This is a genomic window from Micromonospora sp. U21 (genome assembly GCF_018070045.1).
Classification (GTDB): Bacteria; Actinomycetota; Actinomycetes; order Mycobacteriales; family Micromonosporaceae; genus Micromonospora.
In genome coordinates this window covers 112,970-170,640 of record NZ_JAGPYK010000011.1, presented here as the reverse complement: position 1 = coordinate 170,640, position 57,671 = coordinate 112,970, and the positions used below count along the sequence as shown (strand labels likewise).

At 71.5% G+C, this 57,671-nt stretch carries 49 protein-coding genes and 1 pseudogene (1 of these 50 cut by a window edge); 24 read left to right on the top strand and 26 right to left on the bottom strand.

The features are described from left to right. The 5 genes and pseudogenes from KBX63_RS17210 to KBX63_RS35250 all read left to right on the top strand — a co-directional run. Positions 1–388 carry the 3' portion of a R3H domain-containing nucleic acid-binding protein gene (locus KBX63_RS17210; protein ID WP_210912245.1) on the top strand. 230 nt of this gene lie to the left of the window's left edge, so 388 of the gene's 618 nt are visible here — the last part of the coding sequence; its start codon lies beyond the left edge, outside the window; its stop codon occupies positions 386–388. 94 nt (positions 389–482) lie between these two features. Further along, positions 483–1,256, top strand: a complete 774-nt coding sequence (gene rsmG, locus KBX63_RS17205; protein WP_374102234.1) for a 16S rRNA (guanine(527)-N(7))-methyltransferase RsmG — start codon at positions 483–485, stop codon at positions 1,254–1,256. Between the two features lie 607 nt (positions 1,257–1,863). Continuing rightward, a complete protein-coding gene (locus tag KBX63_RS17200; RefSeq protein ID WP_374102233.1) occupies positions 1,864–2,835 on the top strand; it encodes a ParA family protein in 972 nt (323 codons plus the stop codon). Positions 2,836–3,003: 168 nt separating this feature from the next. Beyond that, positions 3,004–3,876, top strand: a pseudogene (locus tag KBX63_RS17195) (ParB/RepB/Spo0J family partition protein); the annotation flags it as partial. A 1,831-nt stretch (positions 3,877–5,707) separates the two neighbouring features. Continuing rightward, a complete protein-coding gene (locus KBX63_RS35250; RefSeq protein WP_307871738.1) occupies positions 5,708–6,706 on the top strand; it encodes a hypothetical protein in 999 nt (332 codons plus the stop codon). Between the two features lie 161 nt (positions 6,707–6,867). Here KBX63_RS35250 and KBX63_RS17185 read toward each other — a convergent pair whose 3' ends face one another. Both KBX63_RS17185 and KBX63_RS17180 read right to left on the bottom strand, forming a co-directional pair. After that, positions 6,868–7,872, bottom strand: a complete 1,005-nt coding sequence (locus tag KBX63_RS17185) for a D-alanine--D-alanine ligase (RefSeq protein ID WP_210912242.1) — start codon at positions 7,870–7,872, stop codon at positions 6,868–6,870. 7 nt (positions 7,873–7,879) lie between these two features. Continuing rightward, complete coding sequence (locus KBX63_RS17180; protein WP_210912241.1) at positions 7,880–9,193, bottom strand: PLP-dependent aminotransferase family protein; 1,314 nt, start codon at positions 9,191–9,193, stop codon at positions 7,880–7,882. 292 nt (positions 9,194–9,485) lie between these two features. On the opposite strand from KBX63_RS17180, the gene KBX63_RS17175 reads away from it, so the two are divergent. Continuing rightward, positions 9,486–10,151, top strand: a complete 666-nt coding sequence (locus tag KBX63_RS17175; RefSeq protein ID WP_074315552.1) for a GNAT family N-acetyltransferase — start codon at positions 9,486–9,488, stop codon at positions 10,149–10,151. 33 nt (positions 10,152–10,184) lie between these two features. Here the strand turns inward: KBX63_RS17175 and KBX63_RS17170 are convergent, their stop codons facing one another. From KBX63_RS17170 to murJ, 7 genes are all read right to left on the bottom strand, one after another. Beyond that, positions 10,185–11,351: an N-acetylmuramoyl-L-alanine amidase gene (locus tag KBX63_RS17170; protein ID WP_210912240.1), complete on the bottom strand. Its 1,167-nt coding sequence runs from the start codon at positions 11,349–11,351 to the stop codon at positions 10,185–10,187. Positions 11,352–11,521: 170 nt separating this feature from the next. Further along, positions 11,522–11,845: a thioredoxin gene (trxA, locus tag KBX63_RS17165; protein WP_089018414.1), complete on the bottom strand. Its 324-nt coding sequence runs from the start codon at positions 11,843–11,845 to the stop codon at positions 11,522–11,524. A 29-nt stretch (positions 11,846–11,874) separates the two neighbouring features. Next, the gene (gene trxB / locus KBX63_RS17160) at positions 11,875–12,825 is read right to left on the bottom strand and encodes a thioredoxin-disulfide reductase (protein ID WP_210912239.1); all 951 of its coding nucleotides are present in this window, start codon (positions 12,823–12,825) and stop codon (positions 11,875–11,877) included. Between the two features lie 181 nt (positions 12,826–13,006). Continuing rightward, positions 13,007–14,005, bottom strand: coding sequence for a hypothetical protein (locus tag KBX63_RS17155; protein ID WP_210912238.1), 999 nt, complete (start codon positions 14,003–14,005; stop codon positions 13,007–13,009). After that, the gene (gene sigM / locus KBX63_RS17150) at positions 14,002–14,721 is read right to left on the bottom strand and encodes an RNA polymerase sigma factor SigM (protein WP_210912237.1); all 720 of its coding nucleotides are present in this window, start codon (positions 14,719–14,721) and stop codon (positions 14,002–14,004) included. Before sigM ends, KBX63_RS17155 begins: the two co-directional genes overlap by 4 nt. Before the next feature lie 43 nt (positions 14,722–14,764). Then, positions 14,765–16,372, bottom strand: coding sequence for a protein kinase family protein (locus KBX63_RS17145; protein ID WP_210912236.1), 1,608 nt, complete (start codon positions 16,370–16,372; stop codon positions 14,765–14,767). 441 nt (positions 16,373–16,813) lie between these two features. After that, positions 16,814–18,571, bottom strand: a complete 1,758-nt coding sequence (gene murJ / locus KBX63_RS17140) for a murein biosynthesis integral membrane protein MurJ (RefSeq protein ID WP_210912284.1) — start codon at positions 18,569–18,571, stop codon at positions 16,814–16,816. Between the two features lie 127 nt (positions 18,572–18,698). On the opposite strand from murJ, the gene KBX63_RS17135 reads away from it, so the two are divergent. After that, positions 18,699–20,159 (top strand): CCA tRNA nucleotidyltransferase, encoded by a 1,461-nt coding sequence (locus KBX63_RS17135; RefSeq protein ID WP_210912235.1) that lies wholly within the window; start codon positions 18,699–18,701, stop codon positions 20,157–20,159. Between the two features lie 48 nt (positions 20,160–20,207). Here KBX63_RS17135 and KBX63_RS17130 read toward each other — a convergent pair whose 3' ends face one another. Both KBX63_RS17130 and KBX63_RS17125 read right to left on the bottom strand, forming a co-directional pair. Next, positions 20,208–21,743 carry a flotillin family protein gene (locus KBX63_RS17130; protein WP_210912234.1) on the bottom strand — a complete coding sequence of 512 codons (1,536 nt, stop codon included), beginning with the start codon at positions 21,741–21,743 and terminating at the stop codon, positions 20,208–20,210. A gap of 26 nt (positions 21,744–21,769) precedes the next feature. After that, a complete protein-coding gene (locus KBX63_RS17125; RefSeq protein ID WP_307871737.1) occupies positions 21,770–22,291 on the bottom strand; it encodes a hypothetical protein in 522 nt (173 codons plus the stop codon). Between the two features lie 137 nt (positions 22,292–22,428). Here KBX63_RS17125 and KBX63_RS17120 point away from each other — a divergent pair, with 137 nt between their 5' ends. Together KBX63_RS17120 and KBX63_RS17115 are read left to right on the top strand one after the other, a co-directional pair. Continuing rightward, the gene (locus KBX63_RS17120; RefSeq protein ID WP_210912232.1) at positions 22,429–22,620 is read left to right on the top strand and encodes a hypothetical protein; all 192 of its coding nucleotides are present in this window, start codon (positions 22,429–22,431) and stop codon (positions 22,618–22,620) included. 40 nt (positions 22,621–22,660) lie between these two features. Next, entirely contained in the window at positions 22,661–23,146 is a 486-nt protein-coding gene (locus tag KBX63_RS17115) for a methylated-DNA--[protein]-cysteine S-methyltransferase (RefSeq protein ID WP_210912231.1), read from the top strand. Between the two features lie 107 nt (positions 23,147–23,253). Here the strand turns inward: KBX63_RS17115 and KBX63_RS17110 are convergent, their stop codons facing one another. Together KBX63_RS17110 and KBX63_RS17105 are read right to left on the bottom strand one after the other, a co-directional pair. Beyond that, positions 23,254–24,333 carry an inositol-3-phosphate synthase gene (locus tag KBX63_RS17110; protein WP_074315528.1) on the bottom strand — a complete coding sequence of 360 codons (1,080 nt, stop codon included), beginning with the start codon at positions 24,331–24,333 and terminating at the stop codon, positions 23,254–23,256. Between the two features lie 23 nt (positions 24,334–24,356). Continuing rightward, on the bottom strand, positions 24,357–24,995 hold the full coding sequence (locus KBX63_RS17105) for a PadR family transcriptional regulator (RefSeq protein ID WP_074315526.1): 639 nt from the start codon (positions 24,993–24,995) through the stop codon (positions 24,357–24,359). Positions 24,996–25,170: 175 nt separating this feature from the next. On the opposite strand from KBX63_RS17105, the gene KBX63_RS17100 reads away from it, so the two are divergent. The 3 genes from KBX63_RS17100 to KBX63_RS17090 all read left to right on the top strand — a co-directional run bounded on the left by KBX63_RS17100 (position 25,171) and on the right by KBX63_RS17090 (position 30,351). Beyond that, positions 25,171–25,620, top strand: a complete 450-nt coding sequence (locus KBX63_RS17100; protein WP_210912230.1) for a DUF5318 domain-containing protein — start codon at positions 25,171–25,173, stop codon at positions 25,618–25,620. Between the two features lie 197 nt (positions 25,621–25,817). Then, complete coding sequence (locus KBX63_RS17095) at positions 25,818–28,718, top strand: transglycosylase domain-containing protein (protein ID WP_210912229.1); 2,901 nt, start codon at positions 25,818–25,820, stop codon at positions 28,716–28,718. Positions 28,719–28,842: 124 nt separating this feature from the next. Then, positions 28,843–30,351, top strand: coding sequence for a glycosyltransferase family 87 protein (locus KBX63_RS17090; RefSeq protein WP_210912228.1), 1,509 nt, complete (start codon positions 28,843–28,845; stop codon positions 30,349–30,351). A 127-nt stretch (positions 30,352–30,478) separates the two neighbouring features. Here the strand turns inward: KBX63_RS17090 and KBX63_RS17085 are convergent, their stop codons facing one another. Further along, entirely contained in the window at positions 30,479–32,758 is a 2,280-nt protein-coding gene (locus KBX63_RS17085) for a hypothetical protein (protein WP_210912227.1), read from the bottom strand. Beyond that, positions 32,755–33,546: a deoxyribonuclease IV gene (locus KBX63_RS17080; RefSeq protein WP_210912226.1), complete on the bottom strand. Its 792-nt coding sequence runs from the start codon at positions 33,544–33,546 to the stop codon at positions 32,755–32,757. The genes KBX63_RS17085 and KBX63_RS17080 overlap by 4 nt, the downstream gene beginning before the upstream one ends. A gap of 638 nt (positions 33,547–34,184) precedes the next feature. On the opposite strand from KBX63_RS17080, the gene rpsF reads away from it, so the two are divergent. From rpsF to rplI, 4 genes are all read left to right on the top strand, one after another. Continuing rightward, on the top strand, positions 34,185–34,475 hold the full coding sequence (gene rpsF, locus KBX63_RS17075; RefSeq protein ID WP_074315517.1) for a 30S ribosomal protein S6: 291 nt from the start codon (positions 34,185–34,187) through the stop codon (positions 34,473–34,475). A gap of 78 nt (positions 34,476–34,553) precedes the next feature. Beyond that, entirely contained in the window at positions 34,554–35,093 is a 540-nt protein-coding gene (locus KBX63_RS17070; protein ID WP_210912225.1) for a single-stranded DNA-binding protein, read from the top strand. Positions 35,094–35,134: 41 nt separating this feature from the next. Then, positions 35,135–35,374 (top strand): 30S ribosomal protein S18, encoded by a 240-nt coding sequence (rpsR, locus tag KBX63_RS17065; RefSeq protein ID WP_013289355.1) that lies wholly within the window; start codon positions 35,135–35,137, stop codon positions 35,372–35,374. A 14-nt stretch (positions 35,375–35,388) separates the two neighbouring features. Then, a complete protein-coding gene (rplI, locus tag KBX63_RS17060) occupies positions 35,389–35,835 on the top strand; it encodes a 50S ribosomal protein L9 (RefSeq protein WP_210912224.1) in 447 nt (148 codons plus the stop codon). A gap of 81 nt (positions 35,836–35,916) precedes the next feature. Here rplI and KBX63_RS17055 read toward each other — a convergent pair whose 3' ends face one another. Next, positions 35,917–37,404: a hypothetical protein gene (locus KBX63_RS17055; RefSeq protein WP_210912223.1), complete on the bottom strand. Its 1,488-nt coding sequence runs from the start codon at positions 37,402–37,404 to the stop codon at positions 35,917–35,919. A 458-nt stretch (positions 37,405–37,862) separates the two neighbouring features. On the opposite strand from KBX63_RS17055, the gene KBX63_RS17050 reads away from it, so the two are divergent. After that, on the top strand, positions 37,863–40,556 hold the full coding sequence (locus KBX63_RS17050) for a replicative DNA helicase (protein ID WP_307871742.1): 2,694 nt from the start codon (positions 37,863–37,865) through the stop codon (positions 40,554–40,556). Positions 40,557–40,575: 19 nt separating this feature from the next. On the opposite strand, the gene KBX63_RS17045 is transcribed toward KBX63_RS17050, so the two are convergent. From KBX63_RS17045 to KBX63_RS17025, 5 genes are all read right to left on the bottom strand, one after another. Beyond that, entirely contained in the window at positions 40,576–41,253 is a 678-nt protein-coding gene (locus KBX63_RS17045; RefSeq protein WP_210912222.1) for a maleylpyruvate isomerase N-terminal domain-containing protein, read from the bottom strand. A 110-nt stretch (positions 41,254–41,363) separates the two neighbouring features. Next, on the bottom strand, positions 41,364–41,744 hold the full coding sequence (locus KBX63_RS17040; protein WP_210912221.1) for a zf-TFIIB domain-containing protein: 381 nt from the start codon (positions 41,742–41,744) through the stop codon (positions 41,364–41,366). A 19-nt stretch (positions 41,745–41,763) separates the two neighbouring features. Next, complete coding sequence (locus KBX63_RS17035) at positions 41,764–42,396, bottom strand: phosphoribosyltransferase (RefSeq protein WP_210912220.1); 633 nt, start codon at positions 42,394–42,396, stop codon at positions 41,764–41,766. 41 nt (positions 42,397–42,437) lie between these two features. Next, positions 42,438–43,778 carry a glycosyltransferase 87 family protein gene (locus KBX63_RS17030; RefSeq protein ID WP_210912219.1) on the bottom strand — a complete coding sequence of 447 codons (1,341 nt, stop codon included), beginning with the start codon at positions 43,776–43,778 and terminating at the stop codon, positions 42,438–42,440. Between the two features lie 39 nt (positions 43,779–43,817). Beyond that, positions 43,818–46,346 (bottom strand): bifunctional diguanylate cyclase/phosphodiesterase, encoded by a 2,529-nt coding sequence (locus KBX63_RS17025; RefSeq protein WP_210912218.1) that lies wholly within the window; start codon positions 46,344–46,346, stop codon positions 43,818–43,820. Positions 46,347–47,262: 916 nt separating this feature from the next. Here KBX63_RS17025 and moaC point away from each other — a divergent pair. From moaC to KBX63_RS17005, 4 genes are read left to right on the top strand one after another with little or no spacing between them, the layout of a single operon-like run. Next, positions 47,263–47,754 (top strand): cyclic pyranopterin monophosphate synthase MoaC, encoded by a 492-nt coding sequence (gene moaC / locus KBX63_RS17020; RefSeq protein WP_210912217.1) that lies wholly within the window; start codon positions 47,263–47,265, stop codon positions 47,752–47,754. Next, positions 47,751–48,221, top strand: a complete 471-nt coding sequence (locus KBX63_RS17015) for a molybdenum cofactor biosynthesis protein B (protein WP_210912216.1) — start codon at positions 47,751–47,753, stop codon at positions 48,219–48,221. The genes moaC and KBX63_RS17015 overlap by 4 nt, the downstream gene beginning before the upstream one ends. Before the next feature lie 53 nt (positions 48,222–48,274). After that, entirely contained in the window at positions 48,275–49,531 is a 1,257-nt protein-coding gene (locus KBX63_RS17010; RefSeq protein ID WP_210912215.1) for a molybdopterin molybdotransferase MoeA, read from the top strand. Then, on the top strand, positions 49,528–49,956 hold the full coding sequence (locus KBX63_RS17005) for a molybdenum cofactor biosynthesis protein MoaE (protein ID WP_210912214.1): 429 nt from the start codon (positions 49,528–49,530) through the stop codon (positions 49,954–49,956). The genes KBX63_RS17010 and KBX63_RS17005 overlap by 4 nt, the downstream gene beginning before the upstream one ends. 4 nt (positions 49,957–49,960) lie before the next feature. On the opposite strand, the gene KBX63_RS17000 is transcribed toward KBX63_RS17005, so the two are convergent. Beyond that, positions 49,961–51,406 (bottom strand): glycosyltransferase 87 family protein, encoded by a 1,446-nt coding sequence (locus KBX63_RS17000; protein ID WP_210912213.1) that lies wholly within the window; start codon positions 51,404–51,406, stop codon positions 49,961–49,963. 216 nt (positions 51,407–51,622) lie between these two features. After that, entirely contained in the window at positions 51,623–52,168 is a 546-nt protein-coding gene (locus KBX63_RS16995; protein WP_210912212.1) for a DoxX family protein, read from the bottom strand. A 134-nt stretch (positions 52,169–52,302) separates the two neighbouring features. Between KBX63_RS16995 and KBX63_RS16990 the strand changes: the two genes are divergently transcribed. After that, positions 52,303–52,851: a GNAT family N-acetyltransferase gene (locus KBX63_RS16990; RefSeq protein WP_210912211.1), complete on the top strand. Its 549-nt coding sequence runs from the start codon at positions 52,303–52,305 to the stop codon at positions 52,849–52,851. 25 nt (positions 52,852–52,876) lie between these two features. Here KBX63_RS16990 and KBX63_RS16985 read toward each other — a convergent pair whose 3' ends face one another. From KBX63_RS16985 to KBX63_RS36740, 3 genes are all read right to left on the bottom strand, one after another. Beyond that, on the bottom strand, positions 52,877–54,118 hold the full coding sequence (locus tag KBX63_RS16985; protein ID WP_210912210.1) for an ATP-binding protein: 1,242 nt from the start codon (positions 54,116–54,118) through the stop codon (positions 52,877–52,879). A 134-nt stretch (positions 54,119–54,252) separates the two neighbouring features. Next, a complete protein-coding gene (locus KBX63_RS16980; protein WP_374102232.1) occupies positions 54,253–54,711 on the bottom strand; it encodes a hypothetical protein in 459 nt (152 codons plus the stop codon). Between the two features lie 360 nt (positions 54,712–55,071). Then, positions 55,072–55,911 carry a flagellar basal body protein FliL gene (locus tag KBX63_RS36740; protein WP_210912209.1) on the bottom strand — a complete coding sequence of 280 codons (840 nt, stop codon included), beginning with the start codon at positions 55,909–55,911 and terminating at the stop codon, positions 55,072–55,074. An 81-nt stretch (positions 55,912–55,992) separates the two neighbouring features. Here KBX63_RS36740 and KBX63_RS16970 point away from each other — a divergent pair, with 81 nt between their 5' ends. Together KBX63_RS16970 and KBX63_RS16965 are read left to right on the top strand one after the other, a co-directional pair. Next, positions 55,993–56,997 (top strand): EamA family transporter, encoded by a 1,005-nt coding sequence (locus tag KBX63_RS16970; RefSeq protein ID WP_210912208.1) that lies wholly within the window; start codon positions 55,993–55,995, stop codon positions 56,995–56,997. A gap of 10 nt (positions 56,998–57,007) precedes the next feature. After that, positions 57,008–57,655 (top strand): prepilin peptidase, encoded by a 648-nt coding sequence (locus KBX63_RS16965; protein WP_210912207.1) that lies wholly within the window; start codon positions 57,008–57,010, stop codon positions 57,653–57,655. Positions 57,656–57,671 lie beyond the last annotated feature (16 nt).

Genomic DNA, 57,671 nt, shown 5'->3' with positions numbered 1-57,671 from the left:
CGGCGACATCGACGAGCTGGTCGCCGGCGGCCGGCCGGTGGTCGAGGTGGTCGGTGCCCGGCTGCAGAACCTGGTCGGTCAGCGCGGGGCCACCCTGGAGGCGCTCCAGGAGCTGACCCGGCTCGCCGTCTTCCGGGCGACTGGCACGCCGAGCCGCCTGCTGCTGGACGTCGGCGGCTACCGGGCGAACCGCCGCAAGGAGCTCGCCGCAGTGGCCAAGAACGCCGTTGAGAAGGTCAAGGAGTACGGCGAGCCGGTCCGGCTGGAGTCGATGTCCGCGTTCGAGCGCAAGTGCGTCCACGACGTGGTCAACGCCATGTCCGGCGTGGTGAGCGAGTCCGAGGGCGTCGAGCCGAGCCGGCGCATCGTCGTACGGCCGGCGGACTGACCGGGTGACCCACGATGACACCACGGCTGACGCCGTGACCGGCCCGGGCGGCACGCCGCCCGGGCCGTCCGCTGTCCGGCCCGAGACCCCCGGCGTGGACACCGATCCGGCGCGGGACGGCGCGGGTGGCGGTGCGCCGTCGCCGTCCGACGCGGAGCTGCCACCCGAGCTGGCTCCGGCCGCCCTGACGCTCTTCGGGGATCGGCTCGACGTTGCCGCCGCGTACGCCGAGCTGCTGGCCACCGACGGAGTGGTCCGTGGTCTGATCGGCCCCCGGGAGGCACCCCGGATCTGGGACCGGCACCTGCTCAACTGCGCTGCGGTCGCCGAGCGGATCCCCGCTGACGCGACCGTGCTCGACGTAGGCTCCGGCGCCGGTCTGCCCGGTCTGGTCCTGGCCATCGCGCGCCCCGACCTGACGGTGACCCTGATCGAGCCGCTCGCCCGACGGACGTCGTTCCTGATCGAGGTCGTCGAGCGTCTCGGCCTGACCAGATCGGTGCGGGTGTTCCGAGGTCGGGCCGATGAAGCCGCCAGCGGATCGAGCGGCAGGGAACCCATCAGCGGGGACGTGGTGACCGCCCGCGCCGTTGCGCCGCTGGACCGACTTGCGGCCTGGAGCCTGCCGCTGGCGGTGCGCGGCGGGCGCCTGCTGGCGCTCAAGGGCGCGTCCGCCGCCGAGGAGATCAACGAGCACGCCGCGGTGGTGGAACGGCTCGGCGGCGGGGAGCCGAGCGTGCATCTCTGCGGGGTCGGTGTGATCGATCCACCTGCCACGGTCGTGGAGGTCGTCCGTGAGCGGATGGTCGGTCCCGCTCGCCCGGCCGGCAGTAAGCGGTCCCGGAGTGGGCGCCCACGCCGCCGTTGACGCTTCGCGCCATCGGGCGTCCGGCCGGTGGGTTCTCTCGTTGTACCGGTACGGATGGAACGAGGGGATGAGAACCCGACGTGGACCGGCCACGCCCGTCCGCCGTAGGCTGACCGCGCGTCGATAGTGTGGAGCGGGCGACGGACGTCGTGGGCCTCCGACCGCTCCCGAGGAGCCGTACGCTCCGGGGGTGCGAGCGCGGGTGCGGCCAAGTTGACCGGGGCGCGGACCGACCATCCGAAGCGGGTAGGGATGACAGGTGCATGACGACGGCAGGTACGACGATCCACGCGTGACCGGGTCAACCAGCGACCCCGTTTCACGTGAAACCGACTACCCGAGCTGGTCGCCCGGCGCTTCCGGGCCTTCGCCCCGGCCGGCGGACAATGATCCGCTGGTGTCGCGGGACGAGCCCGCGAGTCAGCCGGCCGGACCCGACACCACGGAACCAGCGGCTGTCCGCCGGGCACCGGACGCGGTGACGCGACCAGTCAACGCCGCCGACGTACGGCCGACCTCGGGTCGGCGGAACACCGTCGCGGCGGTCCGCTTCGAGCCGGCGGTTCCGCACCAACCCACCGCGGCGGTGGCTCAGGACGCCGCGCCGGTGGTTGCCGATGTGCCGGTCGCGTCAGCAGAGTCGCTGGCTGCCGTGGCGGCCGACCCCACGTACGTTTCACGTGAAACCCCGACGCGCGAAGAGGATGACCCACCGTTGGCTATGGAGGCGATGCGCGCCGTGCAGATCCTGAATCCCAGTGGCGAGGTGACCATGCCTCGGCCGGACCGGACCCGGGTCATGTGCGTCGCGAACCAGAAGGGCGGCGTGGGTAAGACCACGACCACGGTCAACCTTGCGGTGGCGCTCGCCCTGCACGGCAACCGGGTGCTCGTGGTGGACCTCGACCCACAGGGCAACGCCTCGACCGGCCTCAACGTCCCGCACCACACCGGCATACCCGACGTGTACGACTGCCTGATCAACAGCGTGCCGCTGGCCGAGGTGGCGCAGGCGGTCGACGGCATCCCCAACCTGTGGTGCGTACCCGCGACGATCGACCTTGCCGGCGCCGAGATCGAGCTGGTGTCGGTGGTGGCGCGGGAGTCGCGCCTCGACCGGGCCATCGCCGCCTACCCGGGGCAGTTCGACTACGTCTTCATCGACTGCCCGCCCTCGCTCGGCCTGCTCACGGTCAACGCCCTGGTCGCCGCGCAGGAGGTGCTGATCCCGATCCAGTGCGAGTACTACGCCCTGGAGGGACTCAACCAGCTGATCAACAACATCAACCTGGTGCGGCAACACCTCAACCCCAAGCTCGACGTCTCGACCATCCTGCTGACCATGTACGACCGCCGGACCCGCCTGGCGGACGCGGTCGAGCAGGACGTCCGGAACCACTTCGGCGACAAGGTGCTCCAGGCAGTCATTCCCCGCAACGTCCGGGTCTCCGAGGCACCCAGCTACGGCCAGTCGGTGATGACCTACGATCCCGGTTCGCGGGGTGCCACGAGTTACTTCGAGGCCGCCCAGGAGATCGCCGAGCGGGGCGTCAAGGAGCCGGTGGGCCGGAATGCGTAGTGCGGACGATTCGCTGGGAGGCGTGGCATGAAGAACCGTCCTCGGGGCGGGCTGGGTCGGGGCCTGGGGGCGCTCATCCCGACCGGGCCGGTGCCGGGTGCTGCGGGCACCCTGACAGCCGAGCCGGAGAACGGGCACGTGGAGGATGAGTCGGTCGCAGTGGTGTCGCCGGCGCCCGCCGGTCCGCCGGCGCGCGAGCCGGAGCCCACGCTCAGCCCGGTGCCGGGAGCCCGATTCGCGGAGATCCCGGTCGACGCGATCGTCCCGAACCCGAAGCAGCCCCGCCAGGTCTTCGATGAGGAGGCGCTGGAGGAGTTGAAGACCTCCATTCAGGAGGTCGGCTTCCTTCAGCCCATCGTCGTACGGCAGCTCGACGAAGAGAAGTACGAGCTGGTGATGGGCGAGCGGCGCTGGCGGGCCGCCCAGGCGGTGGGGCGGGAGAGTATTCCGGCGATCGTCCGAGACACCCGCGACGACGCCATGCTCCGGGACGCGCTGCTGGAGAACATCCACCGGGCCAACCTGAACCCGCTGGAAGAGGCCGCCGCGTACCAGCAGCTGCTGGAGGAGTTCGGTGCGACCCACGAGGAGCTGGCCCGCCGGATCGGTCGGAGCCGGCCACAGATCTCCAACACCATCCGGCTGCTGAACCTGCCGGCCCAGGTGCAGCGCCGAGTGGCTGCGGGGATCCTGTCCGCTGGCCACGCCCGTGCCCTGCTGAGCCTCGACGAGTCGGAGGCGCAGGAACAGTTGGCGCTGCGGATCGTGGCCGAAGGACTGTCGGTCCGGGCGACCGAGGAGATCGTGGCCCTGACGCTGAACGACGGGCCGGCGAAGGGCCAGGCCGCGAAGCGGCGACCGAAGCCGCACGCGCCCGCCCTGACCGACCTCGCCGACCGGTTGTCGGATCGGTTCGACACCCGGGTGAAGGTGGACATCGGCCGGAGCAAAGGCAAGATCACCATCGAGTTCGCGACGGTGGACGACCTGGAGCGGATCGTCGGCATCATCGGAGTGCAACAGGAGGGGACCGGGGACTGATCGCCCCGTCCGCCCGCGGCCGCGCTTCCCCTCGGGGTGCGCGGCCGTTCTGCATCTGGCCGTGTCGGTTTCACGTGAAACGGACCGATGGTTCGGCGGCCGGCGTCCGGTGCATTGCAGGCGACGTGGCCTGTCAGGCCGCCGTGTCCGTGAACGGGTACCGAGCTCGGTGTGGCTGTTCGCTGCGTTTCCTTCGCCGCGCTTCCTTCCCCTGGCCCTCTCGGCCGTTTCACGTGAAACACGGCGGTGCCTGCGGTGGCCGACGGCGCAGTCCCGGGGATTACGAGGGAAGGGCTCTTGCGCCCGCTGAGGAGCCCGCTGGGGCCTCGCCCGCCCCGCGTGGTGGTCTTGGACGGGTGCCGGTCCCGCGGGCCGTTCGTCTTCCCCGTACCGTCGGCGTCTCCTCGGTCCGACTACGGACGTGACCCTATTGGCGTACAGGGGAACCGACGAGTCCCGCGCCGTGCCCGGATGGCTCACTCGAATGGACTCGTGCGCGGGCCGTGGTGAGCCGGCGGCATGGACCATGGACCTGCCGTGCGCGATGTCGACTTGCGCTGCTCGCCGCCAAGCCCGTGTGCCTTCGCCTCGCGGGACGGACCCGTCTCCGGCGCGTGGGCAACTGGCTCGTGCGCTGGGCCCGTGGTCTGGCGAGCCTCGCGCCATGCTTGCTCGCCCCGCGCCGGCTCCGTGCCCGTCTCACTCTGCGCCCGCGCCGTGCGCTCGGACTGCGTCTGGGGCCCGCGCTCCGCCCTCGCTCGGACTGCGCTCCGCGCCTCACGCCGGCCGTGACCCATGCCGGCCCGCTCCTCACACCGGGCCAGTGCCGCGCTCGGGTGATGGAACGCCCGTGCACTCCGCCCGTAGGGTTCGTGCCGGGTCTACGCCCGCGCTGGTTCTGCGCCCCTCGGCGGGCGCCGGCTCAGCTGCTCCGACCCCGCGCTTCGAGTTCGCGCCTCGCGCTGGACCGGGCCCTGGCCCGCGCCTTGTCTCGCCGTGCGCGCACCCGCGATCCCGCCCGGCCCCCGGGGTCTGGCGCGGGTAGACCCGGTCCTGTCCGTCTCACGACCAGGCCCTGCGAGCCCGACCCGCCCCATGCGCACGCGCCGTCCTCCACACCCGCTCTCCGCAAACGCCCTGTGAGCCAGGCCAAGATCCGAGCAACTTCAGGGATGTTGCGGCCTCCACCCCTCGCGAGACGACAACATCCCTGAAACTGCGGCCTTGACGGTGAGCGGGAGAGGGCTGGGAGCCAACGGTGGACCGATGGGGTGCGGAAACGGGTGCAGCGGGCGGGGGCAGCGGGCAGAACACCGAGCCATCTCGCTCGACCTGCTCCGGTGCCCCGCGCCGACCGCCGAGCGCATGCTCAGCGTCTGAAGGCCCTCCGGCCCGTGCGACGACTCGCCTCACCCGAGCCGGCGCCGAGCGCTCGCCGATTCCGCCGCACAGCGCGCCGACGCGGCCTCGATGCCGCCCGAGCTTCGGGTGGCTACGCCGCGACGTCGAGCCTCGGCACCGTCCCGACCGTCAACGTCGGCGCAGTCGCAACCGGTGCCTGCGAGCGGATCGTGGGCAACGAACGACGGGCCAAAAAGTTATCCACACCGGTTGTCCACAGGCACCCCCTGTTTCACGTGAAACACCGCGTGAAAGCGGGTGCCAGCCTGTGGATGACGGCCCGTGTTCAGGATCTCCGCAGCCTGTGGATATCGCCCCACCCGCGCTTTGGTGATCCGTACATCGATCGACGATGAGCGCTGACCGGTTGGACCGGGAGGGGATCAAACTGGTAGGGACAGCGGTGCCAGACTCGGTTAGGGTCAGCGTCGTGCACGACACCCCTCCCTCAGTCCCGGACTTCACCCAGTGGCCCTCGTTTCCCTTCGAGGGTGACCTCCGCGTGAAGCAGCTCGACGATCCGGTCCCGGTCGAACCGCCACGCAAGGGCGAGGGCCTCCGGGAATGCACCGCCTGCAACGCTCCTGACGACGCCTACATCTGGGTGGGAGAGCGGTGGCGGGTACGCGCCATGGACCGGCCCACCGGCCTGCCCATGGTGCTCATCCTGGAGTCGCGGACCCACCTCGACCTGGGTGACCTGCCGAACCTGCTCGCCGCCGAGCTGGGGGTGATGACCGTCCGCCTGGAGCGGGCCATCCGATCGTTGGACGGCGTGGCCCGGGTGCACGTCAACAGGTGGGGCGATGGCTCCGCCCATCTGCACATGTGGTTCCTCGCCCGGCCGTACGGGCGGCTTCAGCTGCGGGGCACCTTCCTGTCGCTGTGGGACTCGATCCTGCCGCCGATCTCTGAGGCGCAGTGGCGGGAAAATTTGGCGCTCGTCGCCGCCTGGCTCGCCGAGTTCGGTGGCCGACCGCTCGCCGAGCCGCCCCGCATCCAGTGGCAGGCACCGTCCAGCCTGCTGGCACAGTCCGCCGCTGCGGACGCCGCCGCGGCAGCGGCGGCGGCGATCTCGGTCATCGAAGCGGCAGAGGAGATTCCGGAGCCAGCGCCCGACGCCAACTCCGGCACCGACCCGAACGGCGACACCGACATCGACGGCGACATCGACGGCGACACCGACACGGGCAGCGGAACCACGCACTCCTCCGCCACCACCGATCCGACAACCGGAACCACCACCGCCACGAGCACCGGCCCGGCCACCGAGCGCACCACCGAACCGGCCACCAAGCCCGCTGACGGGCCAGCGCCCGACCCGGCGGACGCCACCGACGCGGACGCCACCCACAGCCGCACCGCTGCGGCCGGCACCCCACCCACCGGCAGCTTCAGCACATCCAAGGACGTGCCCACCGCACGCTGACAGTCGACGCGATCATGCGGTTGGCGGCGGTCAGGCCGTCCGGCACCCGCCAACCTCATGATCGATCGGTCGGGAACGTCGCGGAAGCCGGGCCGGACGGCACCGGGCGGAAGTTGGGGCACGGCGGCACCGCCCTGGAGTTGGGTCCAGCGGCGAGGAGCTCAGGACGTGGTGCGGCGTGCGGCGGCCCGGGTGACCAGGGAGCCGAGGAGTCGACCGAAGTCCAGGCCGGCCGCCTGCACGGCGAGCGGGAGCAGCGACGTCTCCGTCATGCCGGGCGAGACGTTGACCTCCAGCACGTGCGGCTGACCGGCTGCGTCGACGATCACGTCGACCCGGGAGAGGTCACGGAGGCCGAGCGCGGTGTGCGCGGCGAGGGCAACGTCGGCCACGGCGGCGGCAACCTCCGGCTCCAACCGGGCCGGGGCGTGCCACGTGGTACGCCCGGCGGTGTAACGGGCGGCGTAGTCGTAGACACCGTTACGCGGCACGATCTCGACCGGCGGCAGCGCCTGCGGTCTGTCGCCCAGGTCGACCACGGAGACCGCCACGTCCATGCCCGGCACGTACCGCTCCACCAGAGCCGTGGAGTCGTACGCGAAGCAACCGACCATCGCGGCCGGCAGCGACGCGGCATCGCGGACCACGGCGGCGCCCAGCCCCGACCCGCCCTGCGCCGGCTTGACCATCAGGGGCAGGCCCAGCCGGTCGGCGATCCGGTCGAGCACGGCCACCGCACCCAGCTCGGAGAAGCGGTCGTGGGGCAGAGCCACCCAGTCCGGAGTCGGGATGCCCGCCTCGCGAAGCACCGCTTTGGCCGAGGGCTTGTCCCAGGCGAGTCGGGAGGCACGGGCGTCGCAGCCGACGTACGGGATGCCGCACAGGTCCAGCACTCCACGCAGCGAGCCGTCCTCGCCGGTGGCGCCGTGCAGTGCGATCACCACGGCGTCCGGCGGGTCGACGGCGAGCGACGGCAGCAGGGCCACGTCGGCGTCCCGCAGCTCGGCCTCCACGCCGACGGCGCGCAGCGCGTCGAGCACCCGGCGACCGGAGCGCAGCGAGACGTCCCGCTCGTAGGAGAGCCCGCCGGCGAGTACCAGCACGCGCAGGTCGGCCGCGACGGCGGAATTGGTCACGTGGAGGCGCTCGGCAGCGGTCGTACCCATGCCGGCATCATGCCAAGTCGGGTCCCGGCACGTCGGAGCCGGCCCGGCCGCGTCGCCCGGCGGCGCCACCCACGGCGCCGAAGACCCGGCGCATCGCGATCTCCTGCTCCATCACCCCGGCCAGCCGGCGTACGCCCTCGCGGATCCGCTCCGGCGGCGGGAAGCTGAAGTTCAGCCGCATGGTGCTGGTGCCGGTGCCGTCGGCGTAGAAGCCGGTGCCGGGCACGTAGGCGACGCGGGCGGCGACCGCTCGCGGCATCATGGCCTTCGAGTCGAGCCCGTCGGGCAGGGTGGCCCAGACGAAGAGGCCGCCGGCCGGGGTGGTCCAGCTGGTGCCCTCGGGCATCAGGTCGGCCAGCGCGTCGAGCATGGCGTCCCGGCGCTCCCGGTAGACCTCGCGGTAGACCTTGAGCTGCTGCCGCCAGGGCATGGTGCCCAGGTAGGTGGCGACCGCGGCCTGGGCGTAGCCGCTGGGGCAGAGGATCTGCGCCTCGCTGGCGATGACCAGCTTGTCGCGAACCGCGTGCGGCGCCAGGATCCAGCCGACCCGCAGCCCAGGCGCGAAGGTCTTGGAGAACGTGCTGAGGTAGAAGACCCCCTCGCGGCGGCGGGCCCGCAGAGGTGCGGGCGCCTCGCCCTCGAACCCCAGCTGACCGTACGGGTCGTCCTCAACCACGAGCAGCCCGGCGCGCTCGCAGATGTCGAGCACCCGTTCCCGGCGCTCTTCGCTGAGCGTCACGCCGGTGGGGTTCTGGTAGGTGGGGATGGTGTAGAGGAACTTGACCCGGCGGCCGGCCCGGGCCAGGTCGTCGATGGCCGTCTCCAGCGCCTCCGGGATCAGGCCGTCGGCGTCCATCGGCACGTGCGCCACCTGCGCCTGGGCAGCCTGAAACACCCCGAGCGCGCCGACGTACGTCGGACCCTCGGCGAGCACCACGTCACCCGGGTCGAGGAAGAGTCGGGCCACCAGGTCCAGCGCCTGCTGCCCGCCGACGGTGACCACCACGTCCTCCGGGGAGGCGCCGCAGCCGGCGTCGATCCCGGAGAGCGCCATCACCTCGCAGATCCGTTCGCGCAGCTCAAGGGTGCCCTGGCCGATGCCGTACTGGAGGGTGGTCACGCCGTGCTCGGAGCCGAGCCGGCCGAGCATCTCGCCGACCGCGTCGAGTGGCAGGGCGGCGATGTACGGCGCCCCGCCAGCGAGCGAGACGACCTCCGGCCGACTGGCCACCGCGAAGAGTGCTCGGATCTCGGAGGCGGTCATCCCGCGTACCCGCCGGGCGTACCGGTCGGTGTAGTCGTCGAGCGTCGTGCCGGTCATGACCTCACCTCGATCGCTGCTCGGGTGGCTCCCCCGGGTACCCCGGACGCAGGCGACCATGGCGGCGGGGACACCGATTGTCGATCCTAGTCCGCCGGAGCCACGGTGCTGGCCTGCTGCGGCGGACCGTCCACATCCCGGACCGGTCCCGGTGTCCCCCGGTGCGGTGACCATCTGCGCGTCCCCTCCCGTACCGTCGATCAACGGCGTACGATCGCTCGTCGGGGGCAGGAAGGCGGCGCTGTCGTTCCGTGCCGGTCTCACCACCGAGCCTATTGTGGGGATGCGCCATATGTCGCGACGTCTGGTCAGCCTGACCCTCGACACGTTGGAAGACCTTCCTCGCCCTTGTCGGCAGTGCGTCTACTGGGAGCTGGACCCGGTCTCCGCCGACCGTGCCTGCGCCGCTGGCGATCCGGGCCTGGAAAAGGAGGCGTGGGTCTCCCAGACGCTGCTGGAGTGGGGCTCGTGCGGCAAGCTCGCGTACGTCGACGGCATGCCGGCGGGCTTCGTGATGTACGCCCCGCCCGCCTACGTCCCCCGCTCGATGGCCTTCCCCACCTCGCCGGTCTCCGCCGACGCGGCGCTGTTGATGACCGCCAACGTGGTCGCCGCGTTCGCCGGTGGCGGGTTGGGCCGGATGTTGGTGCAGGGTGTCGCCCGGGACCTGACCAAGCGGGGGATCAAGGCGATCGAGGCGTTCGGGGACGCCAAGTTTGGCGACGCGGACGATCCGGCGGGTGGCTGTGTGGCTCCGGCCGACTTCTTCCTCTCCGTCGGATTCAAGACGGTACGTCCGCATCCGCGGTTCCCCCGGCTCCGGCTGGAGCTGCGCACCGCGCTGAGTTGGAAGTCCGACGTCGAGTACGCGCTGGAGAAGCTGCTCGGCTCGATGAGCCCGGAGACCCTGCTCCGTCCGGTCCGCCCCGCCCCGGCCACCCGCTCCACCGGCGGCTGAGCGAAAGTCGCTTCGAGCGTCCCGGCACCCGGCTCAGTCGACCACCGTCCCGGCGGTCATCACCGCCCGCAGCTCGCTGACGTCGATAGAGCCGGTCGGTACGTCCCGCTCGATCGGGAAGTACATCCGTTGCACCGCGGCCACGATCGCCTCCACCACCCGGTCCCGGAAACGGGGGTCGATCAGCCGGGTGCGGTCCGCCGGTGAGGTGAGGTAGCCGACCTCCACCCGGACCGCCGGCATCCGGGTCAGCCGCAGCAGGTCCCACGCCTTGGCGTGGGTACGGCAGTCCCGCAGCCCGGTGCGTGCGACGATCTCCCGCTGCACCAGCCCGGCCAGCCGCTCACCGGTCGCCGAGGTCACCCCGTTGTTGGTTCCGTAGTGGTAGGTCGCGACGCCCTCCGCGTCCGGGTTGGCGTGCCCGTCCAGGTGCAGCGAGATGAACACGTCGGCGCCGAGTGAGTTGGCCAGCAGGGCCCGGTCGGTGTCCGGCAGGCAACTGTCGGGCGCCGGACCCCGGGTGAGCTGCACCCGCACCCCGGACGCGGCGAGCCGCCCCTCCAGCCGGCTGGCGAGGTCGTGCACCAGGTCCGCCTCCGTCCAGCGCAGCGACCCGTCCGGCACCACCACCCCCGGGTCGGTGCCACCGTGGCCGGGGTCGATGACCACCGTCTTGCCGACCAGCGCCGGCCCGGACTGCCGGATCGCGTCGGACTCGCGTAGCCACTGGGGGCGACCACCGACCACCTTGCGGCCGATCCGGCGCAGCGCGTTCATGGTCTGTGGTCCACAGGAGCCGTCGGGGGTGAGGCCGACCTCGCGCTGGAACTGAGCCACCGCCCGGGAGGTCCGGATGCCGTAGATGGCATCCGCCCGGCCCACGTCGTACCCCATCTCCAGCAGTCGCTCCTGGAGCGACCTGACGTCCTCGCCGGTGAGCGGTTCGGGTACCGCGTGGTAGAGGGTGCGGGCGCCGAGCCGCCACCGGGCGGCGTCCAGGGCCCCCCAGGTCTCCGTCCCGACCCGGCCGTCCACGCTGAGCCCGCGGGACTGCTGGAAGGCGCGGACCGCCCGCTCAGTGTCGAGGTCGAACTCGTCCAGGTGTGGGCTGGCGGCGGAGGCGAGCAGGTCGAGGCCGGTGAGGATGGTACGGATCTCCGTGACCGCGGGTCCCCGGTCACCGGGTCGAATCGGACGCACGCACGACCCCCTCTGCACGACGCTGGCTGGCCGGGCGGCCCCGGCTTGAGGCTATGCGTTCCGGGGCTGCGAGGTGGCTCGGGCGGGAAAAACGGGCGTGGTGTGGGCCCGGAATACACCGAACCCCGCACCCGGTCGCCGGGTACGGGGTTCGGTGACGTTCCTGCTGGTCAGAGTGCCGATTCGATGAGCCGGACCAGCTCACCCTTCGGCTTGGCGCCAGCGATCGACTGCACCGGCTGGCCGTTCTTGAAGACGGTCAGCGTCGGCACGGACATCACCCGGTAGGCCCGGGCGGTCTCCGGGTTCTCGTCGATGTTGAGCTTGACGATGGTGACCTGGTCACCCATCTCGCCGGCGATCTCCTCGAGCAGCGGCGACACCTTGCGGCAGGGCCCGCACCACTCGGCCCAGAAGTCCACCAGAACCGGCTTGTCGGCCTGCAGCACGTCAGCGACGAAGCTCGCGTCGGTGACCGCCTTGGTTGTTCCCACTATGCCCCTCCTCCGGGATGTTTCGATTTTCAGCTGAGCGTCGCGATGAACCGCTCGGCGTCGAGCGCGGCGGCACAGCCGGTGCCGGCCGCGGTGATCGCCTGACGGTAGGTGTGGTCGACCACGTCACCGGCGGCGAAGACGCCGGGCACGTTGGTCCGGGTGCTGGGGGCCTGAACCTTCACGTAGCCCTCGTCGTCCAGCTCGACCTGGTCGCGGAAGAGTTCACTGCGGGGGTCGTGACCGATGGCCACGAAGACGCCGGTCACGTCCAGCACCTTGGTCTCGCCGGTGTGCACGTTGCGGACCCGTACGCCGGTGACCTTGCCGTCAGCGCCCAGGATCTCCTCGACGGTGCTGTTCCACTCGACCTTGATCTTCTCGTTGTGCAGCGCCCGGTCAGCCATGATCTTGCTGGCCCGGAACGAGTCGCGCCGGTGGATGATGGTGACCGAGTCGGCGAAGCGGGTGAGGAAGCTGGCCTCCTCCATCGCCGAGTCGCCGCCGCCGACGACCACGATGTGCTGGTTGCGGAAGAAGAACCCGTCGCAGGTGGCGCACGAGGAGACGCCGTGGCCCAGGTATTCCTGCTCGCCGGGCACACCCAGCGGACGCCACGCCGAACCGGTGGAGAGGATGATGGAGCGGGCCCGGTAGGCGGTCTCGCCGACCCAGACGGTGCTCACCGCGCCGGAGCCCGCATCGCCGGTGTCGACCAACTCGACCCGGGTCGCGTCGTCGGTGAGAAACTCGGCGCCGAACCGCTCGGCCTGCTTGCGCATGTTGTCCATCAGCTCGGGGCCGAGGATGCCGTCGGCGAAGCCGGGGAAATTCTCCACCTCGGTAGTGGTCATCAGTGCGCCGCCCGACTGCACGCCCTCAATGATCAGCGGCTTCAGGTTGGCGCGCGCGGCGTAGACCGCCGCTGTGTAACCGGCCGGCCCGGAGCCGATGATGATCAGGTTGCGGACCTCGTCCACTGCCGTCTCCCGAGTTGTGTGTGTCAGCGTCGGCGCACGCACCGATGCTGATCCGAGTGCCGACGCCTGGAGGGTGCCGGCAGGTGATTTCCAGAACGTCATCGTACGAACCGGGGATTCCCGAGCCGGACATCCGGTGGGTCAGGTCACGCCGACGCTCAGGGCGCCGGGGACCGTGGATTCACCCTACCCGCGCCGAATACCGGCTGTCCGAGCCGGACCCGGGGACGCCGCACTCCGGGCCGCTCACCCAGGCCCAGCGGGCGCCCGCCGCGTCGGTGAACCGGATGACCAGTGCCGGTTCACCCCGGAACCCCGCGTAGTCGATCACGTCGACGACCAGCGGGGCGGATCCGTGCTCCGCCGCCACGTCGGCGAGGCACGTGGTCAGCGCGGCCTCGTCGGTCAGCCTGGCCAACGGGTTCAGCCCGCCCGACGCCGTTTGCTGGCCCTTTTCGGCGTCCATCCCAGGCTGCCCTGAGAAGGCGCTACTGCCGGCGCCCCGTAGTGGGGACGGCCCACCCGTCGGGTTGCCGAGGGTCTGCGGGGTGTAGTTCGTACCGCTGTGCAGGGAGGGCCCGGTGGTGCGGACCGCGCCGGCGGCCGCCGTGCTCTCGGGCGCGCTGGCCGGCTGGTTCAGGGCACTCGTGCCGGCGGTGTCCGAGGAGTTCGTCGAGAGTTGGGTGAGGCCCAGTCCGACCGCGACGACGGCGACCGCCGCGACGGCCACCGGAGCGGCACGCCGGGTCCACCTGCGCCGACCGCGACCCGGGCCGGTTCGCGTGCCGCGCGCCAACTCGGTCGGGGAGGGGCCGGCGGGCCGGCGGCCGCTTCCGCCCTGTGCGGGCACTACCGGTGCGGCGCCGTCGGCTTCCGGCGCGCCGTCGGCGGCCTCCGCGTCGGCCGGGGTGCCGTTCGGTACCGGATCCGCCGCACGCAGCGCGGCGGCGAGTCGGTCGGCGACCGCTGACGGCAGCTCCGGGGAGGGATCGGCCCACCGGGCCAGGTCGGCGCGGACCTCGGTCACCGCGGGGGCCAGCAGCGCGTACGCCTCGGCCCAGGCCGGGTCCGTGTCGACCAGCCGAGCGACCTCCGCCTGCTGCGGTGTGCCGTCCAAGGCCCCGCCGAGGTAGTCAGCGAGCAGGTCGTCGTCGACCTCCCTGTACCCCTCGGTCGTCACGTGTCCTCCTGATTGGCGTCCCGCCGGTACCGGCCCGACCCCGATCCGACGCCCTCCGCGGGGCGTGGGTTCCCCGGCGTGACGCCGGGCACGTCGGCGACCGGTCCGGATGGCTTCGGGCGGGCCGCGGGCGTCGCCGTGCCGGCTGCCGGTCGGAGGTGCCCGAGCAGCACCGCCAGCCGGGCCCGACCCCGGGCGCACCGGCTCTTCACCGTCCCTTCGGCGACACCGAGGATGCGCGCCACCTCGGCGACCGGATAGCCCTGCACGTCCACCAGCACCAGGGCGGCGCGTTGCTCGACGGGCAGCGCGGCTAGCGCCTCGCGGACCACCAGCGCGGTGTCGTGGTCCTGAGCCGGTGCGGCCGGCTCCACCCCTCCGGTGCCCGACCCGTCCCCGACGCGGTTGCCGTCGGGCAGCGGAACGGTGGGGTGTGCCTGCCGGCGTCGGATCCGGTCCAGGCAGGCGTTCACCACGATGCGGTGCAGCCAGGTGGTGACAGCGGAGTCACCGCGGAACCGGCCGGCCGCCCGGTGCGCGGACAGCAGCGCGTCCTGGAGGGCGTCGGCGGCCTCTTCCCGGTCGCCGAGCGTCCGCAGGGCCACCGCCCAGAGCCGGTCGCGGTGCCGGTGGAACAGTTCGGCGAAGGCGTCCCGGTCTCCGGTGACGTGGGCACGCAGAAGCTCCAGGTCCGTTGCGGCGTCGCGCCCGTCCATCACCACGTCCAGCGGATGCGGTGCCCTGGTGGAGGTGCCAAGCTCACGACCCCTGGACCGTGATCTCCTGCACCCCCAGCTTGAAGCCACCCTCGGTCGGAGGCAGTTCGGTGATCCAGAACAGCAGGTACCGGTATTTCGTGTCGGCGTCGAAGCCGTTGAACGTCATGGTGGTGCCGTCGTGGTCCTCGAACGGCTGCCCGATGGCGGTCTTGTAGTTCGCGACCAACTGCTTGTCGCCGCTGGAACTCGACGGCTTGTTGACAGTGCCGGCGAGGAGCTGGGCGGACGCGCCGGTGGCCGAGAGCACCGCCTGCACCGACTTGACGCTGTGCGGCTCGCCGAGATCGAGCCAGACGCCCATGCCCTTCTTGAGGTTGCCGAAGTTGGGCCGGCCGTCGTAGGTGTCCGTCTCCCAGCCCTTGTCCTCGTCACCGTCGATGATCTTGTCGGCGTCGTCGAGCTCGTTGCGCTCCGTGCTGTCCGGGTCGATGATCCGGACGCCCTGCACGGCCAACTTGCGCACCGTGGCGGCGGCCGGGGTGGCCTCGCCGGCCGGGGCGCTGGCCGTGGGAGCGGCCCCCGCGCTGCCCTTCGGGTCCTCGTCGTCGCCGCCCAGGGCGCTGATCCCGATCAGCAGACCGACCAGAGCGACCGCCAGCAGACCGGCGATGCCCACAGCGACCTTGCGACCACCGGCCGCGGCCAGCGGGGACGGCTCCTCCTCGGTGTCGGCGGCGAACCGCAACGGCCCGCTGTTGTCGAGGTAGTGCTCATCCTCGGCTGGGACATCCAGTCGGGCCAGCTCGGCGGCGAGCACGTCCGACGAGGGCGGGGCGATCTCGGCGTCGAGCAGGTCCATGGTCAGGTCGTCCAGGTACGCGGGCACCCCGGCCCGGACCTGGCGGGGCGCCGCGATGCCGCCGCTGGCGTCCCGGACCGCGTCCGGGATGGCGGCCCGGCCGTGACCGGCGGTAGCGCCGTGCAGCGGTGCCTCGGTGTGCGGCCAGTAGCCGGTCAGGGCGAAGTAGAGGACCCCGCCGACCGCCCGGATGTCGTTCTCCTGGCTGTCGGCGCCGTCGGTGCGCGCGTCGGCCAGGACCACCCGGCCCTCGTCGCTGATCATGACCGTGCCCGGGTGCACGTTGCCGTGCACCATCCCGGTGGCGTGCACCGCGGCGAGCGCGCTGGCAACGGCGTTGCCGATCGCGGTCGCCCGGGCCGGGTCCAGCGGGCCCTCGGCCGCCAGGTCGCGCAGCGACTGCCCGTCCACCCACTCGCGAACCACGTACGCCCGCTCGGCCTCGTCGATCGCGTCGTAGACGCCGACGAGGTTGGGGTGGATGACCCGGCTGGCCGCGACCGCGGCCTGAAGCATCTCGGTGGCGGAATCGCCACCCGGGTAGCGCAGCACCACCGCGACGGGGCGGCGCAGAATGACGTCGACCCCGCGCCAGACCAGCCGACCCGCGCTGTCGTTGTTGATGTGCTCGACCAGCTCGTACCGCTCGGCGAGGATTTCACCGGCCGTGGGAGCACCGAAGGTCATGACCGGCGGAGCGCTCTCGTCCGCCTCCTGACCCTCGCCGACCTGGGTCACCCGTCCTCCCTCGGTGATCGTGTCGATCGATGGACCCGCACTGCTGGGCATGTGGCTTCCCGCTCTGCCGTCGAAGGAACCGGCCGACCGGTGTCGACGCGCAGCGTCGGCGCCTGCCGTACCCGTCGAGAGCGACCTTACCCGGGTTGCCCGTCTCTCCGACATGTCATCTTCCCGCCGTACCCGGCGGGGTGCCGGCTGTCGGAGAGCTCGTCCGGTTACGACCGTTGTCAGCCACGTTGCTGGCACATGTACTAGCCAATCTACGGCTTCACCGCAAGTGACCGACGCCCGGGCCGGGCCGGGTTGGTGCTCTCGCCAGCGGGCGTGTTCCCGTCGATCGGATCGACACGCTCAGCCGTACGGTCAGTTATCCACAGGCGAAGCGGTGGCTGACCGGCGAATCGCGGGGTTATCCACAGGTGCATCCCCAGCCTGGTGATCCGCGGTCACCATCCGTGCAGGTAAGACTTTCGGTGCGGATTTTCGCCCTCAGCGACCGATCCGGCGGCGGACCATGCCGACCACCTCGGTGATCTCCCCGATCCGCAGCACCATGGCAAGTCCCAGATAGGTACCGCCGATCACCACGCCGCCGATCACCAGCTGGATGACGGCCTGGATCCAGCTCGGCGTGTCGCCGCCAGGCAGCAGCTTCACCACCAGCAGGCCGACCAGGGCGGCGCCCAACGCGGCGAGTGCCACTCGGCCGAGCGTGCGAAGGATGGCACCCATCCCGATCCGGCCTACGCGGGGCCGCAGCAGCCACGCGGAGGCGAAGGCGGCCGCCAGGTAGGACACGGCGTTGCCGATCATCATCCCGGCCGCGGCGAAGTGGGCGGCGAAGGCGACGTAGAGCACCACCTGCACGCCGATCCGCAGGGCGACCACCGGGATGTTGATCAGCGCCGGGGTGCGGGTGTCCGGCAGGGCGTAGAAGGCGAAGGTGAAGAGCTGGCTGATCGCGAACGGCACCAGTGCCAGCGCCGCCAGGAGCAGCACCAGCGAGGTGTCCGCCGCGTTCTCGTCGGTGAACGCGCCGTAGCGGAACAGCGTCACGGCCAGCGGAGTCGCCAGTACCGCGTAGCAGACCGCGATCGGGGCGAGCACCGCCGAGACGGTGCGCGTGCCGCGGGACAGGTCGGCGGCGACGTCGGCGTACCGGCCGTCGGCGGCGGCCGCGCTCATCCGGGGCATCAGCGCAGTGATGATCGAGACGGCGATGATGCCGTGCGCCATCATCAGCAGCAGGAACACGTTGTTGTAGATCAGTGGGCCGGCAGCGTTCTCCTTGCCTGCCCGGTTCAGCAGGTTGAACAGCACGATCAGGCCGAGCTGGCTCACCGCGACGTAACAGAACATCCAGCCGCCGAGACGCCCCAGCTCCCGTAGCCCGAGGGTGCGGAAGTCGAACCGGAACTTCCACCGGAAGCCCACCTTGCGCAACGCCGGCAGGAGGCCGGCGGCCTGGATCGCGACGCCGAGCAGAGTGCCGCCACCGATCAGCAGAATCCGGCCGGTGGTCATGTCCTCCGGCTTGACGATCTTCGCGCCGAAGATCGCGATGTACAGGCCCGCGGTGGCGATCACCACGATGTTGTTGAGGATCGGCGCCCACATCGGCGCGGCGAAGTGCCCCCGGGTGTTGAGCACCGCGCTGATCAGCGCACTGAGACCGGTGAAGAAGATCATCGGCAACATCAGGTACGACAGTGCCTTGACCAGGCCCCGGAAGTCTTCTCCGGTGTCTTCGCCGGCGTAGAGCTTGGTCAGCAGTCCGGCCGACAGCACGGCCAGCAGGGCCGCTCCCGCCAGGGTCAGCACCGCGAGGGTCAGCAGCCGCTGGGCGTACGCCTGTCCGCCGTCGGTGTCAACCCTGCGCCGACGGACCAGCACCGGGATCAGCACGCTGGTGAGGATTCCGCCGAGGAGGAACTCGTAGACCATTCCGGGCAGGATCTGCGCGGTGGTGTACGCGTCACCCACCAGCGCGCCACCCAGCGCGGCGGTCAGCACCAGCGTCCGCAGGAATCCCGTACCCCGGCTGACCAGGCTGCCGATCGCCATGACCGCGCTGTTGGTCGCGGCGCTCGCCTCGCCCACCTGCTCCTGCGGTGGCGCGGTCGACTCCATGGCCGGCTGGTTCAATGGCTCGGCGGAGATGAACGTGGCGCCGTCCCCCGGCCGAATGCCGGCTCCCGCACCACCGTCCTGCGCGGCGTTCGCGCTGCGGTAGAGCCCGCCGCTCATCTCCAGCCTCCCAGGGGGTACGTCGAGCCGGGCACCGACCCGCACGTCACAGACCATAGTCAACCGGTACCCGTTACCCGCGCCCGGCGGAGGGGATGCGGACCGGGCCCGATAGGCTGGCGATCCCATGTCCGAAGCCTCCGCTCCCCACGCCGCCGACCGCCGCGAACTCACCGGCGCGCAGCGCAACGCCGTCGCCGAACTGCTCCGGGTCTCGCCGGTCGCCGACGAGTTGGGCCGCCGGTTCGTCCGTGCCGGTCACGAGTTGCATCTGGTGGGCGGTTCGGTCCGGGACGCGCTGCTCGGCCGGCTCGGGGACGACCTGGACTTCTGCACCGACGCGCACCCCGACGAGACGCTGCGGATCATCAAGGGCTGGGCCGAGTCGATCTGGGAGACCGGTCGGGAGTTCGGCACCATCGGCGCCCAGCGCGACGGGCTCCGGCTGGAGATCACCACCTTCCGTGCCGAGTCGTACGACCAGGTCACCCGTAATCCCGTGGTGGTCTACGGCACCAACCTGACCGAGGACCTGAAGCGGCGCGACTTCACCATCAACGCGATGGCGGTCAGCCTGCCCGAGCACCGGTTCACCGACCCGCACGGCGGGTTGGACGATCTGTCGGCCAAGGTGATCCGTACCCCCGCCGATCCCCGCGAGTCGTTCGGCGACGACCCGCTGCGGATGCTGCGGGCCGCCCGGTTCGCCGCCCAGCTGCGCTTCGCCGTGCACCCGGACGTGCACGCGGCGATGAGCCGGATGTCCGCTGACCTGGACCGGATCACCGCCGAGCGGATCCGCGACGAGTTCACCAAGCTGCTCTGCGGCGCCGACCCGATCACCGGGCTGCGGCTGCTGGTCGACACCGGGCTGGCCGAGCGGTTCCTGCCGGAGCTGACCGGGCTCAAGCTGGAGATCGACGAGCACGCCCAGCACAAGGACGTCTACGAGCACACGCTGACGGTCGTCGAGAACGCGGTCTCCTTCGAGGAGGACGGCTGCGACTTCATCCTGCGGATGGCCGCCCTCATGCACGACGTGGGCAAGCCGGCGACCAAGGCGGTCGGGTCCGACGGCCGTGTCAGCTTCCACCACCACGAGGTGGTGGGCGCCCGGCTGACCAAGGCCCGGATGAAGGCCATGCGCTACCCGAAGGAGATCACCGCGAAGGTGACCGCGCTGGTCGCGCTGCACCTGCGCTTCTACGGGTACGGCCGGGGCGAGTGGACCGACTCGGCGGTGCGTCGCTACGTCGCCGACGCCGGTGACCTCCTGCCCCGACTGCACAAGCTGACCCGCTCGGACTGCACCACCCGCAACCGACGCAAGGCCGCCCAGCTCGCCGCCGACTACGACGCGCTGGAGGATCGGATCGCCCGGATCGCGGCCGAGGAGGACCTGGCCCGGGTCCGCCCCGACCTGGACGGCAACGCGATCATGGAGCTGCTCGGCGTACCGCCGGGGCCGGTCGTGGGCCGGGCCTGGAAGCACCTCAAGGAGCAGCGCCTCGAGCACGGCCCGCTGGACCGCGACGCCGCCGAGGCGGAGCTGCTGCGCTGGGCCCGCGCCGAGGGCCTCATCGACTGACAGGCGCCGCCCCCGAACCCGGGAGCGGGCGCCTGTCGGCCTACGGCGTCAGCGGGTCTCGACGGCCGTCCCGTCCACGGCCGCGGTGCCCTTGCCGGCCGCGGTGCCGTTGCCGCCCGCGCCGGACGCCGAGCCGAGCCGGGCCAGCAGACCGGCCAGGTCGATCCCGGTCAGGTCGCTGCCGAGCTGCAACCCCTGGGCCACGTTGCCGGCCACCGACTTCGTCAGCGACGACGCGCCGTCGGTGGAGATGACGGTCATCTTGTCGATCGCCCCGATCGGGGCGCTGGCCGCCTCCACCACCTGCGGCAGCACCTTGACCAGCAGGTCCAGCACCGCCGCCTCCCCGTACGCGGCGAACGCCTCCGCCTTGCGTGCCATCGCGTCCGCCTCGGCCTGGCCCTTCGCCAGGATGGCCGCCGCCTCGGCCTGACCCTCCCGCTCCACCGCCTCGGCGATCGCGGAGCGCCGGCGCTGCTCGGCCTCGCCCTCCTTGGCGCCCTCGATCGCGTTCGCCTCGGCGAGCGCGGCCCGTCGGGCCCGCTCGCCCTCACCGGTGAGCCGCGCCTGCTCGGCGGAGGCCTGGGCGGCGGCGATGACCGACTGCCGCTGCGCGTCCGCGTGCAGCACCGCCGCGGCGCGGGACGCCTCGGCCTCCTGCTCCACCTTGTACCGGGCCGCGTCGGCCGGCTTGCGCACCTCGGTGTCCAGTTGGCGCTGCTTGAGTTCGGCGTTGCGCTCGGCGACCTTCTGCTGCTCGGAGAGGATCGCCTGGTCCCGCTCCGCCTGCGCGAGCGGCCCGGCCGCCGCCGACTTCGCCTTCGCCGCATCGATCTCCGCCTGGATGCCGGCCTGCTTGAGGGACAGGTTCCGGTTCGCCTCGGCGATGGCCTCCTCGGCGAGCAGCCGCTCCTGCTCGGCCTGCTGCCGGGCCCGCGCCTCGGCGATCGCCGCGTCCTTGAGGACCCGGGCGGCCTCGGGCCGACCCAGGTCCTGGAGGTAGGAGCCCTCGGCCAGGATGTCCTGGAGTTGGAACGTGTCCAGCACCAGACCCTGGTTGGTCATCGAGTGCTCGGCCTCCTCCGCCACCGCGCTGGCGAACGCCGCCCGGTCCCGGATGACCTCCTCGACGGTGAGCCGACCGACGATCGAGCGCAGCGCGCCGGCCAGCACCTCCCGGGTGAAGTTGTCGATCTCGTCCTGTTGGTGCAGGAACCGCTGGGCGGCGGCGCGGATCGCGTCCTCGGTCCCGCCGACCTTCACGATCGCCACGCCGTGCAGGTCGGTGCGGATGCCCTGCTTGCTCACCGCGCCCCGGATGCCGACGTCGATCCTCCGGCTGGACAGGTCGAGTGACTGGAGCTTCTGCACCACCGGCAGCACGAAGACCGAGGCGCCCAGCACCACCTTCTGGCCGGACATGTCGGTCGACCGGCCGCCATCGGCGGTCTGCGTGGTGCGGCCCTTGCGGCCGGTCACGATGAAGGCCTCGTTCGGGCCGGCCACCTTGATCCGGGAGAGCACGAAGAACACCAGGACGAGCACGAGGAGTACCGCGCCGCCGATGGCGATTAACAGGGGCATGAAGGGGTCCCGTCTGCGAGAAGGAGTCAGTAGGTCTCGACGAGCACGCTGGTCTCACTGAGCGCCTGCACGACGAAGACCTGGGCGCCGACCGGGATCGGCTGGTCGGCGCGGGCGTTGAGCTTGACCGGCTGACCGGCGACGCGTACCCGGACCTCGCCGTAGCCGTCGACGGGCACCGGGGTGACCACCAGGCCGAGCGCGCCGACCAGGTCGTCACGGGTGGGGGTGGGGTCGGTGCGCATGTTCCGCGCCGCCCGGCTCAGCCGGGACGCCAACCAGCCGGTGGGCACGGCGGCGACCAGACCGCCGGCCGCCGCCCCCGCGATCATGCCGGGTGTACGCGCACCGAGCAGCTCGTTGACGATGGCCGCGCCGAACCCGAACGCCCCGGCGAAGCCGGCGACCGTCTCGAGCCTGATCGGCCCGTCCACGTCGCCATGCCCGAACTGGAAGAGTTCGGTGCCGAGCAGGGCGAGCGCCAGCACTCCGACACCCGCCCCGCCGATGATGAGAAAGATGAGCGTCCCCGGGGTCACGACCTGCACGGTATCGATGTGGCGCAACGTTCAACGACCCATCCCGACGCGACGATGATCTACAAGGCAGGTCGGGCGGCGTTGATCAAAAAGGGGGCAGCGCCGCCGGCCGATCGTGCCGGTTCAGCGGCATCGGAGGACCTGCCGTGACCGTGGTTGTCGTCCTCTATATCGTCGGCCTGGCGCTGACCGCCGCCGTGCTGCTGGGCGTCGCGGTCACCTCCTTCGCCACCACCTCGCGGGTCGACCGTGTGCTGGCCGGCATCGGCGCCGCGCTCGCCGGCTACTACGCCTATTACCGGGCCGCCGAGGAGTGGCGTTCGGCCCGACGCTGGTAGCCGGCCTGGCGAAGGAGTCCGCAGCAGGGACAATGGGCCGATGCGCTGGACCGTGCTCGACTCACCGATCGGCGAGTTCTCCGTGGCCACCGACGGCACGAGCGTCTGCGGCGCCCACTTCGGCCGGGTCGAGGCAGCCACCGGGGAGCCCGACGACGCGCTGTCCCGGCAGGCCGTCGCCGAGCTGCGGGCGTACTTCGCCGGCGACCTGACCGCGTTCACCGTCCCGGTGTCGGCGCCGCGCGGCTCCGATTTCGAGCGGGCGGTGTGGCGGGAGATGACCCGCATTCCGTACGGCGAGACGCTGACGTACGGCGAGGTGGCGCGACTGGTCGGCGATCCCGGGGCGGCACGGGCGGTGGGCGTCGCCTGCAACCGCAACCCGGTGCCGGTGATCGTGCCGTGTCACCGGATCGTCGGCGCGGGCGGCAAGCTGGTCGGCTTCGGCGGTGGGCTGCCCCGCAAGGTCAAGCTGCTGGAACTGGAGGCCGGGGTCGCGCTGCGACACGCCTGGAACGGGCTCTGACGACGCTGCTGCGTCGAGGCTGTCGCCGTACCTGGAGATGTCGACCTGAACGCGGCGAGGGCCGGGTCCGTACGGACCCGGCCCTCGGCCGTGCTGTGCTCAGCGGGTCAGCGCTCGACCTCACCGGCGATGAACTCCTCCACGGCCTGGTGGGCGTCGTGGTCGGCGTACTGCACGGGCGGGGACTTCATGAAGTACGACGAGGCGGACAGGATCGGGCCGCCGATCTTCCGGTCCAGCGCGATCTTCGCGGCGCGGACCGCGTCGATGATGACGCCGGCCGAGTTCGGAGAATCCCACACCTCGAGCTTGAGCTCGGCGTTGAGCGGGGTGTCACCGAACGAGCGGCCCTCCAGGCGGATGTACGCCCACTTGCGGTCGTCCAGCCACGGCACGTGGTCCGACGGGCCGATGTGCACGTCGCTCTTGCTCATCTCGTGCGGGATCTGCGAGGTGACCGACTGGGTCTTCGAGATCTTCTTCGAGACCAGCCGCTTGCGCTCCAGCATGTTCATGAAGTCCATGTTGCCGCCGAAGTTGAGCTGGTACGTGCGCAGCAGCTCGACGCCGCGGTCCTCGAAGAGCTTCGCCAGGGCGCGGTGCACGATGGTGGCGCCGACCTGGCTCTTGATGTCGTCACCGACGATCGGCAGGCCAGCGTCCTCGAACTTCTTCGCCCACTCCGGGTCGGAGGCGATGAAGACCGGCAGGGCGTTGACGAACGCGCAGCCGGCGTCGATCGCTGCCTGGGCGTAGAACTTGGCGGCCTGCTCTGAGCCGACCGGGAGGTAGCAGACGACGACGTCGACCTGCGCGTCGCGCAGCGCCTGCGCCACGTCGACGGGGGTGGCGTCGGACTCCTCGACGATCTCGCGGTAGTACTGGCCCAGACCGTCGAAGGTCGGACCGCGCTGCACGCTGACGCCGGTCGGCGGCACGTCGCAGAGCTTGATGGTGTTGTTCTCGCTGGCGACGATCGCCTCCGCGAGGTCCATGCCCACCTTCTTGGCGTCCACGTCGAACGCCGCGACGAACTCCACGGCGGAGACGTGGTAGTCGCCGAAGGCGACGTGCATGAGACCCGGGACGCGGTCGTTCGGGTCGGCATTCCGGTAGTACTCGACGCCCTGAACCAGGGACGAGGCGCAGTTACCCACACCGACGATGGCGACGCGGACGGAGCCCATAGCGTCTGCCTCCTTCTTTTCTGTCACGGCCGCTCTTTCCTGGTCTCTCCAGGCGGAGGCGGGCTGTTGTCTTCTCGTCGGCCACCGGCCGTCCCGATGTTCGGGACCGTCGGGGCTCGGCCGGAGCGCTCGTTGGCGATGAGCTCCTCCAGCCAGCGGACCTCACGCTCACAGGCGTCAAGGCCGTGGCGCTGCAGTTCCAAGGTGTAAGCGTCGAGGCGCTCGGCCGCCCGGCCCAGCACGTCACGAAGCCCTTCGCGACGTTCCTCGATCTTGCGGCGGCGACCCTCCAGAATGCGCAGTCGGGTCGCCTGGTCGGTCCGGGCGAAGAACGCGAAGTGCACTCCGAAGCCCGTGTCGTCGTACGTCTCGGGCCCGGCCTGTGCGATCAGCTGGGCGAAGCGTTCCTTGCCTTCCGCGGTGATTTTGTAGACCACCCGACCTCGTCGGCTGGTCAGCGCGGGAACCTCCTCGGCGGTGGCGGGTGTCTCGGCGGCTTCGGTGATCCATCCTGCTGCCTGCAACCTGCGCAGGGTCGGATAGAGCGAGCCGTAGCTGATCGCCGCCCGGATCGCGCCGAGTTTGGCGGTCAGCTCCTTGCGCAGCTCGTAGCCGTGCATCGGAGACTCCTGCAGGAGACCGAGGATGGCGAATTCGAGCACTGCGCCATCCCCTCTTTACCCCCGGCGCGGAGCGGTAACCGCCGCGATGTATCGGACCGATACATCGCACGTTAGCGGGTCGAGGATGTCAGGGCAAACCCCCGTTCCGGGATGCTGTCGTCACGGATCGTGACCACGGTCGCCTGGTCGGGCCGGACCGCGTACCCTTCTCCGCATGCGTACGCAGCGCCAGGTCGTCGACTACTCGCTCCAGAAGCGAGCGGTGCTGCGTGAGCTCCTGGCCGGCCGGGTCGGCACGTACGACGTCTGCGACGCGTCGCCATACCTGAAAAACGCCGCCCGGTTCCACGGCGAGCCGACCGACCTGCGCTGTCCCATCTGCCGCAGTGAGAACCTGACACTCGTCCACTACATTTACGGTGACGAGCTCAGGCAGTCCGCCGGCCAGGCCCGGACACTGGCCGAGCTGCCGGTGCTGGCGATGACGCTGCGTGAGTTCCAGGTCTTCGTGGTGGAGGTGTGCCTCGGCTGTGACTGGAACCATCTCGTCGAGCAGTACCTGCTCGGCCGGGACGGTCTCACCAGCGAGGGCGACGGCACCAGCGAGCAGGACGCGGCGGGCGCCGGTGGCGCCGGCCGGCGGAGGCGAGAGGCGCAACGGTGATCTCAGCTGGTTCGACCGGCCCCGGGGCCGTAGACGTTACCCGGGACGGCCGACCGCTCGTTGGTCTGATTGGCCCGATTGATACTGCAATGACCTCGGTGAACCGGCACCCCCGTGCCGGCGTCCCGGGTGAAGCAACTCACGGCAACCCGGTGGCGGCGCAGTCGCGCCCCACCGCGACCGGCAGGGTGTGAGGAATGAACTCGTACGGCGATCCCAGTTCTGCGCGCGGGCGGGCCCAGTACCCGGGCCCGGACGGCGACCCCGGACCGGGCGCGGACGACGCGTACCGCCGATCCGGCGGTGACTCCCGCGGAAGCGGGTGGTCGGCCTCCGAGGCCGCGGCGTCCCCCGGTCGTGCCTCGGTGACACCGCGGGCCGCCGGTGGGCGGGCCTCGGTGGGTGGCTCGGCTGCGGTGCCGCCGCGCGGCGGTGCGGCCGGATCCGCCTCGATGGGTTCGGCTACGCCGGGCCGGGCCGGGCGGGCGTCGGTGTCGCCGGCACCCGGCGTGGCCGCCGGTCGTGCCGGCGCGGGCCGGGCCTCGGTGCCCGTGTCCCCGGCGCCGGGCGCACCGGCCGGTCGGGCCACCGTCGGCGCCGCGTCCGTCGGCGCCGCCTCGGCGGGCCGGGCCAGTGTCGGGTCGGCATCCGTGGGTGGCCGGGCCGCGGTCGCCAGGGCAAGCGTCTCACCGGTCTCCGGCGGCCCGGGTGGCCCCGGCGGCCCTGGCGGGCCGAACGGTCCGGGTCGCGGTGGTCGGGGCGGTCGCGGACCGGGTGACTCGGTCGCGGCGGCCCGGGCGAAGAAGCGCAAGCGGATCAACCTGCTGATCGCCGGGTTCGCGGTCTTCATCATGCTCGCCGGCGTCGGCGTGGTCGGCTTCACCTACTACTCGACCAACGTGGTGCTGCCCGACGAGATCACCCCGCCGCAGGCGACCACGCTGTACGCGTTCGACAACAAGACCCCCATCGCCAAGGTGGGCGATCAGAACCGCACCCTGGTCACCATCGACCAGATTCCGGAGTGGGTGCAGAACGCGGTGGCCGCCGCCGAGGACCGGAACTTCTACCGGCACTCCGGTGTGGACTACAAGGGCATCACCCGGGCCGCCTGGAACAACCTCACCGGCGGCGACAAGCAGGGTGCCTCCACCATCACCCAGCAGTACGCGCGCAACGCGATCGAAAACCTCGACGACGACACCTACGGCCGCAAGGTGAAGGAGGCAATCCTCGCCTCCAAGCTGAACGACGAGTACACCAAGCCGCAGATCATGCAGCACTACCTCAACGTGATCTACTTCGGCCGCGGCGCCTACGGCATCGAGGCGGCGGCGCAGACCTACTTCGGCAAGTCGGTGAAGGTCCTCAAGCCCGACGAGGGCGCGGTGCTCGCCGCCCTGATCAAGCAGCCGGAGGCACAGCCCGGCGGCCACCAGGGGTACGACCCGGCGGTCAACCCGACAGCCGCCCAGGACCGCTGGAACTACGTGATCGAGGGCATGGTCAAGGAGGGTTGGCTGGGCGTTGCCGGCAAGCCGGAGCGGCCCGTCGCGTACCCGAAGAACATCAAGGCCCCGAAGAAGGGCGGCATCGGCGTCGACTTCGGCGTCAACACGCCGTACGGCAACGTGATCAACTACGTCCGGGAAGAGATGCGGGACCGGGGCATCTGCGTCGACAAGGAGACGCAGGTGACCGAGACCAAGCCGCTCTGCACCCAGGCGCTGATGGCCGGCGGTTACCGGATCCGCACCACCATCGACACCAAGATTCAGAAGGCCGCGGTCGAGACGGCCCAGCGCAAGTCCAAGGGCTCCGAGCTGGCTGACCAGAAGTCGAACCTGATGGCCGCGGTGGTCGCGATCGACCCGAAGACCGGTCGGGTGCTCGCCTACTACGGCGGTGACAACGGCACCGGCACCGACTACGCCGGCAAGAACACCGACTCCACCGGAGCGATCAGCGGCGGGCACTCGCCCGGCTCGAGCTTCAAGATCTACACACTGGCGGCCGCGCTCAAGGCCGGCAAGGCGCTCGAGTCCCGATGGAAGGGCAAGGCCTTCACCCCGGAGGGCACCGAGTTCAAGGTCAGCAACGCCGGCGTCGACGACCCCTCCTGCCACGACTCCTGCACCCTGCGAACGTCCACTCTCAAGTCGCTGAACGTGCCGTTCTACTACGTCACCGAGGAGATCGGCGCGGACAAGGTCGTCGACATGGCCAAGCAGGCCGGCGTCACCACCATGTGGCGCACCGACACCAACCCGGCAAAGGCATACGACCTGACCAAGGCCGACCCGAAGGAGATCACCCCGGAGCCGTTCTTCAACGTGGTCGGCTACGGCCAGTACCCGATCACCGTGCTGGACCACGCCAACGGCGTGGCCACCTTCGCCAACGGGGGCGTCTACAACAAGGCGCACTTCCTCTACTCGGTGGAGAAGCAGAACCCGAACACCGGCAAGTGGGAGAAGGTGGCCAAGGGCAGCGAGAAGCTCAACTCGCAGCCGCGCATCGACAAGGACGTGGTGGCCGACGTGACGTCGGTGCTGAAGGACTACCCGGCCGCGGTCAACCACCGCCTCGACGACGGCCGCAAGGCCGCCTCCAAGACCGGTACCTGGGAACTCAAGGGCGACAGCTCCGACAACGGCGACGCCTGGATGATCGGCTACACGCCGCAGTTGGCCACTGCGGTCTGGGTGGGCAACGTGGGGGCCCGGAAGCCACTCCTACTCAAGGACGGCCGTACCAAGGTCAGCGGTGGAAACCTCCCGGGTGACATCTGGGAGCGGTTCATGAACGAGGCGCTGAAGGACAAGGAGAAGGTCGACTTCCCGCCGGCGGCGAACATGGGCGACAAGGAATCCGGCAACGGCGAGGCACCGCCTCCGCCTCCGCCGCCCCCGGGGGGCCTGCCGGGTCTGCCGGGTCAACCGGGTCAGCCAGGTCAGCCCTGTGACCCGCTGACCAACCCGTTCTGCCAGCGCACCGACGGCAACAACGGCGGCAACAACCCGAACGATCCCGGCCGGCCCGGGACAGGCGGCAACGGTGGCGGACTGCTGCCCAGCCTGCCACCGACCAGGGACTGACCCGCACCGCTGCACGACGCCGTCGCCGGCCGGACGACCTGTCCGGCCGGCGGCGGCGTTTCCGTACCCGATCCGCGCGCCGGGACGGGACGCGCACCCCGGTCGTACGGCAGGATGCCTCTTCATGAGCACCCAGTCGACGCCCGGCATCGACGACGCCGGAACCACCGACCACCCGTCCCGCTCCGACGGGTTCGTCCGCGGCATCTCCGGCGTGATCGGCGGGCCGCTGGGCGACCACGCGACGGCACTGAACCGGCCGGCCGGCCAAAAGCGCCGGTTCTGGACCGCCGTCCGGATCGTGCTGGCGTTGACCTGCCTCACGCTTGCTCTGCACTGGGTGCAGAAGTCACCGTGCCAGGACGGCGCCTGGCAGAACAACACCCAGTACACCCGGTTCTGCTACACCGACGTGCTCGCCCTCTACTACGCCGAAGGGCTCAACGAGGGCAAGGTGCCCTACCGCGACCACCCGGTCGAGTACCCAGTGCTGACCGGCTACTTCATGGGGGCGCTGGGCCTGCCGGTGCACGCCCTCGGCGACGGCGACCCGAGCATCAACCAGGGCCAGTGGTTCTACAACCTCAACGCACTGGTGCTGGGCGCCCTCGCGGTGGCCACAGTGGCGGTGATCCTGGCGCTGCGTCGTCGACGACCCTGGGACGCCGCATTGTTCGCGCTCGCCCCGGCGCTGGTGCTCACCGCCACCGTCAACTGGGATCTGCTCGCCATCGGGCTGGCCGCGTTCGGCCTGCTGGCCTGGGCCCGGAAACGACCGGCGGTGGCCGGAGTGCTGCTCGGCCTCGCCGGCGCGGCGAAGCTCTGGCCACTGTTCATCCTCGGTCCGACCCTGGTGCTGGCGCTGCGGGCCGCCCGGCTACGCGCCGCGCTCATCGCGGTTGCCAGCGCCATCGCCGCCCTGGTGCTGGTGAACCTGCACCCCGCGCTGGCGTATCGGGAGAACTGGGACCGGTTCTTCGAGCTGAACAGCACCCGACCCATCGACTGGGGCACGCTCTGGTACATCGGGCGCTACCTCGACGGCAAGGTCGGCGGCGACCCCGCCCGGCTCGGCCCGTTCGAGTGGCTGAACGTCAACATCCCCACCCTCAACACCATCTCGTACGCCCTGTTCGGGCTCGCCTGCCTCGGCGTGGCCGTCCTCGCGCTGCGGGCGCCGCGCCGGCCGCGGCTGGCCCAGCTCGCCTTCCTGGTCGTCGCCGCGTTCCTCATCTTCAGCAAGGTCTGGTCCCAGCAGTTCGTGCTCTGGCTGCTGCCACTCGTGGTGCTGGCCCGCCCGAAGTGGGGCGCCATCCTGGCCTGGCAGTTCGCCGAGGTCTGCTACTTCGTCGCCTTCTACGGCGAACTGCTCGGCGCGGCGACCAGCCGACCGGTCTTCCCGGAGGGCGTGTTCGTGCTGGCCGCCACGTTGCGGCTGACCACTGTGGTGGTGCTCTGCGTGCTGATCGTCCGGGAGATCCTGCACCCCGAGCGGGACGCGGTGCGGGCCACCTACCCGGACGACCCGGACGGCGGCGTGCTCGACGGCGCTCCGGACGCCCCCTGGCTGGACCGCTGGCGCCACCGAGCGACGACCAGTGAACCCTCACGCGAGCCCGCCACCACCACCTGATCCGCAAGGATCCACGCGGCCTGGCGACGTCAGGGTTTGCGGGGGAGCCCGCCCGGCGCAGGGATCAAGCCTGACCGCCCGGAGCCGGGCGGGCTCCCCCGCAAACCCGCCCTCGACGCCAGCCGCATCAGAGCCGGTAGACCACGGCTCCGTCGACCTCCTGCCGACTGACGCCGAGCGCGTCGACCGGCGCGTCGATGGTGATCTCCCAGGGCGTTCCGACGACCTGCCCGCGCAGCAGCACCACCGTGCGGACGCCGAGCGTGCGCAGGTAGTCGACGCTGGTCTGGTCGGGGAACGACTGAGTCACCCGGCGGACGTCGTCGAGCTGGCGCGGGGTGAAGCCGCTGCCGCCGTTCACCACGTCCGGGAACCCGCTGGTGGACCAGAGCATCACGTGCTGGTCCAGGCTCTGGTTGCTGGGCAGCACCAGCAGCGGCCCCTCCACCGTGCGCAGCGCGGCCGGTTGGGTCGGCACCACCGGATGCGGGGTGGTGTTCAGGCCCTCGACGGTGACCAGCAGCAGCGGCAGCAGGGTGGCCAGGCGCAGCCACGGCCCCGGCCAGGACGGGATCCGCTGCGCGGCCAGCTCGCGGACGCGTTCGGTGAGGGCGGTGACCGCGCCCGCAGCGAGCAGGGCGAGCAGCAGCGTGGTCCAGAGCATCAACCGGCTCGGGGTACGCAGCGCGTTCCAGCCGGGTGCGTGCTCGAAGAGCGGGACGTAGGTGAAGCTGCCGTCGAAGAAGCGGGTGCCCATCGCGAAGGCCATGGTCACCAGCACCCCGACGAGCAGCAGCAGTCGGTGACGCAGCCGCCAGACCGAGAAGACAAGCCCGCCGGCGGCCAGCGCGTAGAGCACGAAGCCTGGCAGCAGGGTCATCTCCGGGTGCCACGGCAGCGCCGCTCGGGCGCCCTCGTGCAGCCCACCCCAGATCCGTGACTCCGCGGGCGCGGTCACGAAGCCGGACGCCGGCGGCGAGAAGATGCTGATGTCGCCGATCGTGCGCTCGGCGTACGGGTGCAGCTCGGTCACCTTGAAGTACGGGATCGCCATGAGCAGACCCACCCCGGCGAAGAGCATCCCGCCGACCAGGTTCGCGACGAGCAGCCGGCGGCCGAACGGCAGGGCCTGACCGGTGCGGAGCCGCCGCGCGTAGAAGAGAACGGCCGCGACCAGCACCGCGCCGGCCAGGAAGTACGCGAACGGCAGACCGATGCCGAAGCCGAGGCTCAGTTGCCAGGCCGCCACCAGCCAGCCGGCGTAGACCCAGCCGTCGTGCCGACGCTCGGGCCGGTAGCCGTGCCGCAGCGACCAGCCGTGCCCGCGCGCCAGCATGGCCAGCGCCAGCGGGATCCCGCCGTTGGAGAGCACGTGCAGGTGCCCGGCCTGGGCCAGCAACCACGGCGCGTAGGTGTAGGCGACGCCGGCGACCGCGGCGCCGATCCGGCCCGCGCCGAGCTGCCGGGCCAACGCGTACGCCCCGAGCGTGGCGAGCGCGTGCGCCAGCACGAACATGATGTTGTAGCGCAGCACCGCGTCCTCGGGGCCGCTGCCGAGCATCCCGGCCGGGGCGTAGCCGAGCAGCGTGTCGGAGAACGCGAAGCTCCACAGCTCGGGAAAGAACGTGTTGGACTGCCACAGACGCGCGGGCTCGGTCAGCAGGATGTGCCCGGACCAGGCCATCTGCCAGGCCTGCAGGCTCGGGTCCCAGTAATCCTGCGGAAGGGTGTAGCGCGGGTAGCGCAGCGTCGGCCAGGTCATCAGCACGGCCAACGCCAGCGCGCCGAGGCTCGCCAGGGTCCACTCGTGGATCAGGAACCGGCCGACGGCGCGGGCCGCCCGGCTGAGCCGGGAGGGCACCGGCTCCGGCGCGGAGGCGAACGCCTCCCAGCGCTCGGACCCCACCGACTTCGCCTCACCATCGGTCTTCACCGAACCGTCGGCGTCGCCGGTCTTCTCGCCCTCGGCCTTCTCGCCCTCGGTCGTGTCGCTGCCCTTGGCCGCATTTTCCTTGCGGGTGCCGCCCGTGGTCGCATCGCCCGTCGTCGCGTCGCCCGTGGCCGCATCGTCCTTGGCCGCATCGTCCCTGGCCGCGCTTCCCGTGGCCGCGCCGTCCTTGGCCTCGCTGGGCTCAGGGCCGTCGATCTTTTCGGGACCGGACCCGGGGCCGTCGTTCGTGGGGGTGGCGGCTTTCGCGGCATTGTCCGTGGCGGCGCTGGCCGTCGTACCGTCGCTCCGGACCGGGCGGTCCTTGCCGGCAGCGGCGGTCGTGGTGTCGGAGGCCGTGGCGGCGGTGCGCGCCGCCGGGGTGGGGGCGCCCGCGGCGGCCGGGGTCGCCGGCCGGATCCTGGCGTCCCCGGTGGGGGTGGGCCGGGCGCTCCCGGTCCCGGGCTGTCCGGTGGTCATGCTGCCGTGCTCTCCGTCCCGAGCTGCTGGCGGAGGAAGTCGATGTCGGCGGCCTGGCCGGAGACACCTCCCGGAGTCTCGACGACCATCGGCGCCCCGGCCGCCCGGATCACCGCCACCACCAGCTCCGGGTCGATCGTCCCGCCGCCCAGGTTGTCGTGCCGGTCCTGGCCGGAGTTGAACCCGCCCTTGGAGTTGTTGGCGTGCACCAGGTCGATCCGCCCGGTGATCGCCTTGACCCGGTCGACCAGGCCGAGCAGCTCCTCGCCGCCGGCGTACGCGTGGCAGGTGTCCAGGCAGAAGCCGACCTCGTGGTCGCCGATGGCGTCCCAGAGGCGGGCCAACGCGTCCAGCCGGCGGGCGCACGCGTTGTCGCCGCCGGCGGTGTTTTCGATCAGGACGGGGACGCCGAAGCCGCCGGAGTCGGCCGCATACGCGAATGTCTTGCGCCAGTTGTCGAAGCCCACGGCCAGGTCGTCCCCGGCGTTGACGTGCCCACCGTGGACGATCAGGCCCTTGGCGCCGATCGCGGCGGCCGCGTTCGCGTGCCCGAGCAGCAGCTTGCGGCTGGGGATCCGGATGCGGTTGTTGAGGGTGGCCACGTTGATCACGTATGGCGCGTGCACGTAGAGGTCGACCTCGGCCGCACGCAGCCGCTCGGCGTCCTCCCGAGGCTTGGGCGCCTTCCACCCCTGCGGGTCGGAGAGGAAGAACTGCACGGTGTCGGCGGACCGGGCGGCCGCCTCCGCCAGCGGGTCGGTCGAATCGACGTGGGCTCCGATACGCATGCGAGCGAGCCTACGTCGCGACCCGGACGGGTGGGGCGACCGGCCGGTGCGGTGTCGTCGTCAGTGGCGTCACCGAACGGACCGACGATCGTTGATGGGATGGAGTCGGCGGCCAGCGCCGGTGCCGTCGGTGGCGCGAACGCCGCGTACGGCAGTCGGTGGTCGACGGACCGACAGCGAGGTCACCCCCGCCGCGCGGCCCGGCGTGGCGGGGGCGGCCCTCTCGACACACCGGATCCGGCCGATGAAGAATCTCGGAAATTTGTGCTTTTTCCCCCGACAAGGTACTAGAGCCGTTGTATCGTCAGATAACAACACGATAAAGCTCCGCGGGGCGTCTTCGGTCCAACCTCATCGGTGTGGTCGTTCCTCCCCAGGTCCCACCCAAGGAATGCGGACGGGACGCCCCGCGGCCTCGTTGACGGGGGTCCACCACTGACCGGTGACGGTCGGATGGTGGGCTCCCGTCGGCACGTCCGGGCGCTGGGCCCACCACCACAGGCATGATCGTTCGGACCGGGTATCCTGGTCAGGTTGTCCGCGTCCGGCCGGGTTCCCCCGGTACGTGCGGGCAGCGACGCACGACCTCCTGCCACGGAAGGACCGTGGCCGCTTAGCCCACAGGAGGTGAGCACGTCTTGCGTCATTACGAAGTAATGGTGATCCTCGACCCCAGCCTCGAGGAACGCACCGTCGCCCCGTCGCTCGACACGTACCTGAACGTGATCCGGACCGCGGGTGGCTCGGTTGAGAAGACCGACGTGTGGGGCCGCCGGCGCCTCGCGTACGAGATCAACAAAAAGGCCGAGGGCATCTACGCCGTCGTCGACCTGCAGGCCACGCCTGCCGCGGTGGCCGAGCTGGACCGTCAGCTCCGGCTCAACGAGTCCGTGCTGCGCACCAAGGTCATCCGGCCGGAGATGCGCTAAGCATTCAACCCGGTTCGCCCGGATCAGCCTCCGCGGCTCTGTCATACGGCTCTGCGAGCCTGTACGACGAGACGCTGAGTGCGCGAGGAGATGGTCATGGCAGGAGACACCACCATCACGGTCATCGGCAATCTGACCGATGACCCCGAGTTGCGGTTCACCCCCTCCGGGGCGGCGGTCGCCAAGTTCCGAGTCGCCTCGACGCCCCGTTTCTTGGACAAGGCGTCGGGCGAGTGGAAGGACGGCGAGCCGCTGTTCCTCGCTTGCACCGTCTGGCGGCAGGCCGCCGAGCACGTCGCCGAGTCGCTGCAGCGCGGCGCTCGGGTGATCGTGTCGGGCCGGCTCCGGCAGCGGTCCTACGAGACCCGCGAGGGTGAGAAGCGCACCGTCATCGAGCTTGAGGTCGACGAGATCGGCCCGTCGCTGCGCTACGCCACGGCGAAGGTGCAGAAAATGTCCCGCTCCGGCGGTGGCGGTGGCGGCTTCGGTGGCGGTAGCGGTGGCGGTGGTGGTCAGGGTGGCGGCGGAGGCAACTTCGACGACCCCTGGGCTTCGGCCGCACCCTCTCCCGCGCGTGCCGGTTCGGGCGGCAACTTCGACGAGGAGCCCCCGTTCTAATGGCGCCGAGCGCCCGCGATCGCAAACCAGGAGCACGAGCAATGGCCAAGGCTGCGGCACTTCGCAAGCCGAAGAAGAAGGTGAACCCGCTCGACAAGGACGGGATCACCTACATCGATTACAAGGACACCGCGCTGCTGCGCAAGTTCATCTCCGACCGCGGCAAGATCCGCGCTCGGCGGGTGACCGGCGTGACCTCGCAGCAGCAGCGGCAGATCGCCCGTGCGGTCAAGAACGCCCGTGAGATGGCGCTCCTGCCGTACACGGCCACCACCCGCTGAGAGGAGGCACCGATATGAAGATCATCCTGACTCAGGAAGTGTCCGGCCTCGGTGCCCCGGGCGACATCGTCGAGGTCAAGGACGGCTTCGGCCGTAACTACCTGCTGCCGCAGGGCTTCGCGATCGCCTGGACCAAGGGCGCGGAAAAGCAGGTCACGGTCATCAAGCGGGCCCGCTCGGCTCGTGAGATCCGCGACCTCGACCACGCCAACGAGGTCAAGGGTCAGCTCGAGGGTCTCAAGGTCAACCTGAAGGCGCGCGCCGGCGACGGCGGTCGGCTCTTCGGCTCGGTCACTTCGGCCGAGATCGTCGACGCCGTCAAGTCCTCCGGCGGCCCGGTCCTCGACCGGCGTCGGCTGGAGGTGCCCGGTCACATCAAGTCGACCGGCACCTACCCGGTGAAGATCAAGCTGCACCCCGAGGTGACCGCGTCGTTCAACCTGAACGTCGTTCAGGGCTGACACCAGCGACACCACCACGAGGGCCCGTACCGAGCGATCGGTGCGGGCCCTCGTGCGTACCGTCGTCGGGCCCGCGCCCGGTCAGCCGATCGGCTGACCGGTCACCGCGCTGATCAACACCGTGGAGAGACCCCCGCCCACCACGGCGGCGGCGAGCGCGATGGTGGCCGAGCGCCACGTCGTACCGACCCGGCGCAGCAGCGCCGCCACCACCAGACTGCTCACCAGCGCCAACCCGAAGCGGGGCGAGCCGGCGAGCAGCGACTCCAACGCGCGCGACCGGGGCGAGTCGCACCCACCCCCGCTGATGTCGGTGACGCACCCGGCCGGCGCCTGGCTGTCCAGGGTCAGCAGCCAGACGAAGATCAGCATCGCCGGCACCAGGTAGCAGGCGGCGGTGTACAGCATCGGCCGGACGGACCCACCGGGATCCGGGTCGAGCAGGTCGTCCTCCAGGCGCCGGGCCCAGCCACCCGTGGCCACGGACTCGACGCGCCGGCGCACCGAGGCCACCCCGACCTGCGGTTGCTCCACCCGGCGTCGTGGCCCACCACCACGCGGTACCGGCGCAGCACGCGGCACGGGTGCGCTGCGCGGGCGCGGGGCCGTGTACCCCACCACCGGCGACCGGGGTGCCGACGTCGGCGGATCCGTCCAGCGGGGATCGTCATCGGCCAGCCGGGTGCCGGACCAGAACCGGTCGTCCCGGCTCGGCCAACCCTCCGCCGCTGACCGGTCGGAGCGCGGCGGGACCGTCCGGTTCCACTGGTCGTCCTCGACCGCGGACCGCTCCCACTGGCCGGTGCGGTCGGACAGTTCCCAACCACCGATGCTCTCCGCCTGCGCCCACTGCCCACTCAGGTCCGTGCGGTCCGTATCGGCCACCGGCGGCCACGCGTGCACGCCCGAGGCGTCCCACGGGTCCACCGCAGGCGCGTACGACGGGTCGGGTTCCGGCGTCCGCTCGGAACCGCGCTCCCACGGGTCGATCGCCGGGCGGGTCCAGGACTCCTCCGCCGAACGGCGGCTGCGCCGCGTGGGCCGGGTGGGCCGGTCCGCGTCCCGGCGGGGCGCCGGCTCGGCCGGGGCGGGCTCCAGGTCCCCGCCGGACCAGATCACCTGGGGACGGCCGGCGGGCGCACGGCGGGGGCGGCGGTCCGGGACCGCGCCGGAGACCGGCTCCTCCTCCGCCGAGTCGGCGCGTCGGCGGCCGGCGTACCCCTGCCCCTGTGGGCGGTCGAGCGTCCACTCCCGGGTGTGGTCCGAGTCGGGCGCCGCGCCGATCGCCGGACGCTCCCGCCAACCCGTCTCGCCGACCAGCCGCCGGGTGCTCGTCGTCTCGCTGGCCCGCCGGTCAGCTCCGGAACTTCGCAGCTCGGGCTGGGCCTCGTCGTCATCCGGGGCGGCGTGGCGGCCACCGCCGTCAGCGTGCCGGACGCCCGACTCCAGTGCCCACCGGGGCAGGTAGGCGTCGACCGGCTCGTCCTGCCCCCGGTCCAGTGCACGCCGGCGGCTGGAGGTGCGATAGCGCCCGTCCTCGTCGTACGGGTCGACCGGAAGGGATGGCATGCGCTCACCCCACGAGGCGGTCGGCTGGCGCTCGCGCGGGCTGTCCTCCCCGCGTCCCCAGTCCCGGTAACTCACGGCCGGAGTGTGACCCTTCTGAACCGAAAGCGTAATCCGCTGTCCAGGTGTAGCCGTTCGCTGGAGATAGTACGGGACGATCGTGTCACAGGCCCGACCGAAATATTCTCCTCCACAGGCTGGGGATCACATACCCGCAGGTCAAGGAGGTGCGGCCGGGAATTCCCCAAGCGTTGTCCACAGGCTGTGCACACGCTGCGCACATGCTCGTCCACCGACATCCACAGGTTGTCCCGAGGCTCGTCCACCGGCCTTGTTGAGTCGCTGACCTCGGGGTCCGTATGGTTGGCCCTCGACCGCCGGCGCGATGGCCCCCGATCGACCGGCCCGGTCGGACGGAATTGTCGTACCCCGGCGATAGAGCTGGGACCGGATCCGGCGCAGTGGAGGGGGGACCCGTGTCGGTCACCGACGACATGCGGGCGGAGCCACGCTCGGGCGGCCAGCCGCCTGCGCAGCGCGACGGTCAGTTCGACAAGACCCCGCCCCAGGATGTCGCAGCAGAACAGTGCGTCCTCGGCGGCATGCTGCTGTCCAAGGACGCCATCGCCGACGTCGTCGAGATCCTGAAGACCAACGACTTCTACCGGCCGGTGCACGCCAGCATCTTCGACATCATCCTGGACATCTACGGCCGGGGTGAGCCGGCCGACTCGATCACCGTGGCGGCCGCCCTCGCCAACTCCGGTGACCTGGTACGCATCGGCGGCGCGCCCTACCTGCACACCCTCATCGCCAGCGTGCCCACCGCCGCGAACGCCGCCTACTACGCACGGATCGTCAGCGAGCGGGCGGTGCTGCGCCGGTTGGTCGAGGCCGGCACCAAGATCGTGCAGTTGGGTTACGGCACCGCCCAGGGCGGCAGCCGCGACGTCGACGACGTCGTCGACCTCGCCCAGCAGGCCGTCTACGACGTCACCGAACGCCGGGTCAGCGAGGACTTCGTGGTCCTGGCCGACATGTTGCAGCCGACGCTGGACGAGATCGAGGCGGTGGGCGCGCAGGGCGGGATGATGACCGGCGTCCCGACCGGCTTCACCGACCTGGACCGGCTGCTCAACGGCCTGCACGCGGGCCAGCTCATCATCGTGGCCGGCCGGCCTGGTTTGGGCAAATCGACGGCAAGTATGGACTTTGCCCGAAATGCCGCTATCCGCGCCAACCAGGCGGCCGCCATCTTCTCGCTGGAAATGAGCAAGGTCGAGATCGTCATGCGACTGCTCTCCGCCGAGGCGCGCGTGCCGCTGCACGTGCTGCGCAGCGGGCAGCTCTCCGACGACGACTGGACGAAGCTGGCCCGGTGCATGGGCGAGATCAGCGAGGCACCGCTCTTCGTCGACGACACGCCGAGCATGAACCTGATGGAGATCCGGGCCAAGGCCCGCCGGCTCAAGCAGCGGCACGACCTCAAGATGATCGTGGTCGACTACCTCCAGCTGATGACCTCGCCGAAGCGCACCGAGAGCCGGCAGCAGGAGGTCGCAGACCTCTCCCGTGGCCTCAAGCTGCTGGCCAAGGAGGTTGAGTGCCCGGTCATCGCGGTCAGCCAGCTGAACCGTGGCCCCGAGCAACGCACCGACAAGCGCCCACAGCTGTCCGATTTGCGCGAATCGGGTTGCCTCACTGCGGATACCCGAGTCGTGCGTGCCGATGACAACACCGAGATCACGCTCGGTGAGTTGTTGGCCAACAGCACCAAGGACATTCCGGTCTGGTCACTGGACGAAAGCCTGCGCTACACCCCCCGCACCATGACCCACGTCTTCCCGAGCGGCACTCGCGAGGTGTTCCGTCTGACCCTCGCCTCGGGCAAACAGATCGACGCCACGGCGAACCATCCGTTCCTCGCGTTCGCCGGGTGGGTGCCGCTCGGCGAACTCGCACCTGGAGATCGGATCGCGACGCCACGACATCTGCCACCCCCGATGGCCACCCGGCCGTGGGTCGACGCGGAGGTCGTCATGCTGGCGCATCTGCTGGGTGATGGTTCCTTCGTGCGGCGCCAACCCATTCGATACGCAAGTCGGGACGAGTTGAACCTGCAGGCCGTCACAGAAGCGGCGAAGCACTTCGGGATCGCGGCCGTCCGCGACGACTATGCGGCTGCGAGGGTGACCACCCTTCGGCTGCCTGCGCCCTATCGGCTGGCTCGTGGTCGGCGTAACCCGATCGCGGCGTGGCTGGATGACCTGGGGATCTTCGGCCTGAGGTCCCATGAAAAGTTCATCCCCTCGACCGTCTTCAGCCTGCCCAAGGAGCAGATAACTCTCTTCCTGCGGCACCTGTGGGCCACGGACGGTTCAGTGACCGTCAACAGCTCAGGTCGCGGCGGGCGCGTCTATTTCGCGTCGACGAGCCGACGAATGCTCGAGGACATCTCCCGGCTGCTCCTCAGGTACGGCATCACCGCCCGGCTGAAGATGGTGCCCGCGGTGGGTCACCGGCCGCAGTACACCCTCGACATCTCGGGTCGGGACGATCAACTGCGGTTCCTTCGGGAGATCGGCGTCCATGGGCAGCGGTCGGAAGGCTGCACTTCGCTGCTTGACGCGCTGGAGTCGACACAGAGCAACACCAACGTCGACACCGTGCCTCGCGAGGTGTGGGCCAGGGTGAAGGAGATCCTGGTCGAGCAGGGGATGACCCACCGGGAGTTCGCCAAGGCGATCGGCACTCAATTCTGCGGCAGCACCCTCTGGAAGCGAGCGCCCAGCCGCTCCAGGCTGGCGGCGGTTGCCGCCGTCCTCGACGCAGCCGACCTGGACCTGCACGCGACTAACGACATCTTCTGGGACTCGATCGTCTCCATCGAGTCGATCGGGGAGCAAGAGGTGTTCGACGCGACGGTGCTCGGGAAGCACAACTTCATCGCCAACGGCATCGCCACCCACAACTCGATCGAGCAGGATGCCGACGTGGTCATCCTGCTGCACCGCGACGACTACTACGACAAGGAGTCGCCGCGCGCGGGCGAGGCGGATTTCATCATCGCCAAGCACCGAAATGGCCCGACCGACACCGTGACGGTCGCGGCCCAGCTGCACCTGTCCCGGTTTGTCGACATGGCCATCGTCTGACCGACGCGGGCACCGCCGCTCAGCCGAGCAGCGGGAACCAGCCGGCCGACTCGCCCAGCTCCAACCGGTCCCGGTCGCTGAGCGGGAGACGCCCGGTGGCCTTGAGCAGGAACCTCTCGTCGTCCCAGCCGGTCGGGCGGACCGCGTCGTCGCTCATCAGACCGTCCATGGTCGCCACCGCGACCCGTACCGCCAGTGGGCCGGGTGACGGCGCGCCGGACAGTTCAGGCGTCAGGTCCAGGTGGTGGACGACGGCTTCGGTGGTCAGGGTGGCGAGGAAGTCCGCCACGCGCAGCACGTGCCCCTGGGTGGTCACGTACCCCGTCGGGTCGGCTGCTGCGGCGGCCCGGACCGCCGCCGGGGCGGTCTCCCCCCAGAGCTGGACGATCCCGGTCGGCCGGTCGAACGCGGCGGCCGACCGGCGGACCCACCAGGCGTGTCGGGCGTCGTCACCACCGCCGGACGGGAAGCCGCGCCAGTAGCTCACGTCGTCCACGTCGGCAGGGCCATCGGCGGGACTGGCCAGTGCGACCAGGGCCCGCTGGGCGTCGCCGAGCACGTGCAAGAGCAGGTCCGCGACGAGCCAACCCCGGCAGCGGGTGGGTCGTTGCAGGTCCGCGTCGTCCCGGCCGTCGATTACCGCGGTGATCCCGTCGTACGCCTGGGCCAGCGCCTCGGCCGGCCGGATCGCGCTCATGCGATGCAGCCTCGCACGGACCCTGCCGCCCGCCAACCGTCGGCGACGGTTGGCGGGCGGAGCGCCCGGGCCGACGCGTGGATCGGCCCGGGCGGGATGACGGCCTCGGCTCAGCCGAACATCTCGTCGAGGAAGCCCTTACGCTTCTTCTGCCGGTAGTGGCCGTGGTAGCCGTGGTGCTGTTGGCCGCCGTAGGCCGGAGCCGGCGGGTAGCCGTGGGCGGGCGGGGGCGGCGGGGGGACCGCACCGTAACCGGGCTGGTGTTGCGCCGGGGCGGGCGGCGGCGGGTAGCCCCCCGGCTGCTGAGCGGGCTGCGGCGGCGGGCCACCGGCCTGCTGGCGGCTCCAGTTGGCCTCCGCCTCGAAGAGCTTCTCCAGCTCGCCGCGGTCGAGGAAGATGCCTCGACACTCCCCGCACTGGTCGATGACGACGCCGCTGCGCTCGTACTGGCGCATTTCTCCGTGACACTTGGGACAGGTGAGACTCATCATCCGAAGGTACCCGGTCGAGTCACGCGGTCGCCGTAAGCGCCTCGATCACCTCGTCGTCGGACACCTCGTGGAAGTCCTCGTAGTAGACGCTGACCGCACCGAAATCCTGCGGGCGCTGAGCGCAGACGACCTGGTCGGCCTCGGCGGCCAGGAGTTCGTACGCCTCCTGCGCGCCGACCGGCACCGCGACCACCACCCGGCGTGCCCCGAGTCGGCGGACGACCTCGACGGAGGCGCGCGCGGTCGCGCCGGTGGCCAGACCGTCGTCGACGATCACCGCGATCCGTCCGGCGAGGTCCAGCGGCGGACGGCTGCCCCGGTAGAGCCGCTCCCGGCGCTCCAACTCGGCCTCTTCCCGGTGGTTGACCTCGGCGATGTCGTCGCTGCTGAGCCGGCTGGCCACCGCCTCGTTGAGCACCTGCACGCCGCCCGGACCGAGCGCCCCGAAGGCGACCTCCCGGGCCCATGGCATGCCGAGCTTGCGGACCACCAGCACGTCCAGTGGCGCGCCGAGTCGTTCAGCGACGACCCGGGCCACCGGAACGCCGCCGCGGACCAGGCCGAGGACGACGACGTCCGGCTCGCCGATGAGTGCGGTGAGCCGATCGGCGAGCACCTGGCCCGCCTCGGCCCGGTCGCGGTACGTGGTCATGCCTTCAGGTGTACGCCCTGTTGCGTCGTTCTGCCCGACACTTACACCGAAGTGGCCCGACTGGACAGTTGGCCGGGCAGCGGGACGGTCGACGTGTCGGTGGTGCGGTGCAGGGCGGGCGCCCAGGTGAGCATGGCCAGCGGGTACAGCAGGTAGCCGAACCGGGTCGAGGGCATCAGGGCGATCGCGGCGAGCAGCCCGTACCCGCAGATCAGCGCGGTGGCGACGGCGGTGCGGGGCGGGCGGCGGGCGAGTCGGACGGCGATGGCCAGGCCGGCCGCGACCAGGAGCGCGGCGGCGATCAGCCGGCCGGCGGGCAGCGCGGTGGCGATCAGATAGCCGGGGAACGGGGACTGCGCGGGGCTGGTGACCAGGCCGTGCCCGAGCGGGAAGCGCAGCACGTTCTCGGTCAGCGCGTCGCGGTCGACCAGCAGGGCCGGGAGCAGCGCCGCCACGGGCAACCCGATCGCGCCGGCGGCGACCCGGGTCCCGGCCCGTCGGGTCAGCCCCCACACGATCAGGACCAGGGCGACCGGCCAGGCGAACAGCTTCAGCGCGCCGGCAAGCCCCACCGCGAGTCCGGCCCGGCCGGGCCGGTCGGCGGCGGCGAGCGCGAGGGCGAGCAGGCAGAGCGCGAGTACGGGCAGGTCGTCGCCGCCGGTGGCGAGGGTGAGCGCGCAGATCGGCAGGACGGTGGCGGCCTGCACGCCCCGCAGGAGGGTGGCGTCCCGCCGGTCGTCCGTGCCGGCCGGTGCGGCCGGGTGTGCGCGGCGGGCGGCGCGCAGGGCGGCCACGGCCAGGGCGAGCGCCAGCGCGGTGCCCACCGCGAACCAGACCCGGGCATCGGTCCACCAGGCGTCGATCAGGCCTCTGGGCAGGCCGAACATCGCCATGCCGGGCTGGTACGGGGTGTAGCCGAGCAGTTGCTCGCCGGGCGGCAGGGCGGCTATCGCGTCGCGTCCGAGGTACGGCGTGCCGTGCTCCAGCAGGCGGGCCCCGGACTGCTCCACGACCAGCACCTCCTCCTGGGCCCGGTCGGTGCGTCCGGTGGCCCGCTCGACGCTCTGCCAGAGCAGGGGCAGCAGGGCGGTGCTCGCCCAGGCGAATCCGGTGACCGCCCACCGGGCCGGCAGGCCGACCAACCGCGAGGCCGAGCCGCGTCGGCGAAGCAGGAGCTGGACGACCACCGCCATTGCCGCGACCAGGTAGCCGACGGCGGCGACCGCGCCCCAGGCCCGATGCGGCAGCAGCGTCGAGGTGACCGCGGTGATCGCGGCGAAGACGGCCGAGACGGCGTAGAGGCCGAGGTCGAGGGCGAGGCCTCCGGCGGCGGTGTCGAGCGTCCGCCAGCGACGGAGGGCGGTCGGATGGTCGGCGGTCACGTGCGCCAGTCTGGCAGACCGCCCTGCTGGTACCGCCGGTCAGGCGGGGAGGTGGGGAAGACGGTCGGGGCGTGATCGGCCGCTCTGGCGGCGGGTCTGAGTCAACCGGATCACCGCGCCGGCGTCGTGCAGCGGCGGTGCGAGGGTGCCCGGGCGGCCGCCCGAGCCACGCTGCAACGCCGCGAGGAGAGTGCCGGAGGGCATCGGCCGGGCGAACAGGTGCCCCTGGCCGGCGGTGCAACCCAGCTCCCAGAGGGCCCGTCGCTGCGGCTCGCTCTCCACCCCCTCGGCCACCACGTCCAGGTCGAGGCTGCGGCCCAGGTCGAGGGTGGAGCGGATGACGGCGGCAGCCTCCGCCGAACTCTCCATCGTCGTCACGAAGCTGCGGTCGATCTTCAGCTCGTGCACCGGGATCCGGGAGAGCAGGGAGAGCGAGGAGTAGCCGGTGCCGAAGTCGTCCAGCGCCAACCGGACGCCCTCGTCGCGCAGCCGGCTCAGCACCCGGTCCACCACGTCGAGCTGGCTGAGGGTCAGCGTCTCGGTCAACTCCAGCACCAGCCGGTCCGGTGGCAGGTCGTGGGCGCGCAGGCGGGCCAGCACCGAGCCGGGGAAGCGCGCGTCGAGCAGGCTGCGCGGGGACACGTTGACCGCGACCGGGACGTCGAAGCCTGCGTCGCGCCAGCCGGCGGCCGCGATCAACGCCTGGTCGAGGATCGCCTCGGCGAAGGCCGGTAGCAGCCCCGAGCGCTCCACCGCCTCCAGGAACCGCAGCGGATCGATCATGCCGTGGTGGGGGTGGTGCCAGCGGGCCAGCGCCTCCGCGCTGGTCACCTCACCGGTGCCCAGGTCGACGATCGGTTGGAAGTTGACGACGAACTCGTGGTCGGCCACCGCCCGTGGCAGGTCACCCCCGAGGGTGAGCCGCCCGAGGTCGGCGGTGTCCCGGGCCGGGGCGTAGGTGGAGATCCGTTGACCGGCCCGCTTCGCCTGGTACATCGCCACGTCGGCACGGCGCAGCAGCTCCGCCATGCCACCGCTGGCCGGTGCGACGGAGATCCCGCCGCTGGCCTCGACGCTGATCCGCATGCCGTCCAGCTCGAACGGCTCGTGCAACGCGGCGAGCAGTGTCTCCGCCCGGTGCCCGGCGACCGCCGGGGCCGGCAGCCCGCGCAGGAGTACGGCGAACTCGTCGCCGCCGAGACGGGCCACCAGGTCACCGCCCTGGGCGGCGCCGCGCAGGCGTTCGGCCACCTGCACCAGCACCTGGTCGCCGGCGGCGTGCCCGAGCGTGTCGTTGACCTCCTTGAAGTGGTTGAGGTCGATCAGCACCAGCGCGGTCACGCCGTCCGCGTGCCGCCCGCTCAACTGCTCGGTGCCCTTGTCCAGCAGGTGCCGACGGTTGGCCAGGCCGGTCAGCGCGTCGTGCGCGGCCGCGTACGCGTGCTCGTCGGCGGCCCGGGCCAGCTCGGCGTACGCCTGGGCGTTGCGGACCGCCGTGCAGAGGGCGGAGGCGAAGGTGCGCAGGGTGTACTGCTCCCGCTCGGAGAGCTGCACCGGGCCGCGGAAGCGCAGTCGCAGCACGCCGACGTCGACCGAACGGTCGTGTCCCTCGAGCGGCGCGGGGACGACGGTGCCGTCGATGTCGGTGGGTGCGCCGGTCGGGCCGTCGAAGGTGATGCCGCCGGTGCCGCCGCGGACGGTCCGCCCGTTGCGCAGCTCGATCTCGACCTCGTCGGCGGAGAACAACTCGGCGGCCTGGGTGACGGCGGTGGTGAGGACGTTGTCCAGGTCCACCACGTTGAGCGCGTCGGTGGTGCGGGCGAGACGCTGCCACGCCTGCTGCTCGGTGCGGCCCCGGATACGCGCGGAGTAGGCCAGGTGCAGGCTCAACATGAGCGGTGGGACAGCGAGCAGCAATCGCGGGTCCGCCCGGAGGATGAGCAGGGTGCAGAGGGCCACGACGAAGCGGACGCCGAAGCCGGCTAGCCGGAGGTCAAGGTTGTTCAGGAACTGACGGGAGATTCGGGTGCCGGTCGCGAGCGCGATCACCGGGATTGCCAACAGGTCGTCCAGGAGCGCGGCGACCAGGTAGATCGCGCCCAGCAGGGTGACGAGCTCCGCCAGGCCCACCGGTGGCCACTGCCAGTGGACCGCCAGCGCGATGGCGCTCGCTCCACCGGCGACCAGGATGTTCTTGCTGACACCGAACGCCGTCTTGATGACCGCGAGCTTCATGACGGCCGATGCGATGCCGACGCCGGTGCCGGTTGCCAGCACCACCCAGGCGGGTGGGGCCACCGCGAGCCCGATCACGATCGCCGTCTCGATCCAGGTGATGGCGTGCGTGGTCGAACGGATACGGATCGGCACCTTGACGATCGTCCCGAGGGCCGTCATGAACGTCAGCGCGACGAAGGTCGCCCCGTCGCCCACGGAGTCGGGCGGGTGGGCCAGCACGTCGGCGACGGCGATGAGTGTCGGGCCGATGGCCAGTACGACGACGAGACCGACGAGCAACAGCAGTTGTCGATCTGTCCTGGTGGTGTTCTCTGAGGTGACCCGACTCATGAAGCTCCTGTCGTCGCCGACAGTTACATGTTGACGACGGGAGCTTACCGCTGAGTGTCACTCTGATGTCAGTGCCAGTCGCTGCCGCGCATTGCACGCTCCCTCCACTCATCCCAGCCCGGGTTCTGTATCCCCGGGGGTCTTCGTGACGAGAGCCTAAAGCGAACTCGATGCGGTTAGCAGTAATAAATGTCGGTATGCGCAACATCAGTCAAGCTGGAGGGTTTTGTGACGGTGTGTCCATGGCTCCTGAGCGGAGCGCGGTCGACTTGTTCGCCTCTGCAGCTCGCATGTTGCCAATCGCCGTCGGAAGATGTGCGCGGGGCCTGCCCCGACGGTTCCTTCTCAGTCTGACGAGCAGACTCCCCGGCCTCATCCGGAGTTCGGGCTCAGCGTAGATCCGGTCGGATGAATCTGCGCTCCGTGCCTGATTGCCGCTGGTCCTCCAGCTGTGGTGAACGGTGAACGGAGTCATGGCTCAAATTCCGGGCACCGCCAATTCTCGCGGAGTGAGCGTCCGAACACCATGGATTCGGGTTCTGGGTACGTCGAGGTGCGGCTTGCCGAACTCAAGTTGCAGCCCGAAACGCCAAAGCAACAGACGGTGCTCGCGGCACGCCTCGTTTTGCTGTGACCCAACGCCCGCAACTCACAGCGATTATCCGACGTGTGTTCGAATCCGGATTCCGGGAGGGCGCTGAACCGGCAGCGGAATGATTACCCACTGCAATCGATCCGGCCTCACCTCGCCGCACGCCGAGGCTCTGAGGATTGGCCAACTCCAACCTTCTGGCGAGGATGAGCGGTGAACGTTCCAGGTACGCCACGCATTGACCGGCTGGGCAGCCTCGGCGCACCTCCGGGTGTCGCTCATTCCGGACGCCGACCGGTCGTACCGCACCGATAGGCTCACGCCGTGACAGAACCCGTGCAGCTCAGCCACGTCGACCGCGCCGGTGCGGCCCGGATGGTCGACGTCTCCGCCAAGCCGGTGACCGGCCGGCTGGCCGTCGCGGCTGGCCGTCTGCGGACCACACCCGAGGTCGTCGACCTGCTGCACCGCGACGGCCTGCCCAAGGGTGACGCGCTGGCGGTCGGTCGGCTGGCCGGGATCATGGGCGCCAAGCGCACCCCGGAGCTGATCCCGCTCTGCCACCCGATCGCCCTGCACGGCGTCACCGTCGATCTGCGGCTCACCGTCGACACCGTGGAGATCACCGCAACCGCCCGCACCGCGGACCGGACGGGCGTCGAGATGGAGGCACTCACCGCGGTCGCGGTCGCCGGTCTCGCCCTGGTCGACATGGTCAAGGCGGTTGACCCGGCGGCCTCGGTGGAGGCGGTCCGGGTGCTGCGCAAGGAGGGCGGCAAGACCGGCGAGTGGGTCCGACCGGAGGACCGGCCGTGATCCGGGCCCGGGTGATCGTCGCGTCCAACCGGGCCGCGGCCGGCGTCTACGCCGACACCAGCGGTCCGCTGCTCGCCGCCGGGCTGCTCGAGCTGGGCTGCCAGGTCGACGAGCCGGTGGTGGTGCCCGACGGCGAGCCGGTCCGGGCGGCCTTGCAGGAAGCCCTCACCGACGGCATCGAAGTCGTGTTGACCAGCGGCGGCACCGGGGTCACCCCGACGGACCGGACGCCGGACGTGACCCGGGGTCTGCTGGATTACGAGATCCCCGGCATCGCCGAGGCGATCCGCGCGCACAGTCGCGAGCGGGTGCCCACGTCGGTGCTGTCCCGAGGGCTGGCCGGGGTGGCCGGCCGGATGCTGGTGGTCAACCTGCCCGGCTCGACCGGCGGCGCCCGGGACGGGCTGGCCGTGCTCGGGCCGATCCTCGCGCACACCGTCGACCAACTTCGCGGCGGAGACCACTGACCGGTCCGCGCCCAGGCCCGACGGGTGTCGGTCGGTCCCGATAGGCTCGACCGGTGAGCACGGAAACCGCACCAACCGCGGATCGGGTCGCCGCGCCCCCGCCGGCCGGGTGGGAGGAGGCGCGCTCCCGCGTCTACGCGGTCGGCCTGGCCGCCGCGCTTCCCAACCTCGCCCGGCCGCTGATCGACGCTGACGGGCTGACCCTGGCCGAGCCGTTGACCGCCCGTACCGACCTGCCCGCCTTCCCCACCTCCAGCGTGGACGGCTGGGCGGTGCGCGGCGCCGGCCCGTGGCGCGTCGTCGGCCGCGTGCTGGCCGGCAACACACCCGTGCCGCTCACCGAGGACGGCACGACCGTCGAGATCGCGACCGGCGCCATGGTGCCCGAAGGCGCGACCGCCGTGCTGCGTGTCGAGGAGTCCACCACCACCGACGGCCTGGTCCGCGGCACGCCCCGCCAGACGCCGGAGTGGCGGCAACCGGGCGAGGAGGCGTACGCCGACGAGGAACTGCTGCCGGTCGGCACGCCGGTCGACCCGGCGGTGATCGGCCTGGCGGCGTCCTGCGGGCACGACACCCTGCACGTCCGGCGGGCGCCGCGCGCCGCGCTTCTGGTCTTCGGCGACGAGCTGCTCGCCGCAGGTCCGCCCGCGGCCGGCCGGGTCCGGGACGCGCTGGGGCCGGCGGTGCCCGCGTGGCTGCGCCGGTACGGCTGCCAGGTCCGGCCGTCCGACGTGGTCGGCCCCGTGGCCGACACGCTGCCCGCGCACGTGGCGGCCCTGCGCGCCGCGCTGGCCAACGCCGACCTGGTCTGTACCACGGGCGGCACGATGCACGGCCCGGTCGACCACCTGCACCCGGCGCTCGAGGCGCTCGGCGCCGACTACGTGGTCAACACGGTGGCCGTCCGGCCCGGCTTCCCGATGCTGCTGGCCCGGCTGGCCGGCGACGACGGGCGGGTCCGGTTCGTCGCCGGGCTGCCGGGCAACCCGCAGTCCGCCATCGTCGCGCTGGTGTCGCTGGTCGCCCCGCTGCTCGCCGGCCTCCAGGGCCGTCCGATGCCGGTCCTGCCGCACGCCACCTTGGCCGAGGCGGTGCCCGGTCGTGGCGACCACACCCACCTGGCACTGGTCCGACTGGACCGGGCCGCCGGCACCGCGTCCCCGGTGCGGCACGTCGGCTCGGCGATGCTGCGTGGCCTGGCCGGCGCGGACGGGTTCGCGGTCATCCGGCCGGGCACCACCGGCGATCCGGGCGACCGGGTGCCGATCGTGCCACTGCCGCTGCTCCCCGGGGAGCGTGCGTCATGACGGCGCCGGCGCTCACCTTCGGCGAGGTCACCGACCAACCGCTGGATCTGGCCGCGCACGAGGCGGCGGTCGCCGACCGACGGGCCGGCGCGGTGGTCTCCTTCCAGGGCGTGGTCCGCGACCACGACCACGGGCGCCCGGTGGTGAGCCTGGAGTACGAAGGGCACCCGAGTGCCGAGCAGGTGCTACGCGAGGTGGCCGCTGAGATCGCGGCCGAGCCCGACGTCTACGCGGTGGCGGTCTCGCACCGGGTCGGCCCGCTGGCGATCGGTGACGTGGCGCTGGTCGCTGCCGTGAGCACCGCGCACCGCGCGGCGGCCTTCGCGGCCTGCGCCCGTCTGGTGGACGAGGCCAAGGCGCGGCTGCCGATCTGGAAGCGGCAGGTCTTCGGCGACGGCACCGAGGAATGGGTCAACTGCCCCTGACCGCTCAGCGTCGGCCGTTGACCAGCACGGCCCGCGCGAGTCGATCGCCGTAGAACGCCGGCTCGGCGCCCGGGCGCCAGGGCAGCGCGGCCACCAGCACGATCAGCGCGAGCGCGAGCGAGTTCTCCATCAATGCGCCGAAGAGACCGTCCTGATAGTGCGACATCTCGGGCAGCTGGTGCTCGTACGGCCAGATCGGGGAGATCAGGAAGAGCAGGTAGAGCCCGATCGCGGCGATGCCGTGCCGGAACCCGGTCAGCGTCGGGTACCAGATCGGCGGGCGGAGCCCGTTGACCCCGGTCAGGCCCCCGAAGGCCAGGCTCTGGCCGTTGCGATGCGCCAACCCACGGCTCGCCTCCCGGCGGCGCATCGCCGCGTCGGCCAGCACGATGATCGCCGGGATCACCCACACCAGGTGGTGTGTCCAGGAGATCGGACTGATCACGTTGGCGGTCAGGCCGACCAGCGTGAACGCCGTCAGTTCGTCACCGTCGGCGCGGGAACTTGCCGCCCGGGACAGGCCCAGCGCCAGGATCAGCACCGAGAAGGAGAGCCAGAGCAGACCGGGGGTCTCGATCGAGTCGTACAGCCTGGCCAGCAGGCCGGCGAGCGACTGGTTGGGCGTCATGTCCGCCGCGCCGACCCGCTCGGTCTGCCAGAGCACGCTGCCGAAGTAGGCACGTGACTCGTCGCCGACGATCGCGAAGGTCCCCACCGTCACGCCGATCGTGGTGCCGATCGCGGTGGCCGCCACCCGCCACTGCCGGGTGATCAGCAGGTAGGCGATGAACAGCGCGGGGGTGAGCTTGACCGCGGTGGCCAGGCCGATGCCCGCCCCGGCCCAGGCGCCGCCGTAGACGAAGCGCAGCAGGGGGCCGTCGGTCGCGGCGTAGTGGGTGCCCCGGCGGGAACGCCACCGCAGCCCGATCAGGTCGGCCATGATCAGCGCGAACAGCAGGACGTTGACCTGGCCGTATCCGAGGGTCTCCCGGACCGGCTCGATCGCCACCGCGAGCGGCACCGCCAGGGCCACGGTGAACCACAGCGGCCAGGCCAGCCGGTCCACGATGGGGCGGAGCAGCCCCGCCAGCACCAGAGCCAGCGCGGCGATGCTGGCCAGAGCGTTGACCATTCCGGCGGCCTCGATCGGCAACTGCGCCATCGGCAGCATGACCAGCCCGGCGAACGGCGGGTAGGTGAAGCCGAGAGTTGTGCCGGGCGCAATGAACTCGTAGAGATCGTGACCGCTCGCCCACCACACCACCGCGCCGTGGTAGATCTTCATGTCGAAGAAGTTGTACGGCCGCCCGAACGCACCGATGGCGAGCCATGCGGCGTAGGCGACGGCGGCCACGATGGCACCCCGTACGACTGTCCCGCGATCGATCCCACGCGTCACGCGCTGGATTTGGGCGAGGCGGTCCGCCCGTCCACCGACAATCGTCGGCATGGCGTGGCCACCCCCGTACCAAGATCGTCCTACCCGTCCAGGTCCTGCACGGAGCCTAGAACGGCGCCTCACGTCAGTGCCTCCCGCGTTATGCGACCGTGTCCGATCCCACACATGTTTTTGACATTTCCACCGCGTTAACGCCTACCGGGTGGTTCAGGTAATTCGTGGCCTTAGCGGGGGGGTGGGGGTGAGGCAGGAACGCATCGAGGCAGGTCAGCCCGGAAGTCGACGCGCGGTGGAGGCGGACCGGACGGCGATCCGGGCCTCTCGCCGGGCGGTGCGAACGGCCCGCTGCATGGAACGTCGAGAGTGGCCGATGCGATGACCGGTCCGCCACCGCAGACCCGGCTTGCCCCCGGTGTCGGCCGCGGCGAGCAGCAGGCCGCCGAAGAGGCCCAGGTTCTTCAGGGCGTGCACCTGGTTGTTGTTCCGGGCCACCGGGTCGTCGTTGTTCCAGAAGGGATGCCCGGCGATGGTCACCGGCACCAGCGTGCCGGCGAGGACCAGCGCGGCGGGTCGGCTGAACCGCCCGGTGGCCAGCATCAGCCCGGCGCTGACCTGCACCGCGGCGTTGAGCCGGATCAGCGTCTTGGTGTCGGTGGGGAAGTTCGGATGCGCCTTCTGCAGCATCGGCGTGACCTTGTCGGTCACCGGCTTGGCCGCCACCGCCAGCCGGTCCGGGTTGCGGAAGTTGCGGTACCCGCTGACCACGAAAATGCCGCTCAGCATGGCGCGGGCGAGGGAGCGTACGGGCGTCATGGATCAGTCATACCCCGTCACGGCGTTTGCTACCCCGGCAACCGCCGGATCCGGATCGGTGGCCGTACACATCCGCCACGCCGATTCGAGCGACCATCGCTGATGGAACGTCCGTCACGGGTAACGTCGCGCGGGTGACCACGCTGCGGCTACGACCCGAGGGCCCGGCCGACGCCGGCCCGGTCCGTCGGGTGCTGGCTGGCGCGTTCGCCCGGCCCGACGTGGCGACGCCGCCCGAGGTGAGCCTGGTCGACGAGCTGCGCGGCACCGACGCCTGGTTGCCGGAGCTGGCCATGGTCGCCGAGTACGGCGGGGAGGTGGTCGGGTACGCGCTGCTCACCCGGGTGCGGGTGCGACCGGAGCGGGGCAGCGACGCGCCCGCTCTGGCGTTCGGCCCGGTGGCGGTCGCTCCGCACCGGCAGCGACTGGGGCACGGCACGGCGGTGGTGCAGGCCGCTCTGGACGCCGCCACCGAGCTGGGCGAGCGGCTGGTCGTGGTCCTGGGTGATCCCGCCTTCTACCGCCGGTTCGGCTTCGGCCCGGCCAGCGAGCTGGGTGTGAGCAGCCCGTGGGCCGGCCTCGGTGAGCCGTGGCAGGCGCTGGTGCTGCCGCCGTCCACCAGCGAGGAAGGGCCGCCGCCCTGCGGCGAGGTGCTCTTTCCGGTGCCCTGGTCCCGGGTCTGACCGCGCGGGATCGGCGCGCTGCCCGTCAGGCTGGCTGGGTGCGCAGGTACCGGCCGAAGTGCGGCACGGTGAAGGCCACCGTGCCCCGCTCACCGGAGTAGATCAACCCCTTTTTGATCAACGCGTCCCGCGCCGGGGAGAGGCTGGCCGGCTTGCGACCGAGGGCCCGGGCGATCTCCGCGGTGGGCACCGCGGCGTCCATGTCGTCGCGGACCGGGCCCCCGGACTCGCCCTCCACCAGGGACAGCGTGGCCATCGCCCGCATGTACTCGCGCTCCGCGGGGGTCGCGCGCTCGAACCGGGAGCCGAAGAAGCCGACCGCCAGCTCGGCCTCCGCTTCGGGGGCGGCGACCCGGACGTCGGCGGCGGTGATCGGCGAGCGCGGAGCATGGTCCCAGGTCGCCTTCCCGTACGCCTGGACGAAGTAGGGGTAGCCGCCGGACTTCTCGTAGAGGAGGTCGAGCGCCTTCTGCTCGTACTCCACCTCCTCGCGCTCGGCCGGCGCGCAGAGTGCCTGGTCGGCGGCGATCCGGTCGAGCCGGTCGATGCGCTGGTAGCGGAACAGCCGCTCGGAGTACGACTTCGCGGCGCTGAGCACGGCCGGCAGGTGCGGCAGGCCGGCGCCGACGACGATCAGCGGCGCGCCGAGCTGGGACAGCTCGTGGCAGGCGGCGCAGAGCGCCGACACGTCCTCCGGGCCGAGGTCCTGCATCTCGTCGATGAAGACGGCGATGCCGGTGCCCACGTCGCTGGCCACGGCGGCGGCGTCACTGAGCAGCTCGACCAGGTCGATCTCGATGTCGCCGGAGTCGGCGCGACCGCTGGCCGCGGGCACGTCGATTCCGGGCTGCCACCGGTCGCGCAGCTTCGGGGCGGTCCCGCCCCGGCCGGTCGGGGCGGACCGCTGGGCGAACGCCTTGAGGACCCCGAGGAAGGCGTCGATCCGGTCGGGCGCGCGGTGCCGGGGTGCGAGCTCCCGGACCGCCATGTGCAGCGCGGCGGCGACCGGGCGGCGCAGGGACTGATCCGGCCGTGCCTCGATCTTGCCGGTGCCCCAGAGACGGTTGATCGCCTGCGACCGGAGCGTGTTGAGCAGGACGGTCTTGCCGACGCCGCGCAGCCCGGTGAGCATCAGGCTGCGCTCGGGGCGACCTCGGGCGATGCGCTCCAGCACGATGTCGAAGACGTCCAGCTCCCGCCCTCGCCCGGCGAGTTCGGGCGGGCGCTGACCGGCGCCCGGTGCGTACGGGTTGCGGACCGGATCCACGCATCGCACAGTATCGGGCCCTCTAGCTGAGGGGCTAGACATGGATAGATGGGGCTACCGGCGTGTCGGGTCCGTCGACAATAAACTAGGGCTGTCTAGCGTGGATGCTAGACAGCCCTAGTTTTGGCTACCGGTTACCGCTTCCTCAGGCAGAGCACGTAGTCGAACAGGTCTATCGAGTTGTCGTGCACGTAGTTCGCGGTGGCCTGCGGCGCGAGCGTCTCGCACCGGTCCCCGTCGCTCGTCGCCGGAATCCGCAGCAGCACCTGGTAGGTGTTGGGGCCGCACGGCACCTTGCGCAACTCGGCGTCGTCCTCGGTGCCGTCGTTGACCACGCAGTCGCCCTTGGCGAACTCGTCCTGGCTCGGGCTCGGGCTCGGCGCGGTCGAGGTCGGCGCGTCGCTGGGCACCACGGGAGGAACGGCCGGCGCGCTCACCGACGGCGCCGACGCGGCGTTGCTGTCGGCGTCCACGGCCTTCCAGACCGCCCAACCAGCCAGGCCGAGGCACGGGCAGAGCACGAGCAGCACCACCAGCGTGATGATCAGGGCGACCTTCCGGCCGGTGTTCCGCACCGGCGGGGCGGGCGGCATCCCGTACCCGCCAGGCGCCGCCGGGCCCCATTGGGCGCCAGGCTGCCCCGGCTGCCCCGGCGTCGGACCGGCCGGCGGAAATGGACCGGGCGGCGGTGGGTATCCGGCCCCGGAACTGGGCGGCGGTGGGTAACCGACCCCTGGGGTGGGCGGTGGGTAACCCGGGCCCGAGCTCGGCGGCGGACCCCACAGGGGCGCGGTCGGCGGCTCGCCGTCGGCCGGCGGTGGGCCCCACTGCTGCTGGGTCGGGTCGACCGGTGGCGGGCCGTCGGGGCCGGTCGCCGGGCGCTGGTACGGGTCGTCCGGCTGCCCGGCATCCGATGGTCCGTAGGTTGTCATGTCATCCCCAGGGTGGGTGGCCTAGCGCTGCTTGAGGCAGAGGACGAAGTCGAGGGTGTCCAGCTCGCTGTCGAAGAAGTACCAGTTGGTGTACCCCTCCACCTTGGCGCACTTGGCCTCGGCGTCCCGCTCACCGCTGGTCGGGCCGTCGATCCGGCGCAGCACCTCGTACGACTTCGGGGTGCAGCCGCTGATCAGCAGCTTGGGTTTGTCGCCGGCCGCGCCATCGTTGCGGACGCACTGGCCGGCCTTGACGAACCGCGGGTCGGCCGACGACTCCGGCGCTGCGGCGCTCGGTGCCGGCGCGGCCGGGTCGACCGCGTCCGCGCTGGGCTCTCCCGCGGCGGCCGAGCCGGTCGGCGCGGTCACCGGGGCAGGATCGTCCGACCCGCGCAGGAACCAGAACGCCCCGCCACCGGCCGCCACCAGCAGCAGCAGGACGGCCAGCACCGCGATCAGCGGACCTCGGCCGCGCCCACCCGGAGCCGGCGCGGGATCCCCGCCGTACGGGCCGTCGTCGGGCCGGTACGGATCCCCGCCGCCGTACGCCGGGGCCGCTCCGCTCGGCCGGTACGACCCGGCACCATAGGAGCTCTCCGACTCGCCGTAGCGCGTCTCGGGCCCGCCGCCGTAGGGCGCGGCCAGTCCGCTGCCGTAGGGCGTGTCGCCGTAGGGCCCGGGTCGTCCCTGGGGCGCCGAAGGGTACGACTGAACCACCGGCGGGTAGGGCTCGTGCGAGGGCGGGTAGGGCTGCTGGGCCGGCGGGTAGGGCTGCTGAGGCGGCCGTCCGGGCGTCTCGTCGGGTCGTTGCCCACGCCACGGTCCCGGGACGCCGCCACCCGGTGGTCCGTAGTTCGTCATGCCGCCCTCCTGCACAAGTGGTGAGAGGCCGGCCACCAATGCGCGACGCCGACTCCGTGGTCACCGTAGCGTGGTCCACCGATGAGCTCACCTTCACCGAGTGCCGCAGCCCTGGCCACCCGCGGCGCCGGCACTGCGCCGACCCTGATCTGGACCGCGTTGATCGTGGTCTACCTCCTCTGGGGTTCCACCTATCTGGGCATCCGGATCGCCGTGGAGACGCTGCCCCCGTTGACGTCGGCCGCCCTGCGGTTCGCCGTCGCCGCTGCGGTGCTGGCGGCGGTGCTGCGCCTGCGCCGAGGTCCGGGCGCGCTGCGGGTGGAACGCCGACAGCTCGGCTCCGCCGCGTTGGTCGGAGTCCTCCTGCTCGCCGGCGGTAACGGTCTGGTGGTGCTCGCCGAGTCCGGGCCGCCCGGAGTGGCGGTGCCGTCCGGAATCGCGGCGCTGTTGGTGGCGACCGTGCCGTTGCTCGTGGTGCTGCTGCGCTCCGGCACCGGGGACCGACCCCCGGTCTGGACGTTCGCCGGGGTCACCCTCGGCTTCGCCGGTCTGGTCCTGCTGGTGCTGCCCGCCGGCAGCGCGGACGCGGTGCCGCTGGTCGGGGCGTTGACCGTGGTCACGGCGGCCACCTCCTGGTCGGTCGGATCGTTCCTGTCCGGGCGGATCCGGATGCCCGCCGACCCGTTCGTCGCCACGGTGTACGAGATGGTGGCTGGCGCGCTGGTGCTGGCCGTCGTCGCCGCCGGGCGGGGCGAGCTACGCGACTTCCACCCGGCCGAGGTCAGCACCCGGTCCTGGCTGGCTTTGGGCTACCTCATGGTGGCCGGCTCGCTGGTGGCCTTCACCGCGTACGTCTGGCTGCTGCACAACGCGCCGATCTCGCTGGTGGCGACGTACGCCTACGTCAACCCGGCGGTCGCGGTGGCGCTCGGCGCGTTGCTGGTGGCTGAACCGGTCACCCCGCAGGTGCTGCTCGGCGGAGCGGTCATCGTCGCCGGTGTGGCCCTGGTGGTGAGCACGGAACGCCCTCGCCGGCCGAGCGCGGGATCGCGGTCGGGGACCGCGCGCGAGGGCGACCGGCGGTAACCTCCGGCGCATGTCGGCCGTTGCGCTGGTGCCGGTGGCGTTGCTCGGCGTGCTGGTCGGCCTCGCCGTTCCTCCGTCGGCCGGGCTCTTCACCACCCGCCCGGCGCACCTGCCGTCGCCGTCCCGGCCCTGCCGGCGGGTGTGGCTCAGCCCGGCGGTGACGAGCGTGGTGTTCGTCGGGCTCGCCGTCGCACTGGGTGATGACCCGGCGCTGCCGGTCTTCCTCACGGTGGCGGCGGTGGGGCTGGTGCTGGCCGTGGTCGACCTGGCCTGCCTGCGGCTGCCCGACGCGTTGGTCCTGGCCACGGCACTGCTCGCCCTGGGCGGCCTGTCCGGTGCGGCGCTGCTGGCCGGCGACCCCGGGCGGCTGCTCGGCGTGCTGGCCGGCGCGGCGGTCGCCGGCGGGGCGCACGTGCTGCTGGCCCTGTTGCCCGGCTCCCGGTTGGGCTTCGGGGACGTGAAGCTCGCCAGCGTCCTCGGCCTGCCGCTCGGCTGGCTGGGTTGGGACGCCCTGCTGGCCGGGTTGCTCCTGCCGCACCTGCTGCACGGTGGCGTGGTGCTCGGCCTGCTCGCCGCGCGGCGGGTGCGCCGGGACACCCTGCTGCCACTCGGCCCGGCCCTGCTCGCGGGGGCCTGGCTCGCCGTGCTCCTCGGCTGATCCGGCCCGCCGCTGG

Excerpts from the sequence above, each read along its gene's own strand:
- KBX63_RS17185 (WP_210912242.1), bottom strand. The coding sequence starts at position 7,872 with ATGGGTACGACCGCTGCCGAGCGCCTCCACGTGACCAATTCCGCCGTC.
- KBX63_RS17180 (WP_210912241.1), bottom strand. The coding sequence starts at position 9,193 with ATGACCGGCACGACGCTCGACGACTACACCGACCGGTACGCCCGGCGG.
- KBX63_RS17175 (WP_074315552.1), top strand. The coding sequence starts at position 9,486 with ATGTCGCGACGTCTGGTCAGCCTGACCCTCGACACGTTGGAAGACCTT.
- sigM (WP_210912237.1), bottom strand. The coding sequence starts at position 14,721 with ATGGACGGGCGCGACGCCGCAACGGACCTGGAGCTTCTGCGTGCCCAC.
- KBX63_RS17145 (WP_210912236.1), bottom strand. The coding sequence starts at position 16,372 with ATGCCCAGCAGTGCGGGTCCATCGATCGACACGATCACCGAGGGAGGA.
- murJ (WP_210912284.1), bottom strand. The coding sequence starts at position 18,571 with ATGAGCGGCGGGCTCTACCGCAGCGCGAACGCCGCGCAGGACGGTGGT.
- KBX63_RS17135 (WP_210912235.1), top strand. The coding sequence starts at position 18,699 with ATGTCCGAAGCCTCCGCTCCCCACGCCGCCGACCGCCGCGAACTCACC.
- KBX63_RS17130 (WP_210912234.1), bottom strand. The coding sequence starts at position 21,743 with ATGCCCCTGTTAATCGCCATCGGCGGCGCGGTACTCCTCGTGCTCGTC.
- KBX63_RS17115 (WP_210912231.1), top strand. The coding sequence starts at position 22,661 with ATGCGCTGGACCGTGCTCGACTCACCGATCGGCGAGTTCTCCGTGGCC.
- KBX63_RS17110 (WP_074315528.1), bottom strand. The coding sequence starts at position 24,333 with ATGGGCTCCGTCCGCGTCGCCATCGTCGGTGTGGGTAACTGCGCCTCG.
- KBX63_RS17100 (WP_210912230.1), top strand. The coding sequence starts at position 25,171 with ATGCGTACGCAGCGCCAGGTCGTCGACTACTCGCTCCAGAAGCGAGCG.
- KBX63_RS17095 (WP_210912229.1), top strand. The coding sequence starts at position 25,818 with ATGAACTCGTACGGCGATCCCAGTTCTGCGCGCGGGCGGGCCCAGTAC.
- KBX63_RS17090 (WP_210912228.1), top strand. The coding sequence starts at position 28,843 with ATGAGCACCCAGTCGACGCCCGGCATCGACGACGCCGGAACCACCGAC.
- KBX63_RS17085 (WP_210912227.1), bottom strand. The coding sequence starts at position 32,758 with ATGACCACCGGACAGCCCGGGACCGGGAGCGCCCGGCCCACCCCCACC.
- KBX63_RS17080 (WP_210912226.1), bottom strand. The coding sequence starts at position 33,546 with ATGCGTATCGGAGCCCACGTCGATTCGACCGACCCGCTGGCGGAGGCG.
- rpsR (WP_013289355.1), top strand. The coding sequence starts at position 35,135 with ATGGCCAAGGCTGCGGCACTTCGCAAGCCGAAGAAGAAGGTGAACCCG.
- rplI (WP_210912224.1), top strand. The coding sequence starts at position 35,389 with ATGAAGATCATCCTGACTCAGGAAGTGTCCGGCCTCGGTGCCCCGGGC.
- KBX63_RS17055 (WP_210912223.1), bottom strand. The coding sequence starts at position 37,404 with ATGCCATCCCTTCCGGTCGACCCGTACGACGAGGACGGGCGCTATCGC.
- KBX63_RS17045 (WP_210912222.1), bottom strand. The coding sequence starts at position 41,253 with ATGAGCGCGATCCGGCCGGCCGAGGCGCTGGCCCAGGCGTACGACGGG.
- KBX63_RS17040 (WP_210912221.1), bottom strand. The coding sequence starts at position 41,744 with ATGATGAGTCTCACCTGTCCCAAGTGTCACGGAGAAATGCGCCAGTAC.
- KBX63_RS17035 (WP_210912220.1), bottom strand. The coding sequence starts at position 42,396 with ATGACCACGTACCGCGACCGGGCCGAGGCGGGCCAGGTGCTCGCCGAT.
- KBX63_RS17025 (WP_210912218.1), bottom strand. The coding sequence starts at position 46,346 with ATGAGTCGGGTCACCTCAGAGAACACCACCAGGACAGATCGACAACTG.
- KBX63_RS17005 (WP_210912214.1), top strand. The coding sequence starts at position 49,528 with ATGACGGCGCCGGCGCTCACCTTCGGCGAGGTCACCGACCAACCGCTG.
- KBX63_RS17000 (WP_210912213.1), bottom strand. The coding sequence starts at position 51,406 with ATGCCGACGATTGTCGGTGGACGGGCGGACCGCCTCGCCCAAATCCAG.
- KBX63_RS16995 (WP_210912212.1), bottom strand. The coding sequence starts at position 52,168 with ATGACGCCCGTACGCTCCCTCGCCCGCGCCATGCTGAGCGGCATTTTC.
- KBX63_RS16980 (WP_374102232.1), bottom strand. The coding sequence starts at position 54,711 with ATGCCGCCCGCCCCGCCGGTGCGGAACACCGGCCGGAAGGTCGCCCTG.
- KBX63_RS36740 (WP_210912209.1), bottom strand. The coding sequence starts at position 55,911 with ATGACGAACTACGGACCACCGGGTGGCGGCGTCCCGGGACCGTGGCGT.
- KBX63_RS16970 (WP_210912208.1), top strand. The coding sequence starts at position 55,993 with ATGAGCTCACCTTCACCGAGTGCCGCAGCCCTGGCCACCCGCGGCGCC.
- KBX63_RS16965 (WP_210912207.1), top strand. The coding sequence starts at position 57,008 with ATGTCGGCCGTTGCGCTGGTGCCGGTGGCGTTGCTCGGCGTGCTGGTC.